Below are 55495 nucleotides of genomic sequence, written 5' to 3'. Positions count from 1 at the left end.
CGGTGTGGCGGATCGCCCGGGCTGCAGCCGTGCACGGCGCACGCATTATCTGATCGCGCAGCGAGCAGAGAACTTCATGCGGCTCAACCTGCGCCGCAATATTTACATGAATGAGATCTGCGATGCCGCCGGCGTCAGCGAGCGCGGCCTGCGCTATGCGTTCGAAGACCTGTTTGGAACCTCGCCGAACCGCTATCTCTCCATGCTGCGCCTGTGCGCGGCCTGCCGCAGCCTGTCGATGGCAGATTCCAGCCGTCGTTCGGTGAAAGCCATCGCCCTCAGCTGCGGCCTGTGGGACCTTTCGCGCTTCGCCGACAATTACCGCAAGGTATTCGGCGAACTGCCGCGCGATACCCTGATGCGCGCGCCCGCGCAGATCGGCCAGCCGGCCTGAGCCAAGCCCCGCAAGGGTTTCCGCGGCGTTCATGCCGGAATTGCATATCCGCTTGCCGATCATGTTGCCGCTTCTGCATAAACGGCTGCCGATTCCGGCCGTGGATTTGCCGGAATGCGCGATTGCCGTGCCGGATTGAAGTGCGCCGCCACCTTTGCAACCGCTGAAATGACAGTCACCTGCCTAACGGCAAGTCCACTGACATTCCAGTTGTTCGCCTACGGGGGAAATGCTCATGAACCGCATCTACCGGCGTGTATGGAACCGCCAGCTCAATGCTCTGGTTGTGGCCTCGGAACTGGCCACCGGCGACAGCGGCGGCAGCGCCGCACGCGATCCGCGCGCCTTCCTGCTGATGCCCACCGCCCTGGCCCTGGCACTGCTGTGCGCGCTGGCCAGCGGCCACGCAGGGGCATCGGAAAGCAATCAATCGTTGCGTGACCTGCAAGCGCTTGCGGCGAAGTATGCGCAGCCGATGCCGGTCAAGGTCGACGCCGAAGTGGCCCTGGCTGCCGCTGCACGGCAGGCGCAGAGCAGCCCTGCGATCAGTGCGGACGCTCGCCTGGGCCTGCAGTTGAACACCACGTCGCTGCCGGTGGTGCGTGACGTACTGCCGGCCACTGTGCAGGTGAAGCTGGCAGCGGACACCACGCCGAAGCAGGTGGCCGTGCCGGCGCTGGCGGCCGATGTCCGCGCCACTGTCGGCCTGGGCAACGCTGCGGGCAAGGCAGCACAGGTGGATGCGTCGCTGGCAGCGAATGTTGCGCCCGGCGCGCAGGCGCCGCTGGGTGTCGGCGCCGATGCACGCGCCAAGGCCAAGGTCGGCATCGCCGGCCGCCAGGTCGCTTCGATCGATGCAGGTGCCAAGGCGTTGGCGGGCCTCAGTGGTTCGTCCCTGAAGACCTCTGTCGACGGCAACACCGACGCGCATCTGGCGGTGGCTGGCCATCACATCGAAGGTCAGGGCCAGGCCCGGGCGACAGCTGCGGTCAGGTTGCCGGCCAAGGAGGAATTGCCGGGTGACACGCATGATCGCGCCATCAGTGCCGCGTTCGATGCCGGCGCCGCCGGCAAGGTGCGCGTGCAGGCGCCGGACGGCCAGGAAGTGATCGCCGATCGCAACCTGAAGCTGGCCGGACAGGCGACCGTCGCCGCGCAGCACAGCGCGCTGGGCGTTGGCAACCTGGTGGGTGGCGCGGTGGGGGCTGTCGGCGGGACGCTTCACGGTGCTGCGGATGCGGTCGGCAGCACGGTGGGTGGTGCGCTGAAGGGCACCGTCGGAACGGTGGGCGGTGCTGTCGGCGGCGCGCTGAACGGCACCGTTGGCACAGTTGGCAGCGCAGTGGGCGGTGCACTCAATGGCACGGTTGGCCAGGTCGGTAGTGCGGTAGGTGGCACGCTCAACAGCACCGTCGGAACGGTTGGTGGTGCTGTGGGTGGTGCGCTCAACAATACGGTCGGCGCAGTCGGTGGTGCGCTGAACGGCACCGTCGGAACGGTTGGCAGCGCGGTGGGTGGCACGCTCAACAACACGGTCGGCGCAGTTGGTGGTGCACTGAACGGCACCGTCGGCACAGTTGGCGGTGCGGTAGGTGGCGCACTCAACGGCACGGTTGGCCAGGTCGGCAGCGCAGTGGGTGGCACGCTCAACAACACCGTCGGCGCAGTTGGTGGTGCAGTGGGCGGTGCTCTGAACGGCACCGTTGGCACAGTTGGCGGCGCGGTGGGTGGCACGCTCAACAATGCGGTCGGCGCAGTAGGTGGTGCACTGAACGGCACCGTCGGCACGGTTGGCGGTGCGGTAGGCGGCACGCTCAACAACACGGTCGGTGCTGTCGGCGGCACGCTGAACGGTACGGTTGGCCAGGTTGGCAGCGCAGTGGGTGGCGCGCTCAACAATACGGTCGGCGCAGTCGGCGGTGCACTGAACGGCACCGTGGGAACGGTTGGCGGTGCTGTGGGTGGCACACTGAACGGCACGGTTGGCCAGGTTGGCAGCGCAGTAGGTGGCGCGCTCAACAACACAGTCGGCGCAGTCGGTGGTGCACTGAACGGCACCGTCGGAACGGTTGGCGGTGCGGTGGGTGGCACGCTCAACAACACCGTCGGCGCAGTTGGCGGTGTACTGAACGGCACCGTCGGAACGGTTGGTGGTGCAGTGGGTGGTGCGCTCAACAACACAGTCGGCGCAGTTGGTGGCGCACTGAACGGCACCGTCGGAACAGTTGGTGGTGCAGTGGGCGGCACGCTCAACAACACGGTCGGCGCAGTTGGTGGTGCACTGAACGGCACCGTCGGCACAGTTGGCGGTGCGGTTGGTGGCGCGCTCAACGGCACCGTTGGCCAGGTCGGCAGCGCAGTGGGCGGCACGCTCAACAACACAGTCGGTGCAGTCGGCGGTGCACTGAACGGCACCGTCGGAACGGTGGGTAGTGCAGTGGGCGGCACGCTGAACGGCACCGTCGGCACAGTTGGCAGCGCTGTAGGTGGCGCACTCAACGGCACGGTTGGCCAGGTCGGCAGCGCAGTGGGTGGCACGCTCAACAACACGGTCGGCACGGTCGGTGGTGCAGTGGGCGGCATTCTCAACGGCACCACCGGCAGCCCCACCAGCGGCCTGGGCGGTGTGCTGGGTAGCACGCTGGGCAATGTCGGCAGCGCGGTGGGCAACCTGCTCAACGGCAATCTCAATGGCACCATCGGCAATCTGGGCAGCGTCGTGGGTGGCCTGGTCGGTGGCACGCTCAGCGGTCTCGGCCTGACCCAACCCTCTGCGATTCCGCCGACCAGCCCGAAGGCGCCGGCGGCGGCCGACCCGAATGCGGGCCTGATCATCGGTACCGGTGGCCTGGTCGGCAATGTCGGCCAGCTGATCGGGCCGACCACCACCAGCCTGTTCGGTGGCAACGGCTACCTGAGCAACGGCAACCTCAAGCTCAGCAACGCCAACGTGATGCAGACCTATTCAACGGTCAATGTGCTGGGCCTGCCGGTGGTCAACCTGTCGCCGGTCGGCAGCACCCTCAACGGACTGGGCGGCGCTGCCACGGGTGGCAGCTCGCACCTGACCCTGATCGGTGGCGTCACCTCCGACAGCTACATCTACAACATCAACAACGGCAATCCGGGTGGCCTGCTGGGTCTGCTGCTGCCGAAGGATTCCCCGGCCTGGGCGGCCAAGTGCCTGGACATCGCGCTGGCCGACATTTCCTGCTGGGCCGTCAACGCGGCTCAGGATTACCAGGTGCTGATGGGCGATGGCGCCTTCGCCAACGGCTCCAAGGAAGTGGTGATCGGTGCCAACGCGCGCCATGAACTGCCGAAGGTCGATGCCAACGTCGCCTTCCCCGGTGATGGCGTGAACGATCCGAGCAATCCCACCGGCGTGCCGACGGCCGACTATGCCGCGCGCATGGGCCATTCGGTCGTCGTCGGCGACAGCGCCGTCGGTACCGCCAACGGGCAGACCCTGCTGGGTGCCGAATCCACCTCCAACCAGGCCAACTCGGTCGCGCTGGGCTACCGCTCGGCTGCGCTGCGCGGCGCGCAGGCCAGCTACAGTGCCTATGGCCTCACTGCGCCGCAGGTCTCGGCCGGTGAAGTGTCAGTGGGTACCGCAGGCGGTGGCGAGCGCCAGATCACCAATGTGGCTGCCGGCAGCGTCAACACCGACGCGGTCAACGTGGCGCAGCTGAAGGGTGCGATCAGCCTGATCAACGGCGTGGCGGATGCCGCGGTGACCTACGATCTGGATGCCGGCGGCAATCCGAACTATCGCCGGGTCACGCTCGGCGCAGGCACCGGCACCACCACCATCGGCAACCTTGCCGCCGGTGCGGTCACCGCAGGCAGCCTGGAAGCGGTCAACGGCGGCCAGCTGGCGGCGACCAACAGCGCCATCGCCAGCTTCTTCGGTGGCCGCGCGGCCTTCGATCCTGCCAGCGGCATCTTCACCGCACCGCTGTTCGAGATCAGCACGATCTCCACCGGCGGCGCCATCGCCAAGGGCCTGTACACCAACGCCACCGATGCCTTCGCGGCGGTGGATGGCTCGCTGGTCAACCTCAACTCGCAGATCACCGATATCCGCAATGGCGGCACCAAGTACCTGCGGGTGAACTCGACCGGCACTGAAGCGGTGGCCAGTGGCACCGATTCGATCGCGGTCGGCACCAATGCGCGGGCGACGGCGGCCAACGCCATCGCGGTGGGGGCAGGCAGCCTGGCCGATCGTGCCAACTCCGTGTCGATCGGCGCCGCCGGTGCCGAGCGCCAGGTCACCAACATGGCGGCCGGTACCGCGGCGACCGATGCGGTCAACCTGGGCCAGCTGCAGGCCTCGGAGCAGGGCGCGCTGCGCTATGACCTCAACCCCGATGGCAGCGTCAACTACGCCAGCGCCACGCTGGGCCAGACCGGCACGGCCACCACGCTGCGCAACCTCGGCCCGGGCCAGGTCAGTGCCACCAGCAGCGAGGCCATCAACGGTGCCCAGCTGTTCGCGGCCAACCAGGCCGTGGCCACCCACCTCGGCGGTGGTGCTGCGGTCAACGCCAGCGGCGTGCTGACCGCACCGACGTACTCGATCAACAACGTCGCTGCCAACGGAACCGTGACCAAGGGCAGCTACAACGACGTCGGCACCGCGTTCGATGCGGTCAGCAATTCGCTGGCCAACGTTGCCGACCAGACCGGCGAGATCGACAAGCTGGCCGTGAAGTACGACGTCGATGGCAGTGGCAATGTGATCAACAGCGTGACCCTCAAGGGGAGCGGCACCGGCGCAGTAAAGGTGACCAACGTTGCCGCGGGTAGCATCCTGGCCGGCAGCAGCGACGCCATCACCGGCGACCAGCTGTTCAGCACCCACAGCACCATCGCCAACTACTTCGGCGGCACCACTGCCTTCAACGGCACCACCAATGTGTGGACCGCGCCGACGTTCAGCATCTCCAGCATCGCCACCGATGGCACCTTCACCAGCGGCGATTACAACAACGTCACTGCCGCCTTCACTGCTGTCGATGGTTCGCTGAAGGTCCTCAACCAGCGCATCACCAACGGTGGCGGCAGTGCCTACCTGGCGGTGAATTCGACGGCGGCCGCAGCAACCGCAGCCGGTGCGGAAGCGGTGGCGGTCGGCCCGCAGGCCAGTGCGGCCGGCGCCAACAGCGTGGCGGTCGGCAATGGCGCCAGCAGCAGTGCCGGCAACAGCGTGGCACTGGGTGCCGGCTCGGTGGCCAGCGTCGGTGCGCAGAGCGGTTACACCGGCGCCTATGGGCAGACGGGTGCCAGCAATTCCGCTGGCGAGGTGTCGATCGGCAGCAGTGGCAGCGAGCGCAAGATCACCCACGTCGCGGATGGCTCCGATGACCACGATGCGACCAATGTCGGGCAGCTGAAGAACGGCGTGAACTACGCCATCGACCAGTCCAAGTCCTACACCGACCAGAAGATCCAGAACATCACCAACGTGGCCGGCAGCTTCCGCGCCAACAACACCAACAACCTGGCCGATCCGTCCGCCAGCGGTGCCAACTCGGCCGCCGGTGGTGCAGGCTCCACCGCCGCCGGTGCCAACTCGACCGCGCTGGGCAATGGTTCGCAGGCGCAGGCTGACAACGCGGTGGCGCTGGGTGCGGGTTCGGTGGCGAACCGGGCCAACACGGTCTCGGTCGGTGCCGCCGGTGCCGAACGCCAGGTGGTCAACGTGGCCGACGGCTCGCAGGCCACCGATGCGGTCAACGTGCGCCAGCTGCAGGCTTCGCAGCAGGGCACGATCCGCTACGACACCACGGTGAACGGCGCGACCAACTACAACAGTGTCACCCTGGGCAGCACCAGCAGCGGCCCGACCACGGTCCGCAACGTTGCCGCCGGCACCGCCGGTACCGACGCGGTCAATGTGGACCAGCTGAAGTCGGGGATGGCGCAGACCCTGGACTGGTCGAAGGCCTACACCGACGAGCGCATGGGCGGCTTCGAGCGCGACCTGCGCAAGACCGACAACCGTGCCTCGGCCGGCATCGCCTCGGCGATGGCCACCGCGGCGCTGCCGCAGCCCAGCGAGGCGGGCCGCAGCATGGCCTCGATCGCCGCCGGCAGCTACAACGGCGAATCGGGCGTGGCGCTCGGTATCTCCGGTGTCTCCGAAGGCGGCCGCTGGATCTACAAGTTCAGCGGTTCGACCAACAGCCGTGGCGAGGCCGGTGTGGCCGTCGGTGCCGGCATCCAGTGGTGATCCCCGCCGCCGGGCCGCACGCGCGGCCCGGCATCGCGGAAACGTCTACAGGGGGAATGACATGAAACAGCATCGCATCGCCCGCGCCGGCCAACATGCCGCCACGCTGGGCCTGATCCTGGGGATGGGCCTGCTGGCCGCCTGCCGCAGCCATGCGCCGGCCGCCGACGGTCCTGCCGGAGCCACCGCCGTGCACTTCCCGGAGGCCTCGAGGGCCTCGCTGAAGGAGGGCATCTATCCCGACGTCGCCGACCTGCGCCGCTTCGCGCCGGGCATGACCAAGCGGCAGCTGTACACGCTGCTGGGCACGCCGCATTTCAATGAAGGCATGTGGGGCGTGCGCGAGTGGAACTACCTGTTCAATTTCCGCACCGCGCAAGGTGCGGAGTACTTCACCTGCCAGTTCCAGGTCCGCTTTGACAGCAAGGGCATTGCCCAGGCGGGCTACTGGAAGCCGGAATCGTGCGCGGCTGTGCTGGAGCCGCCACGGCCGCCGGCCCCGCCGGCACCGGTACCGGCACTGCTCCCGGAGCAGCCGCTGCGGCTGTCGGCCGATGCGTTGTTCGGTTTCGACAGCGCGGTGCTCAGCGCCGAAGGCCAGCATGCGGTGCAGGGCATCCTGGCGCAGGTGCGCGAAGCCGCGCAGGTGCAGTCGATCAGGGTAACCGGCTACACCGACCGTATCGGCAGCGCCAGTTACAACCAGACGTTGTCGCAGCGTCGCGCCGAGGCCGTGCGCAGCGCGCTGGTGCAGGGTGGCGTGCCTGCAGCCAGCATCAGTGCCGAAGGACGCGGCGCGGCCGAGCCGATCGTGCAGTGCGGGCAGCGCAACCGGCGCGAGCTGATTGCCTGCCTGGCGCCGAACCGGCGCGTGCAGATCGCCGGGATGGCACAGCCACGTTGACCTTCCTGCGCCGGGGCGATGCCCCGGCATCCCGAGTCCCCCCTGACCGCCGGCAGGCGTGGCAACGTCTCCCCCGTCGTCCACGCCTGCCTGCGGCTCAGGTTTTCAAACGGTGCACGCGATGAATGCCCAATTCCTGCCCCTCTCCATGAAGACGGAAGCCACTCTCAGCGTGTACGGGCAGCTCGGCAACCATGCCGTGGTGCGCATTCCCGGGCGACGCCTGCCGGGCCTGATCCTGCAGGCCGATACCGTGGCCGGGTTCCTGGCCCAGCTGCAGGAAGCCCAGGCCTGCCTGCGCAGCGGCCGCGCACAGCGCACCGACGCCGAGCTGGACATGCTGATCGACGTGTTGCAGCAGTGGTACGCACTGATCGAATCGCGCCTGGCCGACGCCGGCGAGGCGCTGTAGAAGAAAAAGGGGACGGAGGGGATTAAGTCGTTTCCGGCACACCCGGGGCGAGAACGACTTAATCCCCTCCGTCCCCTTTTCCTAGGCGCGGGCGCGGACCAGCCAGCAGGCGGCATCCACGCGTACACGGTCGCCTTCGAGGAACGGTGCGAATGCGGCCAGTGCCTGGTCGCGGAGCACGGTGGCGCGGTCTTCCGGCATTGCGCGCAGGGCCAATCCCAACGGGCCCAGCTGGCCGACATAGGTGGGCAGGTCTTCGCGGGCGATCGAGCAGGGCAGGTCTACCGCAACCAGCTCCACATCCTTCCAACCGGCGGCCTGCAGCAGCCGCTGTACCTGCCCGCCATCGGCAAAGGCGAATTGTCCCGGCGCGCCGGGCACCCGGGGCGGCAGATCCAGTGCATCGCCAATGGCGCGCTCGGCCGTGGTCATGAATGGGTTCTCGTCGGCACTGCGCCAGGCGATGAAGCGCAGCCCCGCGCCCGGTGTCGAGGCACGATGCAGGTTGGCGAAGGCAGCCTGGCTGTCCTCGAAGAACATCACGCCCAGCCGCGACTGGATCCAGTCGAAGTGCGCGGACGGCAGCGGATGCCGCTGCGCGTCTGCCACGATGAAGTCCGCGTCCAGTCCCACCGCCTCGGCGCGCTGGCGGGCCAGCGCCAGCATCGGCGCGGAGATGTCGAGACCGGTAGTGTGGGCGGCCGGGCGTGCCGTGGCTGATGCCAGCAGGCTGGCGCCGGTGCCGCAGCCGATGTCGAGCAGTTGCGTGACGGTCTCCGGAAGTTCGGCGACCAGCAGGTCGGCCATCGGCTGGAACAGTCCATCGAGGATGGCCTGCTGGGCGACCCAGATCTGGCCGCCAGGGCCATTCCAGAGCGTATTCTGATCAACGGGGGATGTACTGGCCATGGCCTTGTCCTGCCGGGAAGTTGCCCATAGGTTGGTGCTTGAAGGCGACTTGAGGTCAAGCCCGTGCGTGAACTGGATATCGGCGAGGTGGTGAAGCGCAGTGGCGTGCCGGCCTCGACCCTGCGCTACTACGAGCAGCTGGGGTTGTTGCAGGCCCTGGGTCGTCGCGGCTTGCGCCGGCAGTACGACGAGCAGGTGCTGGAGCGGCTGGCGCTGATCGGCCTCGGCCAGGCGGCCGGGCTGTCGCTGCAGCAGATCGGGGCATCGCTGCCGCCGCAGCGCGGATGCCTCACGCTGGATCGTGAGGCCCTGCTGGCGCAGGCTGATGTGCTGCAGCAACAGATCAGCCAGCTGCAGCGGATACGCCGTCACCTGCAACGCGCCGCGGCCTGCCCGGAAGCGCAGGATGCACGCCAGTGCGGTTCGTTCCGCAGGTTGTTGAGGGCCCAGCAGCGCATCGCGGGAGGGTGAGAGAAGAGCATCCACGCATGGCGTGGATCTACTGCACCACGCTATGCGTGGGTGAATCAATCGCGGGTGCTGACTTCCCAGGTGGCATGCAGCACGCCCGGCACGTGTTCCATCCGTGCCAGCACCACGTCCAGCTCGTCGGCACTGACCGCCGTACTGACCAGCACCGCGATCACATCGGTGGGCGCGTCGGCATGCTCGACCACCTGCACATCACCCACCGGGTACTGCGCAGCCTCCAGCGCATCGACCAGGCGCTCGCGCACCCGCGGCACGGCTTCGGCATCCACGCTCAGGCGCACCTCGTAAGTGGCTTCGGTCGCCGCCTCGTTGATCGGGATACGGTTGATCGCATTCACCAGCGGCCGCAGCAGGGTGTTGCCGGCGATGATCAAGACCGTCAGCAGCACGCCTTCGGCCAGCATGTCCGCACCGGTGCAGCTGCCGACCGCCGCCGAGCACCACAGGGTGGCGGCAGTATTCAGGCCGCGCACGTTCATGCCTTCCTTCATGATCACGCCGGCGCCGAGGAAGCCGACCCCGGAGACCACGTAGGAGATCACCCGCACCGCCTCGGCGCTGCCGGCGATACGCATGCCCAGGTCGACGAAGGCGGCTGCACCCACCGCCACCAGCACGTTGGTGCGCAGGCCGGCGGTGCGTTGCCGGTACTGGCGCTCGGCGCCGATCAGCGTGCCGAGCACGAAGGCGGCCAGCAGGCTGACCACGGTGTCGGCGAAGGGGCCGGCCTGGAAGGTTTCAATGAAGCGCATGGCGGGAGTCTACCCGGTCGAAGTGACAGTAGATCCACGCCATGCGTGGATTTCCAGCGTGCCAGAAACGACTTAATCCCCTCCGTCCCCTTTTCGCGGGTCAGTCGGTGTCCTCGACGCGCTCGCCCATCAGCTCGCGTTGGCGCTTGTCCAGTTCCTCGGCGTAGCGCTTGCGCACGAAGGCTTCGGAGACCACGCCCAGCACCTGGCCGTCGGCGGTGACCACGGCCAGTTCGTCGGCCTGGGTCTGGTCGAAGCGTTGCATCACGCTGACCACGTCTGCGGCCGGTGACAGTGACACGTCACGGTTCTCGGCCAGTTCGCCGATCGCGGTCTCTGGCTTCACGCCATCGCCATAGACGCGCGGGATCTGCACGATGCCGGTGTAGTGGCCTTCGCCATCGATCAGCACCACCCGGCTGCCCGAGCCCAGCGGGAAGCGCTGGCGGAACGCGGCAGCGTCGAGGTCGGCCGGTGCGGTCGCCACGCCCTTGCGCATCAGCCGGCCGGCGTTGAGGTTCTGCACCCAGCCGACGTCGCGTGCGCTCTTGATGGTCTCGCCACGCAGGTGCATGCGCCAGGTCGAGAACGAGTAGCCGAACCACTGCCGCACCAGCGTACTGGACACCAGCACCGCACTCATCACCACACTGGTCAGCAGGAAGTCGTGGGTGCCTTCCAGCACCAGCATGGCCATGGTCATCGGCGCGCCGACCACCGCCGCGGCCAGCGCCGCCATCCCGGCCAGCGCGGCTGAGGTGGCGTCGATCACCGGCACCCCGGTGGCCATGGCCAGCAGGCCGGCGAACAGGGCGCCGACCAGGGTTCCCATGAACAGCGAGGCGAAGAACAGGCCGCCGCGGAAGCCGAACCCGAGCGAGATGCCCGAGGCCAGGCACTTCAGGGTCAACAGGCCGCCGATCCAGATCAGCGGCAGGTGCGTGGTCAGGTCCAGGTGCAGCGCGCCATGGCCGGACGACAGCACCTGCGGGCTGGCCAGTGCCAGCGGAATCAGCAGCAGGCCGCCCACCACCGGCCGGCCCCACAACGGCAACGGGCTGCGCTTGACCGTGCCTTCGATCGAGGCGATCAGCCGCATCACCGCGATGCCGACCATCGCGCAGCAGCAGCCCAGCAGCCCGTAGATGGCGTAGTCGGCGGCGCGGACATCAATCGTCGAGGCAGCCGGCAGCAGGTAGGCCTCGATGCCGGCCTGGTCGGCCACGAACGCGCCAGCCAGCGCGGCTACTGCCACCGGGGCCAGCGCGGCCGGGGTGTAGGCGCCGATGACGATCTCGAAGGCGTAGAACGCACCAGCCAGCGGTGCACCGAAGGCGGCGGCGATGGCACCGGCGGCACCGGCGCCGACCAGGATGCGCACATCGTTGCGGCGCAGGCGCATCACCCGGCCCAGCTGCGAACCGCTGCCCGCGCCCATCTGCGTATAGGAAGCCTCCAGCCCGACCGAGGCGCCGCAGCCGTTGGACAGCAGGGTCTGGGTCAGCACGATCAGGTTGTCGCGCATCGACATGCGGCCGCCATGCAGGGCATTGGCTTCCACCGCATCGAGCAGGGGCCGCTTGAGCCGGGTCGCGGCCAGGCTGACCAGCCCGACCAGCAGGCCACCGAGCGGCAGCACCAGCAGCGCGGTCCAGGTCAGCGAGGGCAGGGAGCTCAGGCGCATGCCGTCGTCCAGCCCGTACAGGGTGCCCTGCAGCCAGCGTGCGATGCCGGACTGCAGCAGGGTCAGGTAGCCGGCGATCAGGCCGACCAGCAGGGCAAGCGCGATGAACCACAAGTCGCTGCCGCGCAGGCGCAGGCGCAGGCCCTGGAAGGCCAGATGCAGGCGCGATGGCGAAACAGGCAATGACATGGTGGCGGCATGATACGCCGCCACCGTGATCGCCGCCGTCACTGCATCGGGCGGTTACTGCGTCAGAAGCGGTAGCGGCCCTGCACGTAGAAGGTGCGCGGCGCGGCCACCATGCGGCCAGCGTTGCCATCGACGTTGCGGGTGTACCAGCGCTTGTCGGCCAGGTTGTTCACGCCCAGCGCGATCTCGCTGTCGCCCAGGCCGGGCACCTGCCAGGCCACCTGTGCATTCCACAGGCGCACGCCCGGCACGCGGCCCACGCGCGCGTCGGCGGTCTCATCCCAGGTGTTGGCCGCATCGGAGAACTGGCCGCTCTGGTGGGTGCTGGAGACATTGAAGGTCCAGCCGGCCAGCGCGTAGCGGGCGCCGACGCTGTCGGTGTCGCGCGAGTAGAACGGCACGTCCAGGCCACGGTTGTCGCCGGACTGCTGGATCGCCTTGGTCCAGGTGTAGTTGGCGTACAGCTCCAACCCGGCCAGCGCGCTGTCTTCGCTGAAGTGGTACTCCAGCGCGCTTTCCACGCCCTTGTGGTCGGTGGCGCCGATGTTCTGGAAGGTCGGTGGGGTGATCCCCGGTACCTGCAGGATCTGGTTGTCGAAGCGCATCTTGAACACGGTCACTTCCGCGCGCAGTGCGCCGTCCTGCCAGCGCGCACCGAGCTCAGTGGTCCTGGCGATTTCCGGGTTCAGCGGGTTGCTGGCGGTCTGCGAATTCAGCTGGATGTTCTGCACCGGCCCGAACGAGGTGGTGTAGTTGCCGAACACGGTCAGCTGCGGGGTCAGCAGGTAGGCGATGTTGAGCGAGGGCAGCGCCTTGTCGTTGCGGCTGCTGAAGGTCGCCGCGCCACCCGCCTGGCGGCGGTCCATGTCGATCCATTCCATGCGCACGCCCGGGGTGATCCGCCACTGGCCGATCGCGATGCGGTCGTCGATGTAGAAGGCGTGCGCGTCGGTGGCGTTGTCGAAGCGGGTGGTGGCGCTGGCCGCGCCGGTGCGGCGGGTGACGGTGTAGCTGCGGTCGTTGCCGCGCTCGCGCAGGAAGCGGTAGCCGGCGGTGATGTCATGCACCGTACTGCCCCACTGCAGGCGCTGGGTGTAGCGCGGCTCGATGCCGAGCACGCGGTAATCGCGCGGCTGCACGGTCAGCTGGGTACCGGCCGTGTTGATCAGCGAGCTGGCACGGCTGCTCTCGTTGTAATAGGCCAGCACCTCGAACTCGCTGTTGTCCGACAGCGTGTTGGTGTAGCCCAGGTCGATGCCGGTGCGGTGGCCCTTCCAGAAATCGGTGGGGCGGGTGTTCTGGAACGGGTCGGCCTCGTACTGCGCGCGGGTCAGGCCGCCCGGGGTCAGCGAGCGCACATCGTAATAGGACAGCTTGGCACGCAGTTCCTGCTGTTCGTCGATGGCGTACGCGAACTTCAAGGCGAGATCGTTGAAGCGGTCATCGCTGCCCTGGCGCCAGCCGCGGCCGTCCTGGCCGGAGTACAGCAGGGCCGCGCCCAGGCCGTTGTCGCCGGTGCCGCCAAGGAAAGCGTTGTACTGGGTGCTGTCTCCGCCGCCATGGTCGTAGGCGGTGTAACGCACGCCGGCTTCGCCGTGCAGGCCGGCGCCGGTGGGAATGGCACGGGTGCTGAAGTTGATGATGCCTCCCACGTTCTGCGGGCCGTAGCGCACCGCACCGCCGCCGCGCACCACATCGATCGATTCGATGTTGGACAGGCTGGTCGGTGCGAACGACAGCTGCGGCTGGCCATACGGCGCCACCGCCAGCGGTACGCCGTCCAGCAGCACGGTCGAGCGCGGCGAGTAGCGCCCGGTCAGGCCGCGCACGCCGATGTTCAGCGACACCGAGCTGCCGGCGGTACCGGAGTTGTCGGTGACCTGCACGCCGGGGATGCGGCGCATGGCATCGCCGATGCTGGCCGCGCCGCTGGCTTCGATGCGCTGACGGTCCACCACGGTGCGCGCGCCAGCGAAGCTCTTCACGCTGTCGTGCAGGCCGGTGCCCAGCCAGCTGCCGGAGACCTGGATGCTGTCCAGCGTGGTGGCGCCATCCTGGGCGAAGGCGCTGGCGGCCGGGAGCAGGCACAGGGCGAGGGCGGCGGCCAGGGGCAGGCGGGCCGGTCGGAGGGCGTTGATGGGCATCGGTGCAGGTTGTGGAAGGTCGTAAATGAGAATTATTGCTGATTCCATTCGCCAATGGAATGTGTCTGCGGTTTCTGCCGGCGGGCCGGTGGTAAAGTGCGTGATTGCTTCCTGACTCGCTGAGATCCGCCATGTCCCAAGCCGCTTTCTACCCCGTCGGAACCCCTGGCCAGCCGTGGGGAACGGCGGAACGGGAGGCGTGGCGTGGCCGCCAGCAGCGCCTGCGTCGCTACGACGAGGAGGTGCTGCCGCGTATCGAAGCGCTGGCCCCGCGCTTCGACAAGGTGGCCTATGGCCAGCTCGATTACGCCGGCGAGACCTACACCCTGTTCGCCCTGCGCAGCCGCGACTGGAACCCGGCGCTGCCGGCTGCGCTGGTCACCGGTGGCGTGCACGGCTACGAGACCAGCGGCGTGATGGGCGCGCTGGAGTTCCTCGAAAAGCACGCCGCCGACTATGCCGGCAAGGCCAACCTGCTGGTGGCGCCGTGCGTGAATCCGTGGGGCTTCGAGCGCATCAACCGCTGGAACTTCGATGCGATCGACCCGAACCGCAATTTCCGCTCCGATGGCCCGGCCCGCGAGTCGACCTCTGTCATCGAGCTGATCGCGCCGTACCAGGGCCAGTTTGTACTGCACATCGACCTGCACGAAACCACCGACAGCGACGAAAGCGAGTTCCGCCCGGCGCTGGCGGCGCGTGATGGCAAGCCGTTCGAGCCGGGCCTGATTCCCGACGGCTTCTACCTGGTGGACGACAGCGAGAACCCGCAGGCGGCCTTCCAGCAGGCAGTGATCGCCGCGGTGGAGAAGGTCACCCACATCGCGCCGGCCGACGACAAGGGCGAGATCATCGGTTCGCCGGTGGTGGCGCATGGCGTGATCGAGTACCCGCTGGTGAAGCTGGGCCTGTGCGCCGGCATTACCGGCGCGAAGTACACCACCACTACCGAGGTCTACCCGGACAGCCCGCGCGCGACCCCGCAGCAGTGCAACGACGCACAGGTGGCGGCGGTGTGCTCGGCGCTGGATTACGCGCTCGCCCATCGCTGATCGGTTCGGTAGTGCCGGCCGCTGGCCGGCAGCCACGGGACAAAGAGATTGCCGGCCAGCGGCCGGCACTACCTCAGCCCAGCGCGTCGGCCCACCACAGTGCGGCTGGGCCTGGCGGCGTGTCGCGGCGCCACAGCAGGTCGCTGTGGATGCGCCGTGGCCAGCCGGGCAGCACCAGTTCCAGCAACCGCCCGCGGTCGTAGCGCTGTACCAGCGCCCGCGGCAGTTCGGCCCAGCCGATGCCGTCCTCGGCCATCTCCATCACCATCAGGTAGTCGGTGGCGGTCCACGCCAGGCCGGTGACCACGCGCGATTGATCGACTTCCGCGCTCAGGCGCACCTGCCGGTGCCGTGCCAGCTGTGCGGCGGCGCGACGGCCGGCACTGGCCAGTGGGTGTTCGCGCGCCACGTACACCGACAGTTCGCTGTGGTGCGCCAACGGTCGAGCCACCAGCCCATCCGGATACTGCTCCTGCCGTGGCAGCAGGCCCAGCGCGGCGCGACCGTTGCTCACCAGTTCCAGCACGTCCTCGCCCTCGGCATCCAGCCATTCCAGTTCGATCTCCGGGAACGCCTCGGCGAAGCGCTGCAGGATCCGCTGCTCCGGGTCCAGCTGGTAGACATCGGAGAACGCCACGGTCAGGCGCGGCTCGACCGGCGCGGCCAGGCGCACGCTCAACTGCTGCAGGCGGCCGTCGGCGGCAAGGATCTCCTGCGCGTGGCCCAGCACCTGGCGGCCGGCCTCGGTCAGCTGCGGGTAGCGCCCGCTGCGGTCGAACAGGCTCACGCCCAGGTCAGCTTCCAGGTGGGCAATGGCGGTGCTGACCGTCGACTGGGTCTTGCGCAGGCGTCGCGCCGCCGCCGAGAACGAGCCCAGCGCGGCGGCTTCCACGAAGGCCTGCAGGGATTCAGGGGAGTAGGGCATTGATCCATCGCTCCTGTCGATGGAATCCATTTTGATACCACCGTAAAAGACGATGATACTGGCTTCCGTCGCCCCCGTCTGCGGGGCGTTCCGGACCCTCCACGCACGGCGTGGATCCATTGATGAGGCGGCGCGGTCCCCGCCCTGCAAGGAGTTTCACATGTCCCGTACTGTTTCCGCCCGTGGCGCGCTGGTCGCCTGGGCCTGCCTGACCGTGGCGATCGTCGCCGAAGTGGTCGGCACCTCGTTCATGGCCCATGCCGCCCGCGATGGCGGCTGGACCGGCTACCTGATCATGGCCGGCGCGCTGGCGCTGTCCTACTTCTTCCTGGCGCAGTCGGTGCGCCGTATCGCCGTTGGCGTGGCCTATGCAGTCTGGGAAGGCCTCGGCCTGACCCTGCTGACCGTGGTCGGCCTCACCGTCTTTGGTGAAAGCCTGTCGCTGCAGCAGCTGGCCGGCCTGGTGCTGGCGGTGGTCGGCATCGTCTGCGTCACCCTCGGGGAGGCGCACTGATGAATACCCTCGCTCTGTTTTTCGTGATCTGTTCTGCGCTGATCGACGTCGCCGCCAACATGATGGTGGCCAAGTCGGAAGGCTTCCGCCGCTGGCGCTGGGGCGTCGGCGCGATCGTCATGGTCTGGATCGCCTTCGCCCTGTTGGGCCAGGCGGTGCGCTACATGGACCTGGCCACCGCCTATGCGATGTGGGGTGCGATCGGCGTGATCGGTACCGCTACCTGCGGCCGCCTGTTGTTCGGCAACCGCCTGCGTCCGATTGGTTGGATCGGCATCGTGCTGGTCACTTTCGCAGTGCTGCTGCTGAGTACCGCGAAGTAACGCGTCGCTGTGCCAACCAAGGTTGGCACCCACCTGTGCGGAGTCGCGGTGCCAACCCAGGTTGGTATCTGCCAGAGCGTGAGCCGCCGCAGGCAAGCGCCCCGGGGATGATCTCCCCGGGGCGTTGTTGTTTCTGAAGCACTCAGAAGCGTGCGGTGAAGTTCAGCCGCGTGGTGCGACCCGGGCCCGGCATCAGGCTCATCGCCAGCGTGTCCATGTAGTAGGTGTTGCGCAGGTTGCTGACCACCAGCTCCACTTCGCTGCGCGGGGTGAACTGCCAGCGTGCGTAGAAGTCATAGATCGCGGTCGGCAGGTAGATGTTCTGCAGGCCGGTCGAACCGGTGGTGTTCCAGGGCTTGTCCAGTTCGTGGGTGGGGCCGCTGTTGTAGGTGCGGCGGATGCCGGTATCCAGCCGCTTGTCGAACAGGCGGAAGCCCAGCGTGCTGTGGATCGAGTACTTCGGCGGGTTCTGTGCGTTGACGAACGAGGTGCCGAAGCCGCCATCCACGCAATCCGGCGTGGTGTCCAGCTTGCTCCATTTCGCATACGGGTCTTCGCGCAGGCGCTTGGCGGTGGCCGCATCGCAGGTGCGCGCGCGCTGGTAGTAGCTGGCCGACAGGTCCAGGTAGGCGATGCCGGCGTCATAACCGGACTGCAGCTCGTAGCCGGACACCGTGTAGTTGTCGACGTTGTCGACGTAGAACCCCCAGTTGCTGGAATCGAAGCGGCGGGTGATCGCGTTGTGGATATCGTTCTTGAACCAGGCGACCTTGAACGCCAGGCGATCACCGTCGCGCCACAGGTCCTGCTTGAGCAGGCTGAAGCCGATGTCCCAGGAACGGTTCTTCTCCGGCTTCAGGTCAGCCACCGGCGCCGAGGTGCTGTTGCCCAGCGTCGACTCGAACAGGCTGGGCATCTTCCAGCCCTGCGCGTACTTCACGTAGAAGAACATGTCCGCGTCGAGGTTGAAGCGTGCTTCGGCATAGGGCGCGAAGCCGTGGCCGGAGCGCCGGATCGCCGGCTTGTAGCCCCAGGCGGTGGGAATCTGCTTGGTATAGAAGCCGTTGGCACCGCGCGGATCAGGAATGAAGCCGTCGAAGTCATAGGCCTGGCCCAGCGTGCTGTCGCCATAGGGCGTGGCGCGCAGCGAGTCATAGGTGTAGTTGCCCTGTGCATCGGGGTACCACTCCTTGTACCAGCCCGGTAGCAGCTGGCCGCCCTTGCTCAGGCGCGCGAAGGTGTAGCGCAGATCGCGCGATTCGCTGACGAAGGCCACGCGGTTGCGGTCGCGGGTACGGTAGTCGATGAAGCGGCCGCCGGCGGTCAGCGACAGCCAGTCCCACGGCTGCCACTGCAGCGACGCCACCACGCTGGCCTCGCGGCGCGTGCCCGAGCGCAGGTAGCGGTTGTTGTTGTAGTCCACCGGCAGCACCGGCGAGTTCGGTGCGGTGTCCTCGTGCTGGAAGGAGGCGCCATAGCGCAGCGTCCAGTCACCCAGGCCGTTGCTGAAGCGCGTGGTGTTGCTGCTGTCCACGCCCCAGCGCTGGGTCTTCACGTCCGACTGCAGGCCGGGGCCGTAGGTCTCGCCCAGCGTGTCGGGCATCTGGTCGGAGGCCATTTCCTTGAACAGCGGCGTGTTGGCGATGTTGCTGTTGAACATGCGGCTGGTGGCGGTGGTGAACCACAGGGTGCTGCTCAGATCCAGCCATGGATGTGCCTCGGGCCGGTAGCGGTGGCGCAGCGAGGTGGCATTGACCCGCATTTTCCCCGGCTCGAACTGGAACATGGTGTTGGCCTTGTCCACGTAGGTCACCCATTCGTTGGACTCGCCCACGCGACCGATCGCCGACGGCATGATCTCGCCGAAGCTCGAATTGAAGTAGCGGTGGCTCAGCTCCAGGTGCTGGTCGGGGTTGGGTGTCCAGGTGAATTTCAGCAACGCCGATTCGTTGTCGGTGTGCGTGTTGAGCACTTCATCACCCGGGTGGTACATGTCCGAGACCGCCTGGCTGGACATGCCCGTGCCGCCGCTGGACAGGTGCTGGTCGTCGTAGCGATGTGCACCGTTGCTGCCGGCGAAGTAGTTGCCCTGGCGCCGCCGCGCATAGGCCGCGACCAGCTGCCAGTCTTCGCCGCGCTGGGCGAAGGCCACGCTGCCGTTCCAGTCGCGCGGGTCACGCAGGCTGTTGCGGTTCTCGCTGCCGCGCGCCACCTGCTTGAATACGCGCGTGCGGTCGATGCTGTTGTCGGCCACGCCGCCGCGCACGCGCAGGCCCCAGGCCTGGCCGTCGTCGAGGATGTCATCGACGTTCAGCGTTTCCATGTAGACCACGCCGCCGATCGCGCTGGCGGCATTGGCGGCCAGGCTCGGTCCCTTCTCGATGCTGACCGCGCTGATCAGGTCCGGGTCGAGATAGCTGCGTTGCTGCACGCCGGCGTAGCCGCGGTACACGTCGATGGCCTGCTGGCCACCGTCGATGATCACCGGCACCCGGTTCTGGCCCTGCAGGCCGCGGATGTTGACGTCGAGTGCGCCGCCATTGCGCACGTCTGCGGTGTGCACGCCGACCGCACCGGCCAGCACATCGCCGATCGACTGGCCGCGGAAGCGTTCCAGCTGCTGGCGGTCCAGGTGCACGCGCGAGCCGCTGTCACGGTAGACCGCATCGGCATCGGCCAGCCCCCACGGCGAAGCGCCTTCGCTGGCCTGGCCGGCCACGCGCAGCGTGCCGATCTGGCGCACGCCGGCGTCGGTGGCCGTGGCGGCCTGCAGCACCACGCCATTGGCATCACGCTGGAAGGTCAGGCCGGTACCGGCCAGCAGCTGCGCCAATGCGGCGTCCGTGCCGAGCGTGGCGTGCACGCCGTTGCTGTGGCGGCCGCGGGTGAGGCGCGCGTCGGCGGCGATGGACAGGCCCGATTGCTGGCCGAACGCGGTCAGGGCCTGGTCGAGCGGGCCAGCTGGAATCTGCCAGCGAACGGCGGCAGCGGTGTCCTGTGCATGGACCGTGGCAGGCAGCAGGCAGGGGGTCGCCAGGGCCATGCACAAGGCGATGGCCAGGGGACGAGGGGAGGGGCAGGGCAGTTTCATGGGGGCGGCAACATCCGCAATGGGTTCCCTTGTAGTGCCCGGTGAGCGCGCAGAAAGGGAACCGCGCTTTCAAAGCGGACGCACGACGGTCCACCACGGCCAGCGCTGCTCGATGCGGATCGGCAGGGCGCGGGCCAGCAGTTGCAGAGCCTGCAGGCTGTCCAGGCGCGGCAGTACAGCGGTGACATTCAATGCGGCGAGCGCCGGATCACAGCCCAGATAGCCCTGGTGGTGGCGGGCCAGTTCGTCGATGACGCGGATCAAGGGTGCGTGCTGCACCTGCAGTCGGCCGTCCTGCCAGTCGCCACGCAGTGGATCCGCATCGACCGTCGACACTCCACCCATCGGGCCGATTCTTGCCGCCCCGCCTGTGGGTACGTCCAGTGCCGCGCAGAACAGCGGCAGGCAGCGTACCACGCCCTCGAACACATCCAGGCGACTGCCCTGCGCCTCGCGGCCGACCGCGAAACGGGTGCCGATCGGCTGCAGGCGTGCGCCCGGTACGTGCACGGTCAAGGGCAGGCCGGCATGGGCAGGATGGTGGCCGGTCTGCAGCAGCAGTTCGCCGTGCAGCAGATGCAGGGTGCGGCGGCCGTTTCCGATGTCGATGGTGACTTCGCTGTCCGCGTTGAGCCACAGCTGGCTGCCATCCATCAGTGTCCAGTGCCCGGTATGTCCGGCAGCGGTGCGTTGTGTCTGCAGGCCGCGTTGTTCGCGCAGCCCGTGCAGGCCAAGCAGGGAGACCGCACCGATGCCGAGGGCGCCGCCGAGACTGCGAAGCGCGCGACGGCGGCGACTGCCGGCAGCATCGAGCGCCGTGGCAGCAGCCGGTGCCGACAGGGGAGCAAAGGACTGCCAGACCGACTCGACCCGGCGCCACGCGTCGGCATGACCAGCATCGGCATGCAGCCATGCGTGCCATCGCTGCTGGTCGCTGTCACTCCAGCCCTGTTGGCGCAGCGCGAACCACTCTGCCGCCTGCTCCAGCGCCGGGCTGGCCAGTGCGGCATTCATGCCGTGGCATCGCCGGACAGGCGCAGGCAATGCAGCATCGCCTGCGCCATGTACTTCTTGACCATGCGCTCGGACACGCCCAGTTGTTGGCCGATCTCCGCATAGCCCAGGCCAGACAGTCGTGCCAGCAGGAACGCACGGCGTGGGCGTTCGGCCAGGCCGGACAGCATGTCGGCGATGGCGTGCAGCAGCTGCAGTGCCTGCGTGCGTTCTTCCGCGGATGGATGCACTGGCTCCGGTTGCGCGGCCAGTGCGGCCAGGTAGGCACGCTCCAGGTCCGCACGCTGCCAGTGGTTGACCAGCAGGGCGTGCGCGATGGTGCTGAGATAGGCGCGTGGCAGGCGCAGTTCGGACGGATCGACGCGACGGCTGAGCAGGCGCAGGAAGGTGTCCTGGGTCAGGTCGGCAGCGCAGTCGGCGTTGTGCGTGCGGCGGCGCAGCCAGCCCAGCAGCCAACCATGGTGTTCGCGGTAGAACCCCGCCAGTGCAGTGCTGGAGGCGGCGGGCACGGCCATCGGCATCGGTCATTAATGAGAATGATTCCCATTATAGAGTGATCGAGCGGCGCACGACAAACCCTGCGCACGCAGCAGCAAGCCGGAGGCGTGCATTTGCGATGCCCGCCGGGCTCGCCGACACTGCGGTTTTCCACAAGGAGTGCCCGCATGTTCAGCCACATCACCGTTGGAACGAACGACATGGACGTCGCGCATCGCTTCTACGATGCCCTGTTCACCGCATTGGGCGCCCGTCCGGGTGTCTTCGATGACAAGGGCCGGCTGGTGTACTTCAAGGATGGCCGCATGTTCATCGTCACCGCACCGATCGATGGGCAGCCGGCGTGCCATGCCAACGGCGGCACCATCGGTTTCACCCTCGACAGCGCGGAGGCCGTGCGTGGCTGGCAGGATGCGGGCGTGGCCCATGGCGGCACCGCCATCGAAGACCCGGCCGGCATCCGCAACATGGCCGGCCGCCAGCTGTTCCTGGCCTACCTGCGCGACCCGGATGGCAACAAGCTGTGCGCGGTGCACGTAATGTCGTGATTGGCCAGTACGCGCGTGGCCGCGATGCACGCGGTCCGCGCGCGGCTGCGCTCGCAGGCAGGCTTCGGCGCGCGCGTGATAACACGGATTGATGGGCCGGGCCTGTGACCACGGGCCGCAACTTCATGCTCTGTCCACTGCGGTTCAGCCAGAATCGGTCGGCTAACCCTTTGATCTACCGGAGAACGCCGCCCCATGGAAGTACTGGAGCCGCAACAATCCCCGGTGCGCACCCTTCGACCTGTGTTCGCCTTCGCGGCGATCGTTGTCGTGGCGTTCGCGCTGTTCGTCAGCCTGTTCCCGCTCGGTGCTGGCCGCCTTCTGGTCAAGGCGCAGGACTGGGCCGCACTCAACGTCGGCTGGTACTACCTGCTGGCGATGACCCTGTACCTGGTGTTCGTGGTCGGCGTGGCGCTGTCCAAGTACGGTGGCATCAAGCTCGGTGCCGACCATGACGAGCCGGAGTTCAGCTATCTCTCCTGGGCCGGCATGCTGTTCGCCGCCGGCATCAGCATCACCCTGTTCTTCTTCTGCGTCTCCGAACCGCTGACCCATTACCTGCAGCCGCCGCAGGGCGACCCTGCTGCGGGCGAGGCCGGTGCGCGCCAGGCCATGCAGCTGCTGTTCCTGCACTGGGGCCTGCATGGCTGGGGCGTGTTCGCACTCGCTGCGATGGCAATGGCCTACTTCGCCTATCGCCACAACCTGCCGCTGGCGCTGCGTTCGGCGCTGTACCCGCTGATCGGCAAGCGCATCAATGGCCCGATCGGCTACACCGTGGACGCGCTGGGCATTGTCGCCACCGTGTTCGGCATCGGCGCCGACATGGGCTTCGGCGTGCTGCACCTCAACGCCGGCCTGTCGCACCTGTTCAACATCCCGCACTCCAACCTGGTGCAGATCATCCTGGTGGTCAGCATGATGGGTGCGGCGGTGGCCGTGGCCGTCTCCGGGGTGGAGAAGGGCGTGCGCTGGATGGCCAACATCAACATGCTGCTGGCGATCGCGCTGGTGCTGTTCATGCTGTGCGCCGGCCCCACCCAGTACCTGCTCAGCACGCTGATGCAGAACCTGGGCGACTACCTCGGCAGCGTGGTGGGGAAGAGTTTCGACGTGTACGCCTATGGCGGCCGTCCCGAATGGCTGGGTGGCTGGACGGTGTTCTACTGGGCCTGGTGGATCGGCTGGGCACCGTTCGTCGGTCTGTTCATCGCGCGCATCTCGCGTGGCCGCACCATCCGCGAGTTCGTGTTCGGCGTGCTGCTGATCCCGCTCGGCTTCACCCTGGCCTGGCTGTCGATCTTCGGCAACAGCGCGCTGGACCAGGTGCTGCATCACGGCCAGCAGCAGCTGGCACAGCTGGCGGTGGATGACCCACCGACCGTGTTGTATGCACTGCTCGATGGCTACCCCTGGAGCCGCACGGTGATTGCGGTGACGGTGCTGGTCAGTTTCATCTTCTTCGTGACGTCGGCGGATTCGGGGGCGGTGGTGTTGTCCACGCTGTCCTCGCACGGCGGTGCGCCGGAGGATGATGGTCCGCGCTGGCTGCGCGTGTTCTGGGGCACGGTGATCGCCGTGCTGACCGCCGGGCTGCTGCTGGCCGGCAGCATCGATGCGCTGAAATCGGCGGTGGTGCTGGCGTCGCTGCCGTTCTCGGCGGTGTTGTTGCTGATGATGTGGGGCCTGACCCGCGCCTTCAGTGACGAATCGCACCGCAAGCGCGCGCTGCAGTACCGGCCCTCGCCGCTGATCGGTGACGACCGCCACCACCAGGGCTGGCGCCAGCGCCTGAGCCAGGCCATGCACTTCCCGGTGCGCGACCAGGTCTACCGCTTCATGGACGACACGGTGAAGCCGGCGATGGAAGCGGTGGCCGAGCAGCTGCGCGGGCAGGGTTGGGACGTGGCGACGCGCTTCGAGGCCGGCGACATGGAGCTGACGGTGAACCACGGCGAGCAGCAGGACTTCCTGTACCGGGTGATCCTGAGTGGCTACCTGACGCCGTCGTTCGCCGCGCAGCAGCTGCGCAACCAGCGCTACTACCGCGCTGAAGTGCACCTGTTCGAAGGCAGCCAGGACTACGACCTGGTCGGCTACAGCCGCAAGCAGATCATCAACGACATCATCAGCCAGTACGAACGGCATCTGCAGTTCCTGCACCTGAGCCGCTGATGCACGACCGCCGGGCTTGCCCCGGCGGTCGGTGGTAGTGCCGGCCACTGGCCGGCAGCACAAATGGGGCGGCACATCACCGCCGCCCCGGCACCGCGTCAGAACCGGTAGCGCGCCCCCAGCGAGACGAACTGCCCGCGCAGGTTGTACTGGCTGATGTCGAAGCCATTGGAGCCACCGGCCGGGTCGAACGGCGGATCCTTGTCGGTCAGGTTCAGCACCGACAGCGACAACGTGGTGTTCGCGATGCCTTCGTAGGCCACGTACAGGTCCAGCTGGTGATACGGCTTGATGCGGTCGCGCAGGCCCGGGTTGCTGGTCGCTGTCGCCACGCGCTGGTCGTAGCCGCTCACGTACTGCAGGCTCAGCGTGCTGCTCCAGTCGCCCACCGCCCAGTTCAGCGAGGTGGTGCCGCGGGTACGCGGCAGCGCGCCGTGGCGGTTGTTGCCGGCCCCTTCGTACGGTGCCTGGCCGGCCACCAGCGGCTGCTTGAAGCTGAGCAGGTGGGTCCAGCTGCCGGCCACGGTGAAGCTGCCCCAGCCCTCGGTGCGGAAGGTGTGGTTGGCGTCCAGGTCCAGGCCCGAGGTGGTCAGTTCGCCCTGGTTGGCGTACTGGTTGGTGATGAACGTGATGCGCCCCTGTGCATCACGTTGCACACGACCGGGGAACAGCGTCGGGTTGTCGACGATGAACTGCGCACTGTCCGGCTTGACCAGATTGTCCTGCTCGATGCGGTACCAGTCCAGGCCGATGCTGGTGTCGCCATCCGGCGACCACACCGCGCCCACGTTGAAGTTGCGCGAACGCTCGGCCTTCAGGTCCGGGTTGCCGGTGCGGATGTTGGTCACGCCACGGCTGCCACCGGGCTGCAGCGGATCCAGCGGATCGATCACCGAGCCGTAGCTGACGGTCTGGCCCGGTGCGATCTCCGGCAGCGAAGGCGCGCGGAACCCACGCGAGAACGAGCCGCGCAGCAGCAGGCTGTCCAGTGGCTGCCAGCGCAGCGCCACTTTCGGCGAGAACGCTTTGCCGAAATCATCGTAGTGGTCGCCGCGACCGGCCAGCTGCAGTTCCAGCGTGCGGAGCAGCGGCACGCTCAGTTCGGCGTAGGCGGCACTGACCTGTCGCTCGCCGTTCACCACGTTGATGGCCGGGCGCAGTTCGGTGCCCGACAGTACCTGCGCACTGGTACGCGCATCCAGCGATTCCTTGCGGAATTCGGCACCCCAGGCGAAGCCGACCGTGCCGGCCGGTAGTTCCCAGAGCGAGGTCGATGCTTTGACGTTCAATGAGTGCAGCTTGTACCAGCCCGGTCGCTTGGTCTGCAGGCGCAGGGCATCCAGCGCCCCCGGCGTGCTGGACGGGTTGAGGAAGTTGTAGCTGCCATCGCGCAGGATCTGCTCGAACGCGTAGCGGTTGACGAAGTTGTCCACGTACTCCCGCTGCGCGCTCTGCGAGGTCAGTGCCGCCACTTCCCAGTCCCAGCGCTCGCCGCTGCCACGCACGCCGGCCAGGGCGCGGTAGAACACCTGGGTGTTGTCCTTCAGGCGCGGGCCGAGGTCGAAGAAGGTGTACTCGAACGGCAGCGGCGTGCTGCCCGGGTTGTTCGGATGGCCGACCGGCAGCACCGCCGGTACGTCGATCAGGGTGCCGGTGGCCGGGTTGTACGCGCGCAGGCCGGGGCCGACGGTCAGTGGCGCGCTGAAGATCTGGTCGGCCTTGTTGTGGCTGTACAGCACGTCGGCGAAGGCCTCGACGCTGTCGTTGAAGCGGTAGGTCGCACTCAACGACGCCTGCAGGCGCTCGGCGCCGGGCTGCAGGGTCTTGAACGGTTGCGCGTTGAAGGCGCAGGCCTGGCCGGGCAGGGTGCTGCCGAAATCGCTGTAGGGGCGCAGCTGGCTGCCCTCGGGGCAACTGGCGAACGGCTGCGGTGCACGCGGGTTGGACAGCCAGTTGCCGCCGGCGGTGGACCAGCCGGCCAGGCGGCCGCCCGGCTTGTCGCGGAAGTCGCCGCTGCGGGTATAGGCGCGGTCATCGCCATCGAGGCGGTCGCGCTTGAGCAGGTCCAGCCCGAACAGCACGTTCCAGCCCTGCTGTTCGAGGTCGCCGAAGCCGGCCAGCAGGTTGGCCTTGCGCTCATCGAGGCCGCCCTGGGTGGCGGTACCGAAGCCGCCGCCCACTTCTACGCCCTGGAAGTTCTTGCGCAGGATGATGTTGATGACGCCGGCGATGGCATCGGAACCGTACACCGCTGAGGCACCATCCTTCAGCACTTCGATGCGTTCGACTGCGCTGATCGGCAGCGCGTTGAGGTCGACGAAGGTGTCCTGGGTATTGAGTGCGAAGCCGAAGTTGGAGACTCGATAGCCGTTGACCAGTACCAGCGTGTTCTTCGGCGACAGGCCACGCAGGCCGATCGACGCCGAGCCGGCGGCGAAGCTGCCGGTGTACTGCTCGTCGAAACTGTTGCCGGCATTGGCCGACAGGTTGCGCAGCACGTCGGTGAGGGTGGAGCGGCCGGTCTGTTCGATCTGTTCGCGGCTGACGATCTGCACCGGGTTCGGCCCGGCGGTATCGCTGCGCTTGATGTTGGAGCCGGTCACCAGCACGGTGCCCAGGGTGGTGCTGTCCTTGCCGGTGTCGGCGGTTTCAGCGGCGCCGGCAGCGCCGGCGGTGAGGCCCAGCGCGATGGCGCCGGCAAGCAGGTTCAGGGTGGTGCGGTACATGGAAGCGACAACGCCGAACGGGGGAGGAGCCGTCAGTACCGCACGCAGCCGCGTGCACCTTCCAATGACGAAAGCGCATTCAGTTATACATCACAGGTTCTTAACGAAATGGGCGGCCCTGTCATCGACCGCTGCGGTGGGTGCGGACCGATCTGTGGTGGGTGCCGACTGGTCTGTGGTGGGTGCGGACCGTTGGTCCGCACGCTTCTGGCGGGTCAGATCCCTCTCCAACGGAAAGGGATCCGACCCCGGTAGTCCCGCCATCAAGGGCGCAGCAGCACCTTGCCGTTGCGGCCCGAACTCGCGCCTGCCTTCACTGCCTGGGCGATGTCGTCCAGTGCGAAGACCTGCTCCACCGGCAGCGTCAGCTCACCACTGGCCGCACGCTTGAGCAGCTCGCCGACCAGCCGGCGCTTGTCCTGCACCGCCATCGCCTGGCTGACCTTGCTGCCCCAGAAGCCCTTCACCGTGGCCTCCTTGTAGATCAGGCCGCCGGCGGGAATGCGCATCGGCTCGCCGCTCATCACCCCGAACGACACCAGAGTGCCGTGGTGGCCGAGCAGGTCGATCAGGTCACCGCTGGCATCGCCACCGATGGAATCCACCGCGGCCGCCGCCTGTGCTTCGCCGGTGGCGGCGCGCACGCGATCCTTCCAGCCGTCCACCGAGGTATCGAACACGTGATCGATGCCCAGCGCCTGCAACTGCGCGACCGCGTCGGCGTTGCGCACCAGGTTGGCCACGTGCACGCCGCGCGCCCGCGCCAGCATCGCCAGCGACTTGCCCACCGCGCCGTTGGCGGTGTTCTGCACGATCCACTGGCCCGCTTCGACGTGCAGGAATTCCAGCAGCATCAGCGCGCTCAGCGGCATCGCGATCAGCTGTGCGGCCATCTCGTCAGGGATCGCGTCCGGCATCGGAATCACCATGCGTGCCGGTGCAATGAACGCTTCGGCCCAGGTGCCATGCACCGAGGCGGCGGCAACCCGCTGGCCGATCTGCAGGCCGTCGACGCCTTCGCCAAGCGCATCGACCACGCCCAGCGCTTCACTGCCACCGATGGCCGGCAGCGTCGGCTTGTAGCCGTAGAGGCCGCGCACGGTCAGCAGGTCGTGATTGTGGATGGACGCCAGCACGGTGCGGATGCGCACCTCGCCGGGGCCGGGCTGGGGCAGGGCGGCGTCAGCAATCGAAAGGACGTCGGCCGGGTCGCCGAAGGAAGGGTACTGGGCAGCGCGCATGGGCGATGTTCCGGGGAAAGTGGATGTTGTATCAAACTGGGGACGCTGGGGGTGTCGACAAGGCGTCGCCACTGCAACACGGCATCCTGCGACGGATCGTCGCGTCATGTCGTGATTACCGCATCTTGTGTTGACGGCTCGGAACATCCCCACTATGTTGTGGCTGTCACTCCCGGTCAGCCGCCGCCGCCGGACATGCAGCAAACGTCCCGCGGCCCGCCCCTGAAGGCTTGCCGTGTCGACGCGGCCGCCATCGTGCGGACACAGGTCGCCCCCACGGCCCGGATACCGGCCGCAGGCGTAGGCGCATGCCGACGACCTGGTGTTCCCGCGCTTTGGCATCCCACCCCGATCGCCCCGTGCGCCGGTATCGCGTGCAGGGCTGCCACGGCATCGACGCCACCGCGCGTGCGAGCCTGGAGACGCAGGACCATGACCGACAACACCTACCGCGCGGCCGATCTGGCCGGCGCCGGCGACGCTTTGCGCGCTGGTGGCGAGCGCGTGCCGACCTGGATCACCAAGGAGGCCGGCAACCGCCGCCTGCCGTTCGATGCCGAGCGCCTGCAGCTCAGCATCGATGCGGTGCATGCCGAGTTCCCGCAGCTGGATGTGAGCGACTACCGCCGCGTGGTGCAGGCGATGGTCGAGCGCAAGCCGAGCATCAGCGCCGACGACCTGGTCGATCTGCTGATCCGCGAGGCCGAATCGCGCGTGGACCTGGTCGCGCCGGAGTGGGAGCAGTTCGCCGCGCGCATCTACCTGCGCCGTCTGTACAAGCGTGCCAGCCGCAACCGCTTCTACGACGTCAGCCTGAAGTACGGCTCCTACGTGGGCCTGCAGGAAAGCCTCGCCGACCGTGGCATCTACAGCAACGACATCCTGCGCTGCTATTCGAAGGAAGAGCTGCAGCAGGCCGGCGAGATGATCGACCCGGACCGCGACCGCCTGTTCGCCTACAACGGCCTGTACCTGCTGGCCACGCGCTACCTGGCCAGCGACCGCAGCCGCGAGGTCTATGAGCTGCCGCAGGAGCGCTGGCTGACCATCGCGCTGTACCTGATGCAGGAGGAAAAACCGCGCGAGCGGCGCATGCAGCTGGTCGGCGAGGCGTACTGGGCGCTGTCCAACCTGTACATGACCGTGGCCACGCCGACGCTGGCCAATGCCGGCAAGGTCGGCGGCCAGCTGTCCAGCTGCTTCATCGACACGGTGGACGACAGCCTGCAGGGCATCTATGACTCCAATACCGACATCGCGCGCGTGTCCAAGCACGGCGGCGGCGTCGGTGCTTACCTCGGTTACGTGCGCAGCAGCGGCGCGCCGATCCGTGGCGTGGCCAATTCCTCCGGCGGCGTGGTGCCGTGGATCAAGCAGCTCAACAACACCGCAGTGTCGGTCGACCAGCTCGGCCAGCGCAAGGGCGCGGTGGCGGTGTACCTGGACATCTGGCATCGCGACATCGAAGCCTTCATGGACCTGCGCCTGAACAACGGTGACCAGCGCCTGCGTGCGCACGATGTGTTCACCTCGGTCTGCGTGCCCGACCTGTTCATGGAAGCGGTCGAGCGCCGTGCCGACTGGTACCTGTTCGACCCGCACGAGGTGAAGCAGGCCAAGGGCTGGTACCTGCAGGACTTCTACGATGAGAAGCGCGGTGCGGGCAGCTTCCGCGACCGCTATGCCGAACTGGTGGCCGATGAGCGCATCAGTCGCCGCACGGTGAAGGCCATCGATCTGTTCAAGCGGATCATGCTCAGCCAGCTGGAGACCGGCAACCCGTTCCTGTTCTACCGCGACGAGGTCAACCGCCGGAACCCGAACAAGCACGCGGGCATGATCTATTCCAGCAACCTGTGCACCGAGATCCTGCAGAACATGAGCCCGACGCGGATGATCCAGGAGATCGTCAGCGGCGACCAGATCGTCACCACACGGCGTGCCGGTGACTTCGTGGTCTGCAACCTGTCCTCGATCAACCTCGGTCGGGCGATCAGTGCGCCGGATGACCTGCTGGCCACCGATGTGCTGGAGCGCCTGATCCCGATCCAGGTGCGCATGCTCGACAACGTGATCGATCTCAACGCATTGCCGGTACCGCAGGCCACCATCACCAACCGCAAGTACCGCGCCATCGGCCTGGGCACCTTCGGTTGGCACCACCTGCTGGCGCAGCAGGCGATCCAGTGGGAATCGCCGGATGCCGAACAGCTGGCCGACCGCCTGTATGAGCGCATCAACTTCCTGACCATCCAGGCCAGCATGCAGCTGGCAAAGGAGAAGGGCAGCTATCCGATGTTCGCCGGCAGCGATTGGCACAACGGACGCTACTTCAGCGACCGCGACTACAGCGGCGCGGCCTGGGACAGCCTGGCCCGCGAGGTTGCCACGCACGGCCTGCGCAACGGCTGGCTGCTGGCGGTGGCGCCGAACATGAGCACCGCGCAGATTGCCGGTTCCACTGCATCGATCGATCCGATCTACAGCGCGTTCTACTACGAGGAAAAGAAGGACTTCCGGCGGCCGGTGGCCGCACCGGGGCTGTCGCTGGAAACCTGGCCGTACTACGAGAAGGGCGCCTACAAGGTCGATCAGTTCGCCAGCGTGCGCCAGAACGCGCGCCGCCAGCGCCATGTCGATCAGTCGATCAGCTTCAACCTGTACGTGCCCAGCACGATCCGCGCCAGCACGCTGCTGGATCTGCACCTGAGCGCCTGGCGCGAAGGCCTGAAGACCACCTACTACGTGCGTTCCAACGATATCGACATCAGCGAATGCGAGTGGTGCTCCAGCTGATCACCGGCGACCCACGGTAATGCCGGCCGCTGGCCGGCAACCCCGCGATCTACGGTAGTGCCGGCCGCTGGCCGGCAACACGATAGAAAGAGAACGAAGGCAGAAACCCATGGCAACCCCCCTCGACCGCATCAAGATCCTCGAACCGCGCCATCCCAATCGCAGCACCGGCATCATCAACGGCCAGACCAGCGGCATCCTCAACTGGAACGACATTCCTTACCCGTCCTTCTATCGGGCCTACAAGGAGCTGTCGACCAACTTCTGGATTCCCGACGAGGTCGACATGAAGGCCGATGCGCGCCAGTACGGCGAGCTGTCCGGGCGCGAGAAGAATGCCTACGACTCGATCATCGGCCTGCTCGCCACGCTGGATTCACCGCAGACCCGCTTCATCTACAACGTGGCCGAGTACATCACCGACCCGGCTGCGCATGCCAATGCCGCGATCATCGGTCAGCAGGAAGTGATCCACAACGAAAGCTACAGCTACGTGCTGGCCTCGATCACCGACCTGCCGAACCAGAACCGCGTGTTTGAACTGGCGCGCACCCATCCGACCATCATCAAGCGCAACGCACCGATCATGGCCGCGTATGACGACTTCATGCGCGAGAAGACCGCTGAGACCCTGCTGAAGTCGCTGATCCAGTCCTCGATCCTGGAGGGCATCAACTTCTATTCCGGTTTTGCGTACTTCTACAACATGGTGCGGCAGAACCGCATGACCGGCACCGGCAAGATCATCAGTTTCATCAACCGCGACGAGCTGGCCCATACCAAGTTCATCAGCGAGCTGATCCGCGCCATCATCGGCGAGAACCCGGAGCTGCAGACCAACGAGCTGACCGCCTATGTACACCAGGCGTTCGAGCACGCCATCGAACTGGAGACCCAGTGGTCGTCGGAAGTGCTGGACGGCATCGACGGCATCGATGTGGAGGAAATGACGCGCTATGTGAAGTACCGGGCCAACAAGATGGCCGGCATGCTCGGTATCGAGCGCCTGTACAGCGACACCACCGACAACGTGATGCCGTGGATCAAGGCCTACGCCGACAACTTCACCGAGACCAAGACCGACTTCTTCGAGATGCGCAATGCAAGTTACAAGAAGACCAACGTCGACAACGGCTTCGACGACCTCTGAGCCCGGCGCGGCGCTGAGCATCCTGCTGGTGGTGGCCTCGCTGAGCGGCAACACCCGCGAGCTTGGCCGGCAGATTGCCGAGCGTTGCCGTGCTGCGGGTCATGCCGTGCACTGGCAGGAGGCCGACGATCTGCGCCAGGCGCCTCCCCTGGCGGCCGACGAGGCCGACCTGGTGCTGCTGGGCTGCTGGACCGACAACGCCGGCCGCACGCCAGCGGAGATGAAGGCGTGGGTGGCCAGCATTGCCGAGCGCGGCGAGCGGCCACGGCAGCTGGCGGTGTTCGGCACCGGCGAAACGCAGTGGGGGCAGGAGTACTACTGCGGTGCCGTGCACCGGCTGATCCGCTATTTCCGCAGCGACTACCCGCCGCTGGAGATCGAACAGATGCCGCATGGCGAGCGCCATGCCGGGGCCATCGAGGCCTGGACCGACGAGGTCCTGGCCCATTACTGGAGCACCACCGATGCAGATCATCGACGCCACCACGCCTGAGCAGTTCCAGCAGCTGCTGGCCGAACACCCGCGGGTGCTGGTGGACTTCCACAAGGACCAGTGCCCGGGATGCCGGATGCTGGAAATGTCGCTGCACCGCGTGGCCAACAGCGTGGCGGGGCAGGGCACCACCTTGCTGCGCGTGCAGCTGGAAGTACTGGGTGAGGCGTTCTTCAGGGAACTGGGGCTGCGGCAGACGCCGACGCTCTCGCTGTTCCGTGACGGCGACGAACGCACCCGCCTGGCCGGGTTCCAGTCGCCGCAGCAGATCGAGGCCGCGATCGCGTTGCATCTGTAGCGTGGAGATGCCGGGGTCGGATCCCTTGCCAGCGGCAAGGGCTCTGACCCCCACGCCGCGTAAAGTCATCCATGCATGGCGTGGATCTACTGGGGCAGGACCGACCCCGGCAATTGGCATCACCCGCCGCTGAAGGTATCCACCAGCAGCTTTACGTTCAACACCACGATCACCAGCGCGATCACCCAGGCGATCGCGCCCAGCCAGCGCGGTGCCACCAGCGCCCCCATCGTCACCTTGTCGGTGACGATCCGCACCAGCGGGATGATCGCGAACGGCAGCTGCATGGACAGCACCACCTGGCTCAGCACCAGCAGCTTCACCGCGCCCTGGTCGCCGAACAGCATGATCACCACCACCACCGGAATGATCGCCAGTGCACGCGTGATCAGTCGCCGCAGCCACGGTGGCAGGCGCAGGTGCAGGAAGCCTTCCATCACGATCTGGCCGGCCAACGTGGCCGTCACCGTCGAGTTCAGGCCGGAGGCCAGCAGCGCGATCGCAAACAGCGTCGCTGCCGCGCCGACGCCCAGCATCGGTGCCAGCAGCTGGTGCGCCTGCTCGATGTCTTCCACGTCGAATCGGCCATTGGCATGGAACACCGCCGCCGCCAGGATCAGGATGCTGGCGTTGATGAACAATGCGAGGGTCAGCGCAATGGTGCTGTCGGTCACCGCCCAGCGCAACGCGCTGCGGCGGCCTTCATCGGTACGCGGATAGGCGCGGGTCTGCACGATGGACGAATGCAGGTACAGGTTGTGCGGCATCACCGTGGCGCCGATGATGCCGATCGCGATGTACAGCGCGTGCGGATCGGTCACCACCTGCGCACGCGGAATGAAGCCGCCCAGCACCGCCATCACCGGCGGCGCAGCCATCGCGATCTGCACCACGAAGCAGGCGAAGATCACCATCAGCAGCGCGATCACGAAGGCCTCCAGCGCACGGAAGCCGCGGTTCATCAGCAGCAGTACCAGCAATGTATCCAGCGCAGTGATCACCGCACCCCACAACAGTGGCAGGTCGAACAGCAGCTTCAAGGCGATCGCGGTGCCGATCACCTCGGCCAGGTCGCAGGCGATGATCGCCGCCTCGCACAGTGCCCACAGCGCCAGGTTCACCGGCTTCGGGTAACGCGCGCGGCAGGCCTGGGCCAGGTCCATGCCGGTGGCGATGCCGAGCCGCGCCGACAGCGCCTGCAGGATCACCGCCATCAGGTTGGAAATGAGGATGACCGACAGCAGCAGGTAGCCGAAGCGCGAACCGCCGGCGAGGTCGGTGGCCCAGTTGCCCGGGTCCATGTATCCGACCGAGATCATGTAGCCCGGGCCGAGGAAGGCCAGCAGGCGGAACCACCAGTGTCCCTTGTCGGGCACCGCCACCGAGGCGTTGAGCGCACCCAGGCTGGCCGGAGTGGAGGCCGAAGGGTCGCGGGGCGCCAGGGTGTTCATGGGTCCGAATATAGCTCCTGCTATAGTCATTAGCAATGTGAAACAATCGTCTTTATCGCGTTACTGGTCCAGAATTCAGGTTCAACACCGGAGTACACCGGAAGGACAGGCGCAGGCGTGGGCAAGACCGACGATTCGACATCGCTGAAAAGCACCCCCTTGATCGAGGCCGAGCGCCAGGTCGAGAGCTTCCGGCAGGTACGCGAGGCGCACCGGATGGAGCTGGTGGAGGACTATGTCGAGCTGATCTCGGACCTGCTGGCCGACGGCGGCGAGGCCCGCCAGGTCGACATCGCCACCCGCCTGGGCGTGGCCCAGCCCACCGTGGCGAAGATGCTGCGGCGGCTGGCTCGTGATGGCTGGGTGGTGCAGCGGCCGTACCGAGGCGTGTTCCTGACCCCGGAAGGCGAGGCGCTGGCGCATGCCAGCCGCCAGCGTCATCAGACCGTGGAGCGTTTCCTGCTGGCGCTGGGCGTGGACCCGGATACCGCACGGCGTGATGCCGAGGGTATAGAACACCATGTAAGCGAGCAGACGCTGGCGCTGTTCGAAGCGTTCGTGCGCAAGGCGGAGGGCGGGGCGCCGTAACGGTTGCGTCGGGCCATGCCCGGCGGCATTTCGCGCGATCCTACAATCCAGGCGGGCAGCGTGCGTGCTGCTGCGCGCACGCGCGTTTCGTCCATTCCTTCAACACCGGCTGCAGGCCATCGTAGCGGCGCCCGTGCCAGCCATTGGCAAGTACATTTCCGTCGGCATCAATCAGCACCAGGTTCGGTGGTGCCATCCCGGCCAAGGCCTGCAGTGCCGGCATGCGCGCGGCGCGGCGCGGGTCCAGCACCGGCCACGGCATGTCCTGTGCGTGCATGTAACGGCGCAGTGCGGCCTCGCTTTCATCCAGGCTGACGTACACCACCTCGGTATCGGCGCCCGCTTCGCGCAGGGCATCGCGCACGCTGCGCAGCGTGGGCACGAACGCATGGCACGGTGCACACCAGTCGGCACCGAAATACAGTGCAACCAGTTTCGGTGGCGGCGACCACTGCATCGGCCGCAGCGAGCGCTGTTCCGGCCGCATCAGCGAGGCCGAGACCTGCGCATGCAGGTCCGCAGCCATCGCCGGTGCGGCCAGCAGCACGGCACAGGCCAGCAACAACGCTCGATGCAGCTCAGAACGCATAGCGCAGGTTGACGTACCACGAGCGCGCGAAACGCGGCCCGTAGACATAGTCGCTGTCGCGCAGCGCGCCCACTTCCAGATCCTTCTGGCGCTGATCGAACACGTTCTTGACGCCTGCGGCCACCGACACTTCCTGCTGCGCCTGCGCGCCGATGTGACGTTGCCAGCGCGCACCGAGGTCGGTGACCAGGAATGGCCGCGTGCGGTGCAACTCGCCCAGCCGGTTGTTCAGCACCGACATCGGGCCCGTGTGGCGCAGCGCGACGAAGGTCTCCCACGGTTCGGCGGGCATCCAGCTGAGCTGGGCCAGGCCGGTCCAGCGTGGGGTCTTCAGGTAGTCGCGGCTTTCGATCACGGTGTCGCCACCGTCGCCGGTGTCGTCGAAGATGCGCTGCGGTTCGCGGAAGCGCGAGCGATACCACGAGGCACCGGCGGTCAGGCGCCACCGCGGCGAAGGTTGCCAGCCGAGGTTGGTTTCCGCGCCCAGCACATTGGAGCCGGAGGCGTTGTAGCGCAGTTGGCTCAGTTGCCCGTCATCGCCGCGCTGGATCTCGCCCAGTGCGAAGGTGTCGCGGATACGGGCGTAAGAGGCGGTGGCATCCCAGCTCCAGACCGGATTGGCCGGGTCCGAACGCCAGTCGAAGCCGAACAGAGTGGTCAACGCGCGCTCTTCCTTCAGGCCGTCGATGTTGCGCACACGCACCTGTTCGCCACCCAGGGTATCGACATGCACGTCCTCGACGAAGATCTCCGGCGCACGGAAGCCAGTGGCAACGCCTGCCCGCCACTTCAGGTTCGGCGTGGCCTGCCAGGCCAGCGCGATGCGCGGCGAGAACACCGCGTTGTCCAGCTCCGAGCTTTTGTCCACGCGTGCGCCCAGCACCAGGTCGACGTTGTCGCGCAGGCTCCATTCGTCCTGGATGAAGGCGCCCAGATTGTGGAAAGTGGCATCCTCCAGCACCGCCAGGCGCTGCCCGTCACCGGTGCGGTTGTCGTCGCGCAGCGCTTCGTGCTTGTACTGCACGCCGAAGGCCAGCGCGTGCGCGCCAAGCCGCCAGTTCAACTGGCTGTCGATGTAGTGCAGCGGGTTGTGGGTGCGGCCGTACTGGCGCCATGAACGCGAGGCCGCGCTGCCGGCCACGTTGGGGTCCAGCTGCGACGGGTCATAGCCGGGCGCGGACGGATCGGTGACCACATCACCCAGACCGCCATAGAAGCTGTCACGGTCGATGTCGGCGAAGGCGTAGGCCAGGCGGAAGTCGACGTCGGCATTGATCTCCTGGTCCCACGACACGCTGCCGCGCCGGTACTTCGTATCCAGCGATTCGGCGATGTTGGCCAGGTACTCGGGCTGGTCCAGGCGGTTGCCGCCGCGGCGGGTTTCATCGGTCACCTGCAGGTCCAGGCGCAGCCGCGTGCCCGGCGTGGGCGCATACCAGGCCTGCAGCCCGCCGACCTTGAGGTTCTTGCGGGTGATCTCGGTGTAGCCGTCACCGTTGTAGTCGATGCCGCTGTTCCAGTTGCGCTGGGCGATCACTGACAGGCCAGCGTCTGCGTCCTTGGCCACCAGGTCCAGCCGTACGTCGGCGTTCTTCTGCGGTGTGCCCTTCAGGACATCCACGCCGGCCTGCACATGGCCACCGCTGCGCGCCGGCAGCGGCGGGATCAGGTTGATCACACCGGCAACCGCGCCTGGGCCGTACAGCGCCGACCCGCCGCCCTTGACCACTTCGATGCGGTCGACGAACCCGGCCGGGATCTGTTCCAGGCCGTACACGCTGCCCAGCGTGGACAGCAGCGGGATGCCATCGAACAGCAACTGGTTGTAGGCACCGGGCAGGCCCAGCAGCTGCACTTCACTGGTGTTGCAGTTCTGGCAGTTGCTCTCCACGCGCAGGCCGTTGATCAGCTCGGCGGCACGCGAGAAGTCGGTGGCCGCGCGCAGCGCGATGTCTTCCTTGCGCAGCACTTCGGTGCGGATCGGCACGTCCGACAGCAGGCGTTCGCTGCGGGTGGCGGTGCTGACTTTTACCTGCACCCGATCCAGTTCGGTCGGTTTCGGGGTGGCTGCGACTGTGGGCAGTGGCAGGGTGAGGGCAATGGCGGCAGCCAGTGGCAGGCGGCGAAGGAGGGAAACGGGCATGAGGCGTCGTCCTTGGGGAGGGAGGGCGGCGAGGGCGACCTGGCTGGCGCATATGAAAGCAGTGGCTTATCAATATAGCAAGAGCTATATAACGAAGCCGCAGCAATTCGGTGAGGAGCGCCCATCCAGGTGGATCATGCGTTTGTTATAACATTACATAGAAGAGCCGCAACCCTGCCGGTGGTCATGCACGGAGGATGGCGTTGCCGTGTGGTGCAGGGAGGTGGGGTCAGAGCCCTTTCCTTTGGAAAGGGATCCGGGCAATCGTCAGCCGCGGCGGAACGCGGCGGGGGTACGCGCGCCGACGATGATCATGCGGATCATCGTGGAGATCTGCTCGACCAGCTCCGGATCCTTTTCCGGCGGCAGGTCCATGGCGGTGGCGCCCATCGCGAACACCAGCCGGGTGATGGCCTTGGCCACCAGTTCCGGCGCATGCAGGACCGCGCCGTCCAATGCAGCCAGGCGCACCAGGTCGTGCTGCAGCTCTTCCTCGAAGTAGTGCAGCTCGCGTTCGACCGCGTGCTTGAAGTCGTCCGAGCCGACCGCGCCCTCGCGCAGCAGCACGTGCAGCAGCTTGTCGTCGGCGCGCAGCTGCTCCATGAAGGTTTCCACCGAGACCCGCACCACGCTGCTGGCGGTGGAGGTGGCACGCTGGCGGGCCTCGCCGATGATGGTGCGCAGCGAGCGGCCAGCCGCATCGATCAGCGCCACGGCCAGTTCGTCCATGTCGCGGAACTGCCGGTAGAAGCTGTTCGGCGCGATGCCGGCCTCACGTGCCACTTCACGCAGGCTGAGCGTGGACAGGCTGCGGTGCGGCCCGATCAGTTTCAGGGCGGCGGCCAGCAGATCCTCGCGGCTCACCGTACGGCGGGCCGGGCTGTTGGCATCTTCGGGCGTCGACAGGGCGGTGGCAGCGGCCATGGGGGTTCCGGTGGGGCGAGGCTGAATCATACCCAATCCGGTTCAATATACACATGTATACACAGGTGTATGTGCGCCCGTATAGTTCGCCCATGAGCGCTGTCGTCCGTCCGTCCCTGTTCTCTCCTTACCGCTGGGTCTCGCCGTCGCTGTTCGATTTCTGGGCGGGCCAGCTCAATCCCCTGTGGACCCTGCGCGAGCCTGTGGCCCGCCTGGTCCGCCGCGAGCCGGCCGGCGAGGGCGCGGCAACCCTGGTCCTGCGCACCAACCGGCACTGGGCCGGCATGCGCGCCGGCCAGCACGTCACCCTGGGCGTGGAGATTGAAGGACGCCTGTGGCAGCGCAGCTACAGCCCCACCGCACTTGGCCCGCGCGAGCTGGCGATCACCGTCAAGGCGGTCGACGGCGGCCGGGTCAGCCAGCACCTGGTCAACCATGCGCAGCCGGGCGAGCTGTTCCGCCTCGATGCCGCCTTCGGTGAATTCCATATGCCGGCCGCGGCGCCGGTGCTGCTGCTGGCGGCCGGCAGTGGCATCACGCCGATGCGCAGCCTGTTGCGCGAAGCCTGCCAACGCCCGCTGGCCGCCCCGGTGGATCTGTTCTACTGGGAGCGCAGCGCTGCCCACCTGCAGTTCCGTGATGAGCTGCAGGCATTGGCCGCCAGCCAGCCGAACCTGCGTGTGCACCTGCTGACCACCCGCGAAGGCGATGTACCCGCCGCACGCATCGATGCCCACGACCTGCAGGTGGCCGGCGATGACACCCCGCTGGCGCAGCGCCATGTACTGGCCTGTGGCCCGGATGGATTCGTTGCCGCCGCGCGCGAACGCCTGGCGCACCAGGTCGCCGGTTTCCAGGCAGAAGCGTTCACTCCGCCGGCACCGCTGCGTGACGCCAGCAGTGAAGGGGAGGTGGTGCTGACGCTGGCGCGCAGTGGCCGCCAGCTGAGCGTGCCGCGTGGCAGCTCGTTGCTGGAAAGCCTGGAAGCCCATGGCATCAAGCCCAAGCATGGCTGCCGCATGGGCATCTGCAACACCTGCAGCTGTGACCGCGTCAGTGGCGCCACCCGCCACCTGCGTACCGGCGACCTGCAGTCCGAATCGGCACAGCCGGTGCGGATCTGCGTGAGCGCACCGACCACCGACCTGACCCTGGATCTCTGAGGACGCCTGCCATGACCCGCGCTACCGACCGTGCCCTGAGTACTGCCGAGATGCATGCCTTCGGTGAGGAACTCGACGCGATCCGCGACCGTGTGATCGGCAGCCTCGGCGCCTCCGATACCCGCTACATCCGCCGCGTGGCCGCTGCCGTGCGCTGGTTCGGCGTGGGGGGGCGCGGCCTGCTGTTCCTGGCGGCGTTTTCGCCGCTGTTCTGGATGCCGCTGCTGTGGCCGGCCGCGATCACCGGCACGCTGCTGCTGGCGCTGTCGAAGATCCTGGAGAACATGGAGCTGGGCCACAACGTCATGCATGGCCAGTTCGACTGGACCGGCGACCCCAAGCTCAACGGCAATACCTACGAGTGGGACATCGTTGCCACCGCCGACAACTGGCGCAAGACCCACAATTTCCGCCACCACACCTACACCAACGTGCGTGGCATGGACGATGACATCGGCTACGGCCTGCTGCGGATCTTCCCGGAGCAGCGCTGGAAGCCGTTCTACCTGCTGCAGCCGATCATCGCGCCGATCTTCGCACTGCTGTTCCAGTGGGGCGTGGCCGCGCAGGACCTGCGCCTGGGCCGCTGGCTGAAGGGCCGCATGAGTGCCCGTGCGATGTGGCTGCAGACCCGCCCGGTGGCGCGCAAGATGCTGCGCCAGGTGCTGAAGGACTACGTGTTCTTCCCGCTGCTGGCCGGCCCGTTCTTCCTCACCGTGATGCTGGGGAACCTGGTTGCCAACGGCCTGCGCAACATCTGGACCTACGTGATCATCTTCTGCGGCCACTTCACCGCCGAATCGGAAACCTTCCCGAAGGAATGCCTGCGCAATGAATCGCGCGGCCACTGGTACCTGCGCCAGCTGCGCGGTTCGTCCAACATCAGCGGCGGCTTCCTGATCAACGTGCTGTCGGGCAACCTCAGCCACCAGATCGAGCACCACTTCTATCCGGACCTGCCGGCCAACCGCTATGCGGCCATCGCCAAGGAAGTGAAGGACATCTGCCGCCGCTACGGCCAGCACTACAACAACGGTTCGCTGCCGCGCCAGTTCGGCCAGGTGGTCTGGCGCATCCTGCGCCACGCATTCCCGAGCAAGCCGCGCCGCCTGCCAATGTCGGACATCATGTCCGCACCGGCACCGGCCAACGCGGGCTGATCGACTCAGCCCGCTTTCGCCAGGTCCGCCTGCTCGCGGTCCAGGCGTCGCAGGAACACCTGCATTTCCTTGCGTGCCTGCTGGTCGCCCTTGCTGCCGGCCACGCTCAGCCCGCGCTGCCATGCTTCGCGCGCGGCCTGCGGCTGGCCACTGGCCAGCCAGGCCTTGCCGAGCAGCTTCCACGCCGCTGAATACTGCGGATCAAGCACCACGCAACGGCCAAGATGGGTCGCCGCACGCACCGGGTTGCCGGCATCCAGCCAGCCTTTGCCCAGGCCGAAGCGCAGCAGCGCGCCGTCCTTGCCGGCGGCGAGCATGCATTCCAGAGCCTCGATGTTCATCCGCGCACCTCCACCAGCAGTTCGGCCGGTCCGGGCTGGAAACGGCCGCGATGGAACAGCAGCGGCGCACCGCCGTTCTCGTGTACCTCGATGATGCGACCGGCCAGCAGCAGGTGATCACCCACCGGCCACTGCGCGTGGCGGGTACAGGTGAGATGGGCCACCGCACCGGCGATGCGCGGTGGTGCGTCTTCGTCGTCGTCCAGCAGTGGCAGATCGTCGAAGCGGTTGCGTACCTGCGGATCGGCGAAGCGCCGTGCCAGTGCTTCCTGGTCGGCCGCCAGCACGCTGATCGCAAAGCGGGTGGCGCGCTGGAAGGTGGACAGGCTCTGCGCGTGCAGCGCCAGGTTCCACAACACCAGCGGCGGCTGCAGCGACACCGGCACGAACGAGTTGATGGTCAGGCCGACCGGTTTTCCCTGCGCATCGCGTGCGCAGACGATGGCGACGCCGGTCGGGAAATGGCCGAGCAGCCGCCGCAATGCACGCGGCGGCATCTCGACCGACGGCACCGGGGCCGGAGCGGGGAAGACCCCCGCCCACGGCCCGGCGTACGGCAGTGTCTCGCCGCTCATGAGGCCCGGGCCTGGCGGTAGCGCCGGCCGACCTCGGCCCAGTTGATGATGTTGAAGAAGGCGCCGATGTAGTCCGGGCGACGGTTCTGGTAGTGCAGGTAGTAGGCGTGCTCCCAGACGTCCAGTGCGAGGATCGGGGTATTGCCGGACAGGCCGACGGCTGCACCCATCAGCGGGCTGTCCTGGTTGGCACTGCTTTCCACCTGCAGGCCGCCATCACGATCGCTGGTCAGCCAGGCCCAGCCACTGCCGAAACGGGTCTGCGCAGCCTTGGTGAAGGCGTCCTTGAAGGCATCGAAACCGCCGAGGTCACGATCAATGGCCGCGGCCAGCTCGTCATCGGGCGCGCCGCCGTTGGTGCTGAGCACGGTCCAGAACAGGCTGTGGTTGGCGTGGCCGCCGCCGTTGTTGCGGACCGCGCCGCGCTGCGCCTCGGGCACGGCATCGAGGTTGGCGATCAGCGCCTCGACCGGTTGTTCGGCGATGCCGGCCTGCTCGATGGCGGCATTGAGGTTGTTGACGTAGGTCTGGTGGTGCTTGCTGTGATGGATTTCCATCGTGCGCGCATCGAAATGCGGCTCGAGGGCGTCATAGGCGTAGGGGAGCGGGGGAAGCGAGTACGACATCGAAGCAATCTCCGTGGGGAAGGCCAGGGGGTTGGCCGTGCGGAGATCGTTATCGCACCTCAACATTGGTTGAGGTCAAGAGGCGGGATTGAAATGCGTGCGCGTTTATCGCCTTGATTCTTCCCATCAGCCCCTGCAGGAAAGCTCCCTGCGCTGGTGTGGAGACGGAATCAAAGGCAGGAGCAGGAGCGGAATGGTAGTGCCGGCCGCTGGCCGGCAATCAACGAAGGTCGGGTTGCCGGCCAGCGGCCGGCACTACCAGAACCCGCTTTCCGCACCCTCACCGGCGCGCTGATGCGCTCCCCCCGCCACAACCGATATCAACAAAAGCGCCGGCCGGCGAACCAGCCGCCAGCGCTTTCATCAACTCAACCACTCCTTGCACGCGCCATCCACCTGCTCGCCGCAGGCCTGCTGCATCCGCTGCTGCAACCGCGCGAGCGTCTCCGCGCCCTGGTGCTTGCTGCTCCACGCCTTCAACTGCGCGGCCAGGCGCTCGAAGCGCTGGCGGGTGCGCTGGTGGTAGCCCGAAGGCTGTGCTTCCAGTTCGGCGATCAGCGAGGACGTGGCCTGCTCGATGCGCGGCGCATCGTCCGGCGCCAGCCTGAGCAGGCCCTCCACGTACAGCACGCCCCACTGCACGCGCGTCGCGGGGCCCTGCGCGCCATCGTAGGCACGCTTCAACCACTCCAGCGCCCCGGCGGTGTCGCCACGCTGCTCGGCCAGTTCGGCCAGCTCGGGCATGTAGTAGTACGGCTGCTCGCTGCGCTTCAGTTCGGCCAGTAGCAGGGCCTCGGCACCGGCGTCGTCACCGACCTCGCGCAATGCGTACACCGCGCTGCTGATCGTGGCCTGGCGTGCATGCGCATCGGTGGCGGCGGCATCGGCCGCGGCCACGCGCTGCTTGACCCGGTCCACGAGTGCTGCCGGCAACGCGCCCTTCGGTTGCTGCTGGCGGGCCAGCGAGACTTCGGTCAGCGCGCGCGACAACGCATCGTCGGCGCGGTCGCCGCGTTCGGCATCTGCCCGCTCCAGTGCAACCAGCAGCTGCTGCCCCAGCGTGTTGGACGTGGCCGGGCCCGCGCTGGCCCGCTTTACGAGCTTGGCGCCGGCATAGCCCAGCAGCTCGCGGTTGCGACGGACTTCGGCGGGTTGCGCCAGCACGGCCTGCAGCACCTCGCGCACTTCGGTGGGTGAGGCATCGGGCTTTTCGGCTGTAGCCAGGGCCAGCAGCGCGAAACGGCGCTGCAGGGCGGCGTCGGGTGCGGCCTTGGACAGTTGGCGCAGCACGTCCTGGCTGTTGCGCTCGCCGGCCAGGCGGTTGGCGTCGACCTCCCAGCCGTAGTCGCCCAGCACCTGCCAGTCTTCGGCGGCCAGTCGGTCCGGCGTTGCCAACGCGGTGGCCAGGGTGGCAGCAACAGCACTGCGGCGGCCCGCGGCCACGGTCAGGGCCCGGGTCAGTTCGGCGGCGTCATTGCCACCGGCGACGCGGGTGATTTCGTTGCGTTGCGGGTCCAGCACGATCAGCGTCGGGTAGCCGCGCACGCCGAAGCGCTCGCCCCAGGCCTGCGCACCTTCCTCGTCGCCATCCAGGTAGACAGGCACGAACTTGCTGGTCAGCGCGATGAACGCCGGATCCTTGAACAGGCCGGCCTTGAGCTGGTTGCACGGCGGGCACCAGACCGCGCCCCAGTACAGCAGCACCGGCTTGCCGCTGTCGGCGGCCTCGGCGAAGGCATCGTCGACGTCCCCCTGGCGCCAGGCGATGGAGCTGGCCGGCGCGGGCGCCTCGGCGGAACTGGCGGTGGAAACCGGGGCCGGGGTGCAGGCGCTCAGCGCCGAAGCCAGCAGCAACACGGAAAGCGCGACGCGCATCGGCAGCATCTCGAAGGGCAGGGTGACAGGCCATTGTAGGAACGGCCGGCGCAGGTGCTGATTCAGTTTGCTTATATCGGGCATGTTGCAGGGCATGTGGGCCGGAGCTCAGTGCGGACCAGGATCCGCCCCTGCCGAAGGCGGCGCCGCCCGCACCATCTGCTGGTATACCAGCCCGTTGAACTCGCCGACCTCGCCATCCAGCACGAAGCCATAGCGCAGGTAGGTCGGCACCGCATTGAGCGAGGCACGCACGGTCAGCACCGGTTCGCGCACCTGCGGCAGCACCGCCTCGAACAGCGCATGGCCGATGCCTTGGCCCTGGCAGGCGGGATCGACGAACAGCATCGCCAGGTGCCGGCCCTCCTTCAGTTCGACCACGCCGACCACGCGCGCATCCTGCTCGGCCACCAGGATGTGGTTGTCACCCTGCAGGCGCGCGGCGAACGCATCGGCTGCAGCGACACTGCCGAAGGTGGCGATGCCGGCCGCGCCGAGCGACGGTGCCACTGCCTCGTTGAACGCGGCCAGGCACACCGCACTGATCGCAGGCAGGTCATCGACATGAGCGGGGCGGATCTTCGGCATGCAGCGTTCTTCCTGTGGTGTGTGGCGTGTCATCGTCGCCGGGTACCTGCACGCTAAGCTGGTGGCATGAGTGAATTCAATCCCGCCTACGCATCGTTGTTTCCGCAACAGGGACTGAGCCTGGGCCTGATGACGCCCGTTGCGGCGCACGGGCTGGCCGATCCGCGCGAGGCGCGGCGCATCGCACGGCTGGCCGACGATCTTGGCTTCGCCGCGTTGTGGACGCGCGACGTGCCGCTGATGGTCCCACAGGGACCAGACGCGACAGCGAGTGCACTGGACGATCCGTTCCTGTGGCTGGGCATGCTGGCGGCCGCGACCGGGCGCATCGTGGTCGGCAGCGCAGCGATCGTGCTGCCGTTGCGCCAGCCGTTGCAGGTGGCGAAGTCGGCACTGAGCCTGGACCGGATCAGTGATGGGCGCTTCGTGCTGGGCCTGGGTTCGGGTGACCGCCCAGAGGAGTTCGCCGCGTTCGGCGAGGACCTGGAGGGCAGGGCGGCGACCTTCCGTGAGCGTTGGTCGTTGCTGCGCGCGGCGCTGTCCCCCGATACGAACGAACGGGCGACCGTGCTGGAGGCGACCGGCGGCTTCGATGTGCTGCCCGCGCCGGCCACGCGCATCCCGATGCTGGTGGTGGGCACGGCACGGCAGAGCCTGCAGTGGATCGCGCGCGAAGCCGAGGGCTGGGCCACCTATCACCGCGAGGAAGCTGCGCAGGAGGGACGGATCGGCCTGTGGCAGCAGGCGCTGGTGCAGCGCGGTGGGCCAGGCAAGCCGTTCGTGCAGTCGATGCTGCTGGACCTGCAGGCCGATCCGCAGGCGCCGGCCGAGCCGCTGCCGCTGGGCCTGAAGGTGGGCCGCGATGGCCTGCGTGACTACCTGCTGCGCGTACATGCGCAGGGCGTGGCACATGTGATGTTCAATCTGGTCGACAACGGGCGGCCGATGGATGAAGTGCTGCGCGAGATCGGCGAGCAGGTTCTGCCGCATATGCTCCGGTAGGTGTCCACCTTGGTGGACACGCTCTTGCCGTTGCGCTCGCTGAACTGCTGATGCTCTCCTTCAGCTGCCGAGGCATAGGCAGTCGAGCATGGCTCGACTCTACAGGGATCGCGCATCTGCGTATCATTCGCATTTGATACCCGATGCCGGAGCCCCGCGTGACCCAACGTTCCCCCATGCACCCGACCGGACGCCTGTTCGCGGCGGTCGCTTTCATCGAGGCCGTGACCTGGGCCGGCCTGCTCATCGGCATGTGGATGAAGTACGGCCCGATGGCCAACGTGGCACTGGTCAAGCTGTTCGGGCCGCTGCACGGCGTGGCCTTCCTGGTCTACGTGGCGGTCACCCTGTTCGCGGCGATGCGCCTGCGCTGGCCGTGGTGGGCCAGTGCCCTGGCGCTGCTGGCGGCGATCCCCCCGCTGGTGACGCTGCCGCTGGAGTGGTGGTTCAAGCGCCGTGGCCTGTTGGGCCTGCTGTTGGGGGACTTAGAGATTGAGAAAGGGGAAAAAACGGGATGAAACGGGATGAAATGGGACGAAAGCCCCGCGCCCCAAGCGTTCTGCTCGTTGAGTGGCCTCTATCGATAGATAGAGCTCGGTTTGCGAAATGCGCCCAGCCTGAGCCATTTGGACATCAGAAATGCGAAACGGCCGCCATCACTGGCGGCCGTTTGACTTGCGTTCAAAGGGGCTTCAACGGGCTGGCGGCCCGTCTGGCGGATCGCATGTGTTCTGCAGGCAATCCTCCAGGCCTCTCAGCCTGACCAGCACCTGATCGAGCTGCTCCTGGCTGAGGTACTTGAGGGATGGAGCCCCCAGGCGGAACAGATCCCTCTCAACCTCCCGCTGCCACCCATAACGAGCAGCGAGATCCTGAATTTCATAGCGTGCGCGAGCGCGGCGCAGATGCACTGGCATTGCCGGCGCAGGGTCCGAAAGCCTTGTCTCCCAATGATTCCGAGGCACAGCGTCCTGCAGAATTGCCCTCAACCTACTTACCAGCTGCCGCTGCTCCTGCATCCTTAGCCCCTGTTCCGATCATCCCGACTGTCTGCTTGGCAAACGGTCTTACGTCCGCTTCCGGCAGTCCCTTTTCCAGCAGCTGCGCCAGCAGAACAAGCGCCTCGCCGTACTGGGCCGGGGCCAGCACAGCATCCGCGTCATCAAGCGCCTCCTGGAGCAGTTGCGCGGCGATCTTCACAGACGACTGGCTCACTACCTGAGACTGCCGCAAGTCATTGTTTTGACGCGGAATCGCGCCTGCATCCAGTCGCTCATCGCCTGAGCCTGTCAGCAGCCAATTGGCGTTCCAGCCCTGCTGGACCAAGACCCCCAGGCACTCCGCTCCAATCTCTCTCAGGCCGCGCTCGAAGCGGCCATAGGTGTTCTTCGACACCCCAATCAGGGTGGCCATCTCCCCCTGAGTCCTCGACCCCCGAACGGTTGCCAGTCGCGCGCCTATCGACACCCATTCGGGTTTCGCTCTTTCCTCGCTGGAAGTGCGAATCAAGTTTTCTGCGTGATTCATCGTTTCGCACTTCCCATAAGTATTTGTTTCATAAAGACAGAATCCCGAAAACACCCATTTGTGTCGTCACTGACCAAGTGCGAAACACGTTTGGGTGTTGACAAGCACCCAAATGGGTTTAGCATCTGCCCCGTAGTCATCGCTCAAATGACAGGTACGAAATGTCAGCAACGAATACCCCGAGAAAAGCCAGTCCCGCTAAGGACTGGCATGCCGCCGACATCGTAGCGGCGCTGCATCGCAAGGAAATCTCTCTGCGGCAGATCGCGCTACTGAATGGCTACACCAACGGGGCGAGCCTGAATCCCGCTCTCCGTCGGCCGTACCCCCAAGCCGAGGCTCTGATTGCAGAGGCACTCGGAATGGAACCCCAGGCCATCTGGCCCAGTCGGTACGGCGCCGACGGTAAGCCGAACCGTGGCCCAGGGGGTCGCAAACCGCTGCTACCCCCTGGTGCAAAGCCTAGCAGCCTGCGGACAGGCCGCAATCCACAAATTGGCGCCCCGCAATGAATAGCGCCTCTATCTACCGCTTCCCCCAGGCGCACAGGCGCCCCCACCGAGCAGGAGACGCAAGGATGAATCGTCAGCCCAGCCAACCCTATGACTTCTTTTTGACCCCACGCCCGTCGGCCCAGGTCAACGGCACCATGGACTACCGCAAGTCCGTCAGCGTGCTGGTCGGCCAGATGCTGGAGGCAGCGCACGCTGCAGGCCTGGACCGGCACGAAGTAGCCGCCCGCGCCAGCCGCCTGACCGGCCAGAACGTCTCCAAGGCGATGCTCGACGGGTACACCGCGCCCAGCCGGGGGACATTCAACATTCCCCTGTGGGTTGCCCCTGTGCTGGAGGTGATCTGCGGCGGGACGTTGCTGGCTGAGTGGCAGGCCCAGGTCATTGGTGGTCAGCTGCTGCTCGGCGCCGAAACCCTGGACGTGGAAATCGGCCGCGCCCACCGTGAGCGAGTCGTTGCCAACCAGCGCCTGCGCCAGCTGCATCGCCTGAGCGCGAGGGCCTCCTGATGGCGGACGGCAACATGCCCACACGCTCGATGCTGGATCTGGCCACCCTGGCCAGCAGCCTGGGCAAGACCAAGCGAGCCGTCGAGATCCGCGCCAAGCGCGAGAACTGGGCGTTCGAGGAAAAGGCGACTCGGGGTGGCCGTCGCCGCCTGTATTCCGTTGATGCGCTGCCGCCGGACGTACAGGCCGCAGTTGTGATCGCCGGCCAGGTCAGTGAAAACCCGCAGCGCGCTGTGGTGGTTCGCCAGGCCAACGTCGATTCCATCGCGTCCGCATGGAAGCGCTACGAAGCCGTGCCGCAGCATCTGAAAGACGAAGCCGCGCGCCGCCTGCGCGCCCTGCAAGCGGTTGAGGCGCTGCAGGCAGCGGGTCATCCCTTGATGGCCGCGCGCCAGATCGTCGCCACTCAGATGCAGCGCGACCAGGCCGGCGGCGTGAGCGTGGCCAGCCTGGGCCGCTGGGCGGCACTGGTCGCCAACGCGGAGAGGCAGCACCGCTTGGCGCTGCTGGTGCCAGCGTATGCCGCGACCAAGGCGAAGGCTGAGATCCATGCCGAGGCCTGGGACCTGTTCAAGGCGGACTATCTGCGCGTCGAGGCCCCCAGCGCACAGAGCTGCTATGACCGCCTGCAGCGCATCGCCGTCACCAAGGACTGGCCAGCATTGCCCTGTGCCAAGACGTTTACCCGCCGTGTTGAGGCAGAACTGCCCCGCGCCGTGCTGGTGCTGGCCCGCGAGGGCCAGGAGCGATTCAACCAAACGTTCCCGGCTCAGGAGCGCGACCGTAGCGTGTTCCACGCCCTGGAGGCGGTGAACAGCGACGGCCACAAGTTCGACGTGTTCGCACGTTGGCCGGACGGCACGGTTGCGCGCCCCATCATGGTGGGCGTCCAGGATCTCTACAGCGGCAAGCTGCTTGGCTACCGCATCGCCGAAACCGAATCCTCGGACCTTGCACGCTTCGCGTTCCGTGACGTGATCGAGCGCTATGGCATTCCCGGCAAAGTCTGGCTGGACAACGGTCGCGGCTTCGCCTCCAAGATGCTGACTGGCGGCACTGCGAACCGCTTCCGCTTCAAGGTGAAAGAGGACGATCCGACCGGCCTGTTGACGGCGATGGGGTGCGAGATCCACTGGGCAACCCCATACCACGGCCAGGCCAAGCCCATCGAGCGTGCGTGGCGCGACCTCTGTGACAGGATTGCCAAGCATCCGGCATTTGCCGGCGCCTACACCGGCAACAAGCCCGACGCGAAGCCGGAGAACTACGGCAGCAAGGCCATTCCGCTGGATGAGTTCGTGCGTGTCCTCAATGAGGAAATTGCAGCTCACAACGCCCGCGAAGGCCGGCGCACGCGCACGGCTGCAGGTCGCAGCTTTGATGTCGCCTTTGAGGCCAGCTATGCACAGGCCACGATCCGCAAGGCATCGCCTGAGCAGTTGCGGGAAATGCTCCTGTCCACGGACGTGGTCACCTGTGACCGCCGTGATAGCAGCGTGCGCCTGTCCGGCAACCGCTACTGGAGCGATGCAATCGCCCCGTTTGCAGGCCAGAAGGTGATGCTCCGCTTTGATCCGGAGCATCTGCACCAGGCTGTGCATGCGTACACGCTGGCCAACGTCTACATCGGCCAACTGGACTGCATCGCCGCTGTGGGCTTCGCCGATACCGGCGCGGCTCGGGAACACGCCAGGGCCAAAAAGCAGTATCGCCAGGCCGCCCGCAAGCAGTTGGATGCTGAGCGCCGGATGGAAGCGGCCAGCGTTGCCAACCAGCTCCCCGCACCGATGCCCGAGTCGCTGCCGCCCGCAGGCGTGGTCGCCCCGCTGTTCGGCCGTCGCCAGTCGCCGCGCCTGCAGGAAGCCGAACCGACCGAGCGCCTGCGCACTGGCACCGACGACAACGAAAGCGCGTTCGTGTCCCTGATGGACCGAATGCAGGCCCAGCAGCGCAGGAACAGCCTGTGGACCACGCCTGATGGAGAGGCCTGATGCAGACCAATCCTGCAACCGGCTACCAGCGCCGACAGGCCTACCTCCAACGCATCCGCAATGAAGGTTCCCACCCACTCCGACACCAAGCCCAAGCCCGATTCCGATCCGGCGTAGACACCCGGACCAACCCGAAAGCAACAGCAGCAGGCGGCGGCATCGCCCGCCGCAGATCGAAGCTCGCCGCGCTCAAACGTCAGCCCCTTCCACCCGTTGCCCCGCTGCACCCGCACCAATCCAAGGAACCCAACACGATGAATCTGGCCGTCACCTCAACCACCCCTGAAGAACTGAGCCCGGAGCAGCTCGCCGATCTGCGCGACCGTCTGCGTATCACCCTGGAGGAAGACAAGAATCTGAGCCAGGCCCGCCTGGCCAAGGAATCGGACATCAGCAGCGCCACGCTGTCGCAGTTCCTGGGCGGCACTTACGCTGGCAACCAGCAAAACGTGGCTCGCAAGCTGGCCGGTTGGCTCAATGTCCGCGATGAGCGAATCAGTAGCGGCAAGCTGCCGGAAGGCCCTGAGTTCGTCACCACTCCGACCAGCGAGAAGCTGCGCGCCGTACTGCAGTACGCCCACATGGCAGGCGACATCGCGGTGATCGCTGGCGGTGCGGGCCTGGGCAAGACCGTCACGAACAAGCGGTATGCAGCAGTGAGCCCGAACGTCTGGCACGTCGAGCTGACCCCGGCCACGGGTGGCGTGCTTACCTGCCTGCAGGAAATTGCAGCAGTCATGGGCCTGCGCGACCTGGTCAACACCGCCGCCTACATCCAGCGGGCCATCTTCCAGAAGGTGCGCAACACCAGTGGCCTGCTGATCCTGGACGAAGCACAGCACCTGACCGTGCAGGCCTTGGACATGGTACGGGCCATCAACAACCAGACCAGCATCGGCCTCGTGTTGTGCGGTAATGATCGCGTCATCACTCAGATGACCGGCGGCAACCGCGCACCGTTCTTGGATCGCCTGTATAGCCGGGTTGGCAAGCGCCTGGTCATTCACAAAGTGGTCAAGGGTGACGCCGACGCGATCATTGATGCCTGGAACATTGCCGACGCCGGTTGCCGCGATCAGATCCGCCAGATCGCCGACCTTCCCGGAGCACTCCGCGTCCTGAACAAGGTGCTGCGTCTCGCCTCGATCTACTCCCAGGCGAAGAACGAGCGGATTTGCTGCGAGTCCATCCGCTACGCCGCCAAAGAACTGGGCGTGATGGTGTGACCACATCTATTTCCCACCTGACAGCGGACCTGGTTTCTGCAGTGGGCGGCATCGCCAGGCTGGCGTCACCCGAAGCCCTGGCAGCCCGCTGCCTGATCGTCCAGCGCTGCTACGCGCTGGCCACCCCATTTGATTCGCTGACCATCGGCCAGTTGCTGCAGTGGAGCAATGAAGCCATCGCAAGTGCCGCTCAAACGACCCATACCGACAACCAGGAGCGTCTCCCGTGAACACCACCGACAAGAACCGCACCGCCATCCAGCATCAGCTGACCGCCGCACTGGAGGCCATCAATGCCCTGGCCGACAAGGGCCTCACGGCTCGTTCCGTCTCGATCACGGGCGCCCGGCCCGTGATCGTGATTGACCGCCCGCGCGGCGACTCGCTGGTGGGTGCCCAGCACATCCGCGAGCGCAAGGGCGAGCTGGTGACCCGCACGAAGATGGCGACGCCCTTCCACGGCTGCCAGGTGGAGTGGGACGTGTGCCAGTCCACCTCGACCGGCGGACTGCACTGAGCAAGACGCCATGACGAAGCATGTTCCCTTCCCCAAGTCGCTGCAGCAGCTGCTGCAGCGAATCCTGGAGGCCATCGACCAGGCAGGCGGCTGCATGACGCGCGCGCAGCTGGCCACCACCTTGCACGATGCGCGTCCGCTGGACATCGACGACACCTTGGAGGAGCTGATCGACCGCAACCAAGTCGAGCGCCAGGGCAACGATCCGCAGATGCTCTGGTTGGTCCGTGGCACCACCGGCACCGCGCATGCAGCAGTGCCGGAACCCGAACCGACCAGCCCTCAGCAGAACATCTCGCGTGCGCTGGCTGTTGAGCAGCGCCTGGAGGCCATCGCCCAGGATGTCCTGGATACCGCACTGGACGCCCGCGCCGCCGGACTGCCGGCGCCGCTGGTGCGTCTGCTAATGCAGTGCGATGGCGCGCTCGCAGAAGCCCGCAACCACCTCACCCTCTGATGAACAAGGAAATCCCACCCATGCAATCAACCACAATCCCGGATGGCTATCGCCAGGACGCGAAGGGCCACCTGGTCCCGGAAAGCCACATCAAGGAAATCGACAAGCTGCGCGATGAGCTGGTGCAGGAGCTCGCCGAGCGCGCTCAGGATCTGCACAAGCGGATGGCCGACTTCAAGCGCCATGCGTTCAACAGCATCGCCGCGTTCGTATCCCTCAGCGCAGAGCAGTACCGCGTCCACATCGGCGGCAAGAAAGGCAACGTCACGCTGGTGGCCTACGATGGCCAGTACAAGGTAATCCGGCAGTTCCAGGAAACTATCAAGTTTGACGAACGTCTGCTGGCTGCCAAGGCTCTCATCGACCAGTGCCTGGCTGAATGGACCGAGGGCGCGAGAACCGAGATCCGCACCATCATCAATGATGCGTTCCGTGTCGACCAGCAGGGAAACATCCGCACTGGGCAGGTGCTGCAGCTGCGGCGTTTGGAGATTGACGATCCGCGCTGGCAAGAAGCCATGCGCGCCATTGGTGAAGCTGTCCAGGTCATGGGCAGCAAGTCCTACGTCCGCGTGTACCAGCGGGACAAGGATGGCGCCTATCAGCCCATCACGCTCGATCTTTCGGCGGTGTCGCTGTGAGCGGCCGTGTCTCCCCGGCGCTCGCCGAACTGGCACTGGCCGTGGCCGATGCGACCGTGCGCGCCGACATCGAGCTGTTTGCCCGCCAGCAGGACATCGAAGGGCTGACGTTCTATGACCTGACCTGTGCCGATGATCCGCGCTCTCCAGAGGCCATGGGGTACATCCAGCGGGCGGCCGCTTACATCGAGGCCCGTGGTGACGTGTTCCCTTGGCGGCTGGTGCGCCACATCAGCGCCCCGAGCCTCGTTTGCTTCCGCGACAAGGAGCCTTGCGATGTCAGCGTCTAAGAAGTCACCGCTGAGCAAAGAACAGTGGGCGCAGGTCGAGAAGGCACTTGCGACGCCCTACGGGGGTGACGTGGAGCTGATCGCTGATGAACACCGGCTGGTGATCCAGGTACGGCAGATCAAAACGCTGCGATACGCGGTTGTCGTGTTCGTTGATGGGAAGATAAAACAGGAGTACATGCAGGAAAGCAGTCCCATCGGCGCCAAGTTCTACCGCCCCTCTAAAATCTGCATCTATAGCCGGGCTCAGCAAGCGCGGATGGTCAAGAGCCTGGGCAAGCGTCGCACTGCCGCCATGGTCAAGCAGGGAACGGGAACGATCTACGATCCCGGCTGGCCTTCGGCAGCTGCCCTGCGCCGTCACCTCAACCGCACCTGCGCAAGCATCGAGCTGATCCGCGCTGGATGGTCAGCACGGGTGCCGGAGGGTCACCTATGAAGCCTGCAACCGACCCGCTGCGCCGCGCACAGATCGCCAAGATCAAGGTTGCGCAGAAGGAGCTCGGCATGGATGAGGCTGGCTATCGCGCACTCCTGCAGCGAGTGACAGGCAAGCAGTCATCCACGCAGATGTCACCGAGCGAGCGAGACGCAGTGCTGGCTGAGTTGACCCGGCTCGGCTGGAAGGCCAAGCCGGGCAAGCCGCACCCGGACCGCCCCAAGGATACCGACCAGGTGCCGATGCTGCGGAAAGTCGAGGCGCTGCTGGCCAGCGCCCGGCGCCCCTGGAGCTACGCGCATGCAATGTCGCTGCGCATGTTCCAGGTGGACCGCCTGGAGTTCCTCAAGCATGACCAGCTGCACAGCCTGATTGCTGCGCTACAGATCGACTGCAACCGGAGAGAAGGATGAGCAACACCGAAACCGACGCCGAGCGGGAACAAGAGCGGCAGAAGGCCACTGGCGAAGCCCTGCGCGTAACCTTCGAGCGCATCAAGACGCTCCCACCGCCGCAGGTGATTCAGTATCTGACCAGCGTTGTGCTGGTCGGAATCGAACTGCTGCGCGCCAATGGACGAGAGGACGCGTATGTAAGGGAATTTCTGGAGGGAGCCCTGGGTAGCCTGGATGCCCCGCCCATCTTCACGTTGAAGGATCAGCGGACGCACTGATGAGAGCGACCTGTCCCGATTGTGGTTGCCAGGGCCACATCAACTCCTTTCTCCTGGAGGAGGAAGGCAAGCGTCTCGCGCTCACCGTGGCACCGATGCCGCCGGAGCTCGGCCGAGCCGTGCTGGCTTATCTTGGCCTGTTCAAACCAGCCAAACAGGGCCTGCGCATGGGGCGTGCAGTGAAGCTCGCCCAGGAGATCGCCGACCTGGTCGCTGCTGGCACAGTCTGTAAGGACGAGCGCGGAGGAATTCGGCGGCCGGCGCAGGTTCGCCACTGGGTCGCCGGCATCGATCAGATGCTTGTGGCACGGCCGAACCTCAACCTGCCGCTGGAGTCCCACGGCTACCTCCGCGCGGTTGTGTTCGGGCTGGCCGACCAAGCCGATGCGGTTGCTGAGCGCGAGCGCGAGGAAAACGCCAGAGCCGGCCGACACCTCGGCACCACCGCTCGCGTCAATCCCGGTGCAGGAGAGTCCAGGCTGGACCAGCGCTTGGCCTGGATCAGCCAGATGGTATCGCTGGGTCAAATGTCCGACGACGACGCCGAGCGCGAGCGCGCAGAGGCGCACGAGAAGTACGGAGAACGCTGATGATCGAGCAACGCGATTGGGTCGGAACACCGGACGCCGATGCAGCCGCCGAGCTGATCGCGGCCGCACCGCTGGATCTGACCGAAAAGCAGTGGGAGGGCACCCTGGTCGCGCTGGTCGCGGTCATGGAGGC

The 55495-nt window shown here is 66.8% G+C and carries 53 protein-coding genes (2 of these 53 cut by a window edge); 33 read left to right on the top strand and 20 right to left on the bottom strand.

Translation table 11 applies throughout. From position 1 onward, the window contains the following. The 4 genes from ACUZUJ_RS12930 to ACUZUJ_RS12915 form a co-directional block, all read left to right on the top strand. Nucleotides 1-394 carry the 3' portion of an AraC family transcriptional regulator gene (locus ACUZUJ_RS12930; RefSeq protein WP_101765650.1) on the top strand. 587 nt of this gene lie to the left of the window's left edge, so the window shows 394 of its 981 coding nt (coding positions 588-981); the start codon falls outside the window, past its left edge; it ends in the stop codon at nucleotides 392-394. A gap of 235 nt (nucleotides 395-629) precedes the next feature. After that, nucleotides 630-6635, top strand: a complete 6006-nt coding sequence (locus ACUZUJ_RS12925) for an ESPR-type extended signal peptide-containing protein (RefSeq protein ID WP_458220538.1) — start codon at nucleotides 630-632, stop codon at nucleotides 6633-6635. Nucleotides 6636-6696: 61 nt separating this feature from the next. Beyond that, entirely contained in the window at nucleotides 6697-7539 is an 843-nt protein-coding gene (locus ACUZUJ_RS12920; RefSeq protein WP_458220539.1) for an outer membrane protein assembly factor BamE, read from the top strand. Between the two features lie 121 nt (nucleotides 7540-7660). Continuing rightward, complete coding sequence (locus ACUZUJ_RS12915) at nucleotides 7661-7951, top strand: DUF6959 family protein (RefSeq protein ID WP_014037513.1); 291 nt, start codon at nucleotides 7661-7663, stop codon at nucleotides 7949-7951. Between the two features lie 81 nt (nucleotides 7952-8032). Here the strand turns inward: ACUZUJ_RS12915 and ACUZUJ_RS12910 are convergent, their stop codons facing one another. Beyond that, nucleotides 8033-8860, bottom strand: a complete 828-nt coding sequence (locus ACUZUJ_RS12910; RefSeq protein ID WP_458220540.1) for a class I SAM-dependent methyltransferase — start codon at nucleotides 8858-8860, stop codon at nucleotides 8033-8035. Nucleotides 8861-8923: 63 nt separating this feature from the next. Between ACUZUJ_RS12910 and ACUZUJ_RS12905 the strand changes: the two genes are divergently transcribed. Then, nucleotides 8924-9331: a MerR family transcriptional regulator gene (locus ACUZUJ_RS12905; protein ID WP_119006411.1), complete on the top strand. Its 408-nt coding sequence runs from the start codon at nucleotides 8924-8926 to the stop codon at nucleotides 9329-9331. 56 nt (nucleotides 9332-9387) lie between these two features. Here the strand turns inward: ACUZUJ_RS12905 and ACUZUJ_RS12900 are convergent, their stop codons facing one another. The 3 genes from ACUZUJ_RS12900 to ACUZUJ_RS12890 all read right to left on the bottom strand — a co-directional run bounded on the left by ACUZUJ_RS12900 (nucleotide 9388) and on the right by ACUZUJ_RS12890 (nucleotide 14121). Beyond that, nucleotides 9388-10104 (bottom strand): MgtC/SapB family protein, encoded by a 717-nt coding sequence (locus ACUZUJ_RS12900; protein ID WP_005409984.1) that lies wholly within the window; start codon nucleotides 10102-10104, stop codon nucleotides 9388-9390. 100 nt (nucleotides 10105-10204) lie between these two features. Continuing rightward, a complete protein-coding gene (locus ACUZUJ_RS12895) occupies nucleotides 10205-11977 on the bottom strand; it encodes a chloride channel protein (RefSeq protein ID WP_458220541.1) in 1773 nt (590 codons plus the stop codon). Nucleotides 11978-12039: 62 nt separating this feature from the next. After that, entirely contained in the window at nucleotides 12040-14121 is a 2082-nt protein-coding gene (locus ACUZUJ_RS12890) for a TonB-dependent receptor family protein (protein ID WP_458220542.1), read from the bottom strand. A 131-nt stretch (nucleotides 14122-14252) separates the two neighbouring features. Here ACUZUJ_RS12890 and ACUZUJ_RS12885 point away from each other — a divergent pair, with 131 nt between their 5' ends. Then, a complete protein-coding gene (locus ACUZUJ_RS12885; protein ID WP_458220543.1) occupies nucleotides 14253-15173 on the top strand; it encodes a M14 family metallopeptidase in 921 nt (306 codons plus the stop codon). 73 nt (nucleotides 15174-15246) lie between these two features. Here ACUZUJ_RS12885 and ACUZUJ_RS12880 read toward each other — a convergent pair whose 3' ends face one another. Next, nucleotides 15247-16098 carry a LysR family transcriptional regulator gene (locus ACUZUJ_RS12880; RefSeq protein ID WP_101765642.1) on the bottom strand — a complete coding sequence of 284 codons (852 nt, stop codon included), beginning with the start codon at nucleotides 16096-16098 and terminating at the stop codon, nucleotides 15247-15249. A 160-nt stretch (nucleotides 16099-16258) separates the two neighbouring features. Between ACUZUJ_RS12880 and ACUZUJ_RS12875 the strand changes: the two genes are divergently transcribed. Beyond that, on the top strand, nucleotides 16259-16612 hold the full coding sequence (locus ACUZUJ_RS12875) for an SMR family transporter (protein ID WP_101765641.1): 354 nt from the start codon (nucleotides 16259-16261) through the stop codon (nucleotides 16610-16612). Then, a complete protein-coding gene (locus ACUZUJ_RS12870; protein ID WP_101765640.1) occupies nucleotides 16612-16935 on the top strand; it encodes a DMT family transporter in 324 nt (107 codons plus the stop codon). The genes ACUZUJ_RS12875 and ACUZUJ_RS12870 overlap by 1 nt, the downstream gene beginning before the upstream one ends. 142 nt (nucleotides 16936-17077) lie before the next feature. On the opposite strand, the gene ACUZUJ_RS12865 is transcribed toward ACUZUJ_RS12870, so the two are convergent. From ACUZUJ_RS12865 to ACUZUJ_RS12855, 3 genes are all read right to left on the bottom strand, one after another. Next, a complete protein-coding gene (locus tag ACUZUJ_RS12865) occupies nucleotides 17078-20026 on the bottom strand; it encodes a TonB-dependent receptor (RefSeq protein ID WP_101765639.1) in 2949 nt (982 codons plus the stop codon). 69 nt (nucleotides 20027-20095) lie between these two features. After that, nucleotides 20096-21040, bottom strand: a complete 945-nt coding sequence (locus ACUZUJ_RS12860) for a FecR family protein (protein WP_458220544.1) — start codon at nucleotides 21038-21040, stop codon at nucleotides 20096-20098. Continuing rightward, complete coding sequence (locus ACUZUJ_RS12855) at nucleotides 21037-21555, bottom strand: sigma-70 family RNA polymerase sigma factor (RefSeq protein ID WP_101765637.1); 519 nt, start codon at nucleotides 21553-21555, stop codon at nucleotides 21037-21039. The genes ACUZUJ_RS12860 and ACUZUJ_RS12855 overlap by 4 nt, the downstream gene beginning before the upstream one ends. Nucleotides 21556-21705: 150 nt before the next feature. Here ACUZUJ_RS12855 and ACUZUJ_RS12850 point away from each other — a divergent pair, with 150 nt between their 5' ends. Both ACUZUJ_RS12850 and betT read left to right on the top strand, forming a co-directional pair. Beyond that, nucleotides 21706-22086, top strand: a complete 381-nt coding sequence (locus tag ACUZUJ_RS12850) for a VOC family protein (RefSeq protein ID WP_014037502.1) — start codon at nucleotides 21706-21708, stop codon at nucleotides 22084-22086. Nucleotides 22087-22281: 195 nt separating this feature from the next. After that, a complete protein-coding gene (gene betT / locus ACUZUJ_RS12845; protein WP_014037501.1) occupies nucleotides 22282-24261 on the top strand; it encodes a choline BCCT transporter BetT in 1980 nt (659 codons plus the stop codon). 98 nt (nucleotides 24262-24359) lie between these two features. On the opposite strand, the gene ACUZUJ_RS12840 is transcribed toward betT, so the two are convergent. Together ACUZUJ_RS12840 and ACUZUJ_RS12835 are read right to left on the bottom strand one after the other, a co-directional pair. Next, nucleotides 24360-26987, bottom strand: coding sequence for a TonB-dependent receptor (locus ACUZUJ_RS12840; RefSeq protein ID WP_458220545.1), 2628 nt, complete (start codon nucleotides 26985-26987; stop codon nucleotides 24360-24362). Between the two features lie 263 nt (nucleotides 26988-27250). Beyond that, the gene (locus ACUZUJ_RS12835; RefSeq protein WP_458220546.1) at nucleotides 27251-28228 is read right to left on the bottom strand and encodes a zinc-binding dehydrogenase; all 978 of its coding nucleotides are present in this window, start codon (nucleotides 28226-28228) and stop codon (nucleotides 27251-27253) included. A gap of 432 nt (nucleotides 28229-28660) precedes the next feature. On the opposite strand from ACUZUJ_RS12835, the gene ACUZUJ_RS12830 reads away from it, so the two are divergent. The 4 genes from ACUZUJ_RS12830 to ACUZUJ_RS12815 all read left to right on the top strand — a co-directional run bounded on the left by ACUZUJ_RS12830 (nucleotide 28661) and on the right by ACUZUJ_RS12815 (nucleotide 32965). Next, nucleotides 28661-31024, top strand: a complete 2364-nt coding sequence (locus tag ACUZUJ_RS12830; RefSeq protein ID WP_458220547.1) for a ribonucleoside-diphosphate reductase subunit alpha — start codon at nucleotides 28661-28663, stop codon at nucleotides 31022-31024. A gap of 109 nt (nucleotides 31025-31133) precedes the next feature. After that, entirely contained in the window at nucleotides 31134-32174 is a 1041-nt protein-coding gene (locus ACUZUJ_RS12825; RefSeq protein ID WP_458220548.1) for a ribonucleotide-diphosphate reductase subunit beta, read from the top strand. A gap of 25 nt (nucleotides 32175-32199) precedes the next feature. Further along, complete coding sequence (locus tag ACUZUJ_RS12820; protein WP_119006977.1) at nucleotides 32200-32667, top strand: flavodoxin; 468 nt, start codon at nucleotides 32200-32202, stop codon at nucleotides 32665-32667. After that, nucleotides 32639-32965, top strand: coding sequence for a thioredoxin family protein (locus ACUZUJ_RS12815; RefSeq protein ID WP_005409967.1), 327 nt, complete (start codon nucleotides 32639-32641; stop codon nucleotides 32963-32965). The genes ACUZUJ_RS12820 and ACUZUJ_RS12815 overlap by 29 nt, the downstream gene beginning before the upstream one ends. 119 nt (nucleotides 32966-33084) lie before the next feature. Here ACUZUJ_RS12815 and ACUZUJ_RS12810 read toward each other — a convergent pair whose 3' ends face one another. After that, entirely contained in the window at nucleotides 33085-34416 is a 1332-nt protein-coding gene (locus ACUZUJ_RS12810; protein WP_164117271.1) for an Nramp family divalent metal transporter, read from the bottom strand. A gap of 117 nt (nucleotides 34417-34533) precedes the next feature. Between ACUZUJ_RS12810 and mntR the strand changes: the two genes are divergently transcribed. Continuing rightward, the gene (mntR, locus tag ACUZUJ_RS12805; protein ID WP_014037494.1) at nucleotides 34534-35004 is read left to right on the top strand and encodes a manganese-binding transcriptional regulator MntR; all 471 of its coding nucleotides are present in this window, start codon (nucleotides 34534-34536) and stop codon (nucleotides 35002-35004) included. Between the two features lie 40 nt (nucleotides 35005-35044). Here mntR and ACUZUJ_RS12800 read toward each other — a convergent pair whose 3' ends face one another. From ACUZUJ_RS12800 to fabR, 3 genes are all read right to left on the bottom strand, one after another. Further along, nucleotides 35045-35593 carry a thioredoxin-like domain-containing protein gene (locus ACUZUJ_RS12800; RefSeq protein WP_101765629.1) on the bottom strand — a complete coding sequence of 183 codons (549 nt, stop codon included), beginning with the start codon at nucleotides 35591-35593 and terminating at the stop codon, nucleotides 35045-35047. Beyond that, nucleotides 35583-37736 (bottom strand): TonB-dependent receptor plug domain-containing protein, encoded by a 2154-nt coding sequence (locus tag ACUZUJ_RS12795; RefSeq protein ID WP_458220549.1) that lies wholly within the window; start codon nucleotides 37734-37736, stop codon nucleotides 35583-35585. The genes ACUZUJ_RS12800 and ACUZUJ_RS12795 overlap by 11 nt, the downstream gene beginning before the upstream one ends. Before the next feature lie 267 nt (nucleotides 37737-38003). After that, entirely contained in the window at nucleotides 38004-38660 is a 657-nt protein-coding gene (fabR, locus tag ACUZUJ_RS12790; protein ID WP_100472925.1) for an HTH-type transcriptional repressor FabR, read from the bottom strand. A gap of 92 nt (nucleotides 38661-38752) precedes the next feature. Here fabR and ACUZUJ_RS12785 point away from each other — a divergent pair, with 92 nt between their 5' ends. Both ACUZUJ_RS12785 and ACUZUJ_RS12780 read left to right on the top strand, forming a co-directional pair. Next, nucleotides 38753-39823: a ferredoxin reductase gene (locus ACUZUJ_RS12785; RefSeq protein WP_197622225.1), complete on the top strand. Its 1071-nt coding sequence runs from the start codon at nucleotides 38753-38755 to the stop codon at nucleotides 39821-39823. 11 nt (nucleotides 39824-39834) lie between these two features. Further along, the gene (locus ACUZUJ_RS12780; RefSeq protein WP_197588479.1) at nucleotides 39835-40983 is read left to right on the top strand and encodes a fatty acid desaturase family protein; all 1149 of its coding nucleotides are present in this window, start codon (nucleotides 39835-39837) and stop codon (nucleotides 40981-40983) included. Nucleotides 40984-40988: 5 nt separating this feature from the next. Here the strand turns inward: ACUZUJ_RS12780 and ACUZUJ_RS12775 are convergent, their stop codons facing one another. From ACUZUJ_RS12775 to ACUZUJ_RS12755, 5 genes are all read right to left on the bottom strand, one after another. Further along, nucleotides 40989-41324 (bottom strand): tetratricopeptide repeat protein, encoded by a 336-nt coding sequence (locus ACUZUJ_RS12775; protein WP_005409958.1) that lies wholly within the window; start codon nucleotides 41322-41324, stop codon nucleotides 40989-40991. Continuing rightward, a complete protein-coding gene (locus tag ACUZUJ_RS12770) occupies nucleotides 41321-41899 on the bottom strand; it encodes a flavin reductase family protein (protein ID WP_101765626.1) in 579 nt (192 codons plus the stop codon). Before ACUZUJ_RS12770 ends, ACUZUJ_RS12775 begins: the two co-directional genes overlap by 4 nt. Beyond that, on the bottom strand, nucleotides 41896-42525 hold the full coding sequence (locus ACUZUJ_RS12765; protein WP_101765625.1) for a superoxide dismutase: 630 nt from the start codon (nucleotides 42523-42525) through the stop codon (nucleotides 41896-41898). The genes ACUZUJ_RS12770 and ACUZUJ_RS12765 overlap by 4 nt, the downstream gene beginning before the upstream one ends. Before the next feature lie 363 nt (nucleotides 42526-42888). Further along, nucleotides 42889-44409 carry a thioredoxin family protein gene (locus ACUZUJ_RS12760; RefSeq protein WP_049444604.1) on the bottom strand — a complete coding sequence of 507 codons (1521 nt, stop codon included), beginning with the start codon at nucleotides 44407-44409 and terminating at the stop codon, nucleotides 42889-42891. Nucleotides 44410-44508: 99 nt separating this feature from the next. After that, nucleotides 44509-44988, bottom strand: a complete 480-nt coding sequence (locus ACUZUJ_RS12755; RefSeq protein WP_049444606.1) for a GNAT family N-acetyltransferase — start codon at nucleotides 44986-44988, stop codon at nucleotides 44509-44511. A gap of 66 nt (nucleotides 44989-45054) precedes the next feature. Here ACUZUJ_RS12755 and ACUZUJ_RS12750 point away from each other — a divergent pair, with 66 nt between their 5' ends. Together ACUZUJ_RS12750 and ACUZUJ_RS12745 are read left to right on the top strand one after the other, a co-directional pair. After that, nucleotides 45055-45990: a TIGR03571 family LLM class oxidoreductase gene (locus ACUZUJ_RS12750; protein ID WP_101765622.1), complete on the top strand. Its 936-nt coding sequence runs from the start codon at nucleotides 45055-45057 to the stop codon at nucleotides 45988-45990. Between the two features lie 176 nt (nucleotides 45991-46166). Beyond that, complete coding sequence (locus tag ACUZUJ_RS12745) at nucleotides 46167-46508, top strand: DUF3817 domain-containing protein (RefSeq protein ID WP_458220555.1); 342 nt, start codon at nucleotides 46167-46169, stop codon at nucleotides 46506-46508. Between the two features lie 472 nt (nucleotides 46509-46980). Here ACUZUJ_RS12745 and ACUZUJ_RS12740 read toward each other — a convergent pair whose 3' ends face one another. After that, on the bottom strand, nucleotides 46981-47403 hold the full coding sequence (locus ACUZUJ_RS12740; protein ID WP_197586720.1) for a hypothetical protein: 423 nt from the start codon (nucleotides 47401-47403) through the stop codon (nucleotides 46981-46983). A 275-nt stretch (nucleotides 47404-47678) separates the two neighbouring features. Between ACUZUJ_RS12740 and ACUZUJ_RS12735 the strand changes: the two genes are divergently transcribed. The 14 genes from ACUZUJ_RS12735 to ACUZUJ_RS12670 all read left to right on the top strand — a co-directional run. Beyond that, complete coding sequence (locus ACUZUJ_RS12735; RefSeq protein ID WP_197586721.1) at nucleotides 47679-48029, top strand: helix-turn-helix domain-containing protein; 351 nt, start codon at nucleotides 47679-47681, stop codon at nucleotides 48027-48029. A gap of 65 nt (nucleotides 48030-48094) precedes the next feature. Continuing rightward, entirely contained in the window at nucleotides 48095-48538 is a 444-nt protein-coding gene (locus ACUZUJ_RS12730) for a hypothetical protein (protein ID WP_197586722.1), read from the top strand. A gap of 14 nt (nucleotides 48539-48552) precedes the next feature. Then, nucleotides 48553-50529 (top strand): transposase domain-containing protein, encoded by a 1977-nt coding sequence (locus ACUZUJ_RS12725; protein WP_197586723.1) that lies wholly within the window; start codon nucleotides 48553-48555, stop codon nucleotides 50527-50529. Continuing rightward, complete coding sequence (locus ACUZUJ_RS12720; protein ID WP_510468046.1) at nucleotides 50529-51755, top strand: AAA family ATPase; 1227 nt, start codon at nucleotides 50529-50531, stop codon at nucleotides 51753-51755. Before ACUZUJ_RS12725 ends, ACUZUJ_RS12720 begins: the two co-directional genes overlap by 1 nt. A 41-nt stretch (nucleotides 51756-51796) precedes the next feature. Beyond that, complete coding sequence (locus ACUZUJ_RS12715) at nucleotides 51797-51985, top strand: hypothetical protein (RefSeq protein ID WP_197586725.1); 189 nt, start codon at nucleotides 51797-51799, stop codon at nucleotides 51983-51985. After that, nucleotides 51982-52272 (top strand): Kil protein family, encoded by a 291-nt coding sequence (locus tag ACUZUJ_RS12710; protein WP_197586726.1) that lies wholly within the window; start codon nucleotides 51982-51984, stop codon nucleotides 52270-52272. The genes ACUZUJ_RS12715 and ACUZUJ_RS12710 overlap by 4 nt, the downstream gene beginning before the upstream one ends. Nucleotides 52273-52282: 10 nt before the next feature. After that, nucleotides 52283-52729: a hypothetical protein gene (locus ACUZUJ_RS12705; RefSeq protein WP_197586727.1), complete on the top strand. Its 447-nt coding sequence runs from the start codon at nucleotides 52283-52285 to the stop codon at nucleotides 52727-52729. Further along, nucleotides 52729-53370, top strand: coding sequence for a DUF3164 family protein (locus ACUZUJ_RS12700; protein ID WP_236251605.1), 642 nt, complete (start codon nucleotides 52729-52731; stop codon nucleotides 53368-53370). The genes ACUZUJ_RS12705 and ACUZUJ_RS12700 overlap by 1 nt, the downstream gene beginning before the upstream one ends. Then, entirely contained in the window at nucleotides 53367-53660 is a 294-nt protein-coding gene (locus ACUZUJ_RS12695) for a hypothetical protein (protein ID WP_197586728.1), read from the top strand. Before ACUZUJ_RS12700 ends, ACUZUJ_RS12695 begins: the two co-directional genes overlap by 4 nt. Continuing rightward, the gene (locus ACUZUJ_RS12690) at nucleotides 53647-54099 is read left to right on the top strand and encodes a hypothetical protein (protein ID WP_197586729.1); all 453 of its coding nucleotides are present in this window, start codon (nucleotides 53647-53649) and stop codon (nucleotides 54097-54099) included. The genes ACUZUJ_RS12695 and ACUZUJ_RS12690 overlap by 14 nt, the downstream gene beginning before the upstream one ends. Beyond that, complete coding sequence (locus tag ACUZUJ_RS12685; RefSeq protein WP_197586730.1) at nucleotides 54096-54512, top strand: gp16 family protein; 417 nt, start codon at nucleotides 54096-54098, stop codon at nucleotides 54510-54512. The genes ACUZUJ_RS12690 and ACUZUJ_RS12685 overlap by 4 nt, the downstream gene beginning before the upstream one ends. Next, nucleotides 54509-54772, top strand: a complete 264-nt coding sequence (locus ACUZUJ_RS12680; protein WP_197586731.1) for a protein kinase family protein — start codon at nucleotides 54509-54511, stop codon at nucleotides 54770-54772. Before ACUZUJ_RS12685 ends, ACUZUJ_RS12680 begins: the two co-directional genes overlap by 4 nt. Continuing rightward, nucleotides 54772-55362 carry an HI_1489 N-terminal domain-containing protein gene (locus ACUZUJ_RS12675; protein WP_197586732.1) on the top strand — a complete coding sequence of 197 codons (591 nt, stop codon included), beginning with the start codon at nucleotides 54772-54774 and terminating at the stop codon, nucleotides 55360-55362. The genes ACUZUJ_RS12680 and ACUZUJ_RS12675 overlap by 1 nt, the downstream gene beginning before the upstream one ends. Next, nucleotides 55362-55495 carry the 5' portion of a Mor transcription activator family protein gene (locus tag ACUZUJ_RS12670; RefSeq protein WP_197586733.1) on the top strand. The gene runs 283 nt beyond the window's last position, so the window shows 134 of its 417 coding nt (coding positions 1-134); its start codon is at nucleotides 55362-55364; the stop codon falls past the right edge of the window. Before ACUZUJ_RS12675 ends, ACUZUJ_RS12670 begins: the two co-directional genes overlap by 1 nt.

Source organism: Stenotrophomonas sp. S4, from assembly GCF_054187805.2.
This window is presented reverse-complemented; position numbering and strand designations above follow the sequence as displayed.

Coding starts and splice junctions, on each gene's coding strand:
- ACUZUJ_RS12925 (WP_458220538.1), top strand. CDS start 630: ATGAACCGCATCTACCGGCGTGTATGGAACCGCCAGCTCAATGCTCTG.
- ACUZUJ_RS12920 (WP_458220539.1), top strand. CDS start 6,697: ATGAAACAGCATCGCATCGCCCGCGCCGGCCAACATGCCGCCACGCTG.
- ACUZUJ_RS12915 (WP_014037513.1), top strand. CDS start 7,661: ATGAATGCCCAATTCCTGCCCCTCTCCATGAAGACGGAAGCCACTCTC.
- ACUZUJ_RS12910 (WP_458220540.1), bottom strand. CDS start 8,860: ATGGCCAGTACATCCCCCGTTGATCAGAATACGCTCTGGAATGGCCCT.
- ACUZUJ_RS12900 (WP_005409984.1), bottom strand. CDS start 10,104: ATGCGCTTCATTGAAACCTTCCAGGCCGGCCCCTTCGCCGACACCGTG.
- ACUZUJ_RS12895 (WP_458220541.1), bottom strand. CDS start 11,977: ATGTCATTGCCTGTTTCGCCATCGCGCCTGCATCTGGCCTTCCAGGGC.
- ACUZUJ_RS12890 (WP_458220542.1), bottom strand. CDS start 14,121: ATGCCCATCAACGCCCTCCGACCGGCCCGCCTGCCCCTGGCCGCCGCC.
- ACUZUJ_RS12885 (WP_458220543.1), top strand. CDS start 14,253: ATGTCCCAAGCCGCTTTCTACCCCGTCGGAACCCCTGGCCAGCCGTGG.
- ACUZUJ_RS12880 (WP_101765642.1), bottom strand. CDS start 16,098: ATGCCCTACTCCCCTGAATCCCTGCAGGCCTTCGTGGAAGCCGCCGCG.
- ACUZUJ_RS12875 (WP_101765641.1), top strand. CDS start 16,259: ATGTCCCGTACTGTTTCCGCCCGTGGCGCGCTGGTCGCCTGGGCCTGC.
- ACUZUJ_RS12870 (WP_101765640.1), top strand. CDS start 16,612: ATGAATACCCTCGCTCTGTTTTTCGTGATCTGTTCTGCGCTGATCGAC.
- ACUZUJ_RS12865 (WP_101765639.1), bottom strand. CDS start 20,026: ATGAAACTGCCCTGCCCCTCCCCTCGTCCCCTGGCCATCGCCTTGTGC.
- ACUZUJ_RS12860 (WP_458220544.1), bottom strand. CDS start 21,040: ATGAATGCCGCACTGGCCAGCCCGGCGCTGGAGCAGGCGGCAGAGTGG.
- ACUZUJ_RS12855 (WP_101765637.1), bottom strand. CDS start 21,555: ATGGCCGTGCCCGCCGCCTCCAGCACTGCACTGGCGGGGTTCTACCGC.
- ACUZUJ_RS12850 (WP_014037502.1), top strand. CDS start 21,706: ATGTTCAGCCACATCACCGTTGGAACGAACGACATGGACGTCGCGCAT.
- betT (WP_014037501.1), top strand. CDS start 22,282: ATGGAAGTACTGGAGCCGCAACAATCCCCGGTGCGCACCCTTCGACCT.
- ACUZUJ_RS12840 (WP_458220545.1), bottom strand. CDS start 26,987: ATGTACCGCACCACCCTGAACCTGCTTGCCGGCGCCATCGCGCTGGGC.
- ACUZUJ_RS12835 (WP_458220546.1), bottom strand. CDS start 28,228: ATGCGCGCTGCCCAGTACCCTTCCTTCGGCGACCCGGCCGACGTCCTT.
- ACUZUJ_RS12830 (WP_458220547.1), top strand. CDS start 28,661: ATGACCGACAACACCTACCGCGCGGCCGATCTGGCCGGCGCCGGCGAC.
- ACUZUJ_RS12825 (WP_458220548.1), top strand. CDS start 31,134: ATGGCAACCCCCCTCGACCGCATCAAGATCCTCGAACCGCGCCATCCC.
- ACUZUJ_RS12815 (WP_005409967.1), top strand. CDS start 32,639: ATGCAGATCATCGACGCCACCACGCCTGAGCAGTTCCAGCAGCTGCTG.
- ACUZUJ_RS12810 (WP_164117271.1), bottom strand. CDS start 34,416: ATGAACACCCTGGCGCCCCGCGACCCTTCGGCCTCCACTCCGGCCAGC.
- ACUZUJ_RS12800 (WP_101765629.1), bottom strand. CDS start 35,593: ATGCGTTCTGAGCTGCATCGAGCGTTGTTGCTGGCCTGTGCCGTGCTG.
- ACUZUJ_RS12795 (WP_458220549.1), bottom strand. CDS start 37,736: ATGCCCGTTTCCCTCCTTCGCCGCCTGCCACTGGCTGCCGCCATTGCC.
- fabR (WP_100472925.1), bottom strand. CDS start 38,660: ATGGCCGCTGCCACCGCCCTGTCGACGCCCGAAGATGCCAACAGCCCG.
- ACUZUJ_RS12785 (WP_197622225.1), top strand. CDS start 38,753: ATGAGCGCTGTCGTCCGTCCGTCCCTGTTCTCTCCTTACCGCTGGGTC.
- ACUZUJ_RS12780 (WP_197588479.1), top strand. CDS start 39,835: ATGACCCGCGCTACCGACCGTGCCCTGAGTACTGCCGAGATGCATGCC.
- ACUZUJ_RS12775 (WP_005409958.1), bottom strand. CDS start 41,324: ATGAACATCGAGGCTCTGGAATGCATGCTCGCCGCCGGCAAGGACGGC.
- ACUZUJ_RS12770 (WP_101765626.1), bottom strand. CDS start 41,899: ATGAGCGGCGAGACACTGCCGTACGCCGGGCCGTGGGCGGGGGTCTTC.
- ACUZUJ_RS12765 (WP_101765625.1), bottom strand. CDS start 42,525: ATGTCGTACTCGCTTCCCCCGCTCCCCTACGCCTATGACGCCCTCGAG.
- ACUZUJ_RS12760 (WP_049444604.1), bottom strand. CDS start 44,409: ATGCTGCCGATGCGCGTCGCGCTTTCCGTGTTGCTGCTGGCTTCGGCG.
- ACUZUJ_RS12755 (WP_049444606.1), bottom strand. CDS start 44,988: ATGCCGAAGATCCGCCCCGCTCATGTCGATGACCTGCCTGCGATCAGT.
- ACUZUJ_RS12750 (WP_101765622.1), top strand. CDS start 45,055: ATGAGTGAATTCAATCCCGCCTACGCATCGTTGTTTCCGCAACAGGGA.
- ACUZUJ_RS12745 (WP_458220555.1), top strand. CDS start 46,167: ATGCACCCGACCGGACGCCTGTTCGCGGCGGTCGCTTTCATCGAGGCC.
- ACUZUJ_RS12740 (WP_197586720.1), bottom strand. CDS start 47,403: ATGGCCACCCTGATTGGGGTGTCGAAGAACACCTATGGCCGCTTCGAG.
- ACUZUJ_RS12735 (WP_197586721.1), top strand. CDS start 47,679: ATGTCAGCAACGAATACCCCGAGAAAAGCCAGTCCCGCTAAGGACTGG.
- ACUZUJ_RS12730 (WP_197586722.1), top strand. CDS start 48,095: ATGAATCGTCAGCCCAGCCAACCCTATGACTTCTTTTTGACCCCACGC.
- ACUZUJ_RS12725 (WP_197586723.1), top strand. CDS start 48,553: ATGCCCACACGCTCGATGCTGGATCTGGCCACCCTGGCCAGCAGCCTG.
- ACUZUJ_RS12720 (WP_510468046.1), top strand. CDS start 50,529: ATGCAGACCAATCCTGCAACCGGCTACCAGCGCCGACAGGCCTACCTC.
- ACUZUJ_RS12705 (WP_197586727.1), top strand. CDS start 52,283: ATGACGAAGCATGTTCCCTTCCCCAAGTCGCTGCAGCAGCTGCTGCAG.
- ACUZUJ_RS12700 (WP_236251605.1), top strand. CDS start 52,729: ATGAACAAGGAAATCCCACCCATGCAATCAACCACAATCCCGGATGGC.
- ACUZUJ_RS12690 (WP_197586729.1), top strand. CDS start 53,647: ATGTCAGCGTCTAAGAAGTCACCGCTGAGCAAAGAACAGTGGGCGCAG.
- ACUZUJ_RS12685 (WP_197586730.1), top strand. CDS start 54,096: ATGAAGCCTGCAACCGACCCGCTGCGCCGCGCACAGATCGCCAAGATC.
- ACUZUJ_RS12680 (WP_197586731.1), top strand. CDS start 54,509: ATGAGCAACACCGAAACCGACGCCGAGCGGGAACAAGAGCGGCAGAAG.
- ACUZUJ_RS12675 (WP_197586732.1), top strand. CDS start 54,772: ATGAGAGCGACCTGTCCCGATTGTGGTTGCCAGGGCCACATCAACTCC.